Source organism: Lujinxingia vulgaris, from assembly GCF_007997005.1.
Taxonomy (GTDB): domain Bacteria; phylum Myxococcota_A; class Bradymonadia; order Bradymonadales; family Bradymonadaceae; genus Lujinxingia.
The window spans coordinates 57,672-99,003 of the sequence record NZ_VOSL01000060.1 but is presented as its reverse complement, the minus strand read 5'-3'; the positions used below and the strand labels follow the sequence as shown (position 1 = coordinate 99,003).

At 65.4% G+C, this 41,332-nt stretch carries 32 protein-coding genes and 1 tRNA gene (1 of these 33 running past the window's edge); 19 read left to right on the top strand and 14 right to left on the bottom strand.

Features of this window, described 5'->3' with window-relative positions:
* On the top strand, positions 1 to 1,569 hold a 1,569-nt coding region (locus FRC96_RS22275; RefSeq protein WP_230470321.1), incomplete at its 5' end, for a hypothetical protein.
* 76 nt (positions 1,570 to 1,645) lie between these two features.
* On the opposite strand, the gene FRC96_RS15920 is transcribed toward FRC96_RS22275, so the two are convergent.
* The gene (locus FRC96_RS15920) at positions 1,646 to 1,951 is read right to left on the bottom strand and encodes a hypothetical protein (RefSeq protein ID WP_146975893.1); all 306 of its coding nucleotides are present in this window, start codon (positions 1,949 to 1,951) and stop codon (positions 1,646 to 1,648) included.
* A gap of 106 nt (positions 1,952 to 2,057) precedes the next feature.
* The gene (locus tag FRC96_RS15915; protein WP_230470320.1) at positions 2,058 to 3,584 is read right to left on the bottom strand and encodes an amidohydrolase; all 1,527 of its coding nucleotides are present in this window, start codon (positions 3,582 to 3,584) and stop codon (positions 2,058 to 2,060) included.
* Positions 3,585 to 3,723: 139 nt separating this feature from the next.
* On the opposite strand from FRC96_RS15915, the gene FRC96_RS15910 reads away from it, so the two are divergent.
* The 4 genes from FRC96_RS15910 (at position 3,724) to lspA (ending at position 9,253) form a co-directional block, all read left to right on the top strand.
* Positions 3,724 to 4,719 (top strand): amidohydrolase family protein, encoded by a 996-nt coding sequence (locus tag FRC96_RS15910; protein ID WP_146975890.1) that lies wholly within the window; start codon positions 3,724 to 3,726, stop codon positions 4,717 to 4,719.
* Between the two features lie 5 nt (positions 4,720 to 4,724).
* Positions 4,725 to 5,546 carry a bifunctional hydroxymethylpyrimidine kinase/phosphomethylpyrimidine kinase gene (thiD, locus tag FRC96_RS15905; protein ID WP_146975888.1) on the top strand — a complete coding sequence of 274 codons (822 nt, stop codon included), beginning with the start codon at positions 4,725 to 4,727 and terminating at the stop codon, positions 5,544 to 5,546.
* A 120-nt stretch (positions 5,547 to 5,666) separates the two neighbouring features.
* On the top strand, positions 5,667 to 8,519 hold the full coding sequence (gene ileS / locus FRC96_RS15900) for an isoleucine--tRNA ligase (RefSeq protein WP_146975886.1): 2,853 nt from the start codon (positions 5,667 to 5,669) through the stop codon (positions 8,517 to 8,519).
* Positions 8,516 to 9,253: a signal peptidase II gene (gene lspA / locus FRC96_RS15895; protein ID WP_146975884.1), complete on the top strand. Its 738-nt coding sequence runs from the start codon at positions 8,516 to 8,518 to the stop codon at positions 9,251 to 9,253. The genes ileS and lspA overlap by 4 nt, the downstream gene beginning before the upstream one ends.
* Positions 9,254 to 9,357: 104 nt before the next feature.
* On the opposite strand, the gene FRC96_RS15890 is transcribed toward lspA, so the two are convergent.
* From FRC96_RS15890 to FRC96_RS15860, 7 genes are all read right to left on the bottom strand, one after another.
* Positions 9,358 to 10,425, bottom strand: a complete 1,068-nt coding sequence (locus tag FRC96_RS15890) for a sigma-70 family RNA polymerase sigma factor (RefSeq protein WP_146975883.1) — start codon at positions 10,423 to 10,425, stop codon at positions 9,358 to 9,360.
* A 424-nt stretch (positions 10,426 to 10,849) separates the two neighbouring features.
* A complete protein-coding gene (locus FRC96_RS15885) occupies positions 10,850 to 11,767 on the bottom strand; it encodes a hypothetical protein (RefSeq protein WP_146975881.1) in 918 nt (305 codons plus the stop codon).
* Positions 11,768 to 11,901: 134 nt separating this feature from the next.
* Complete coding sequence (thiO, locus tag FRC96_RS15880) at positions 11,902 to 13,035, bottom strand: glycine oxidase ThiO (protein WP_146975879.1); 1,134 nt, start codon at positions 13,033 to 13,035, stop codon at positions 11,902 to 11,904.
* Positions 13,032 to 13,640 carry an A24 family peptidase gene (locus FRC96_RS15875; protein ID WP_146975878.1) on the bottom strand — a complete coding sequence of 203 codons (609 nt, stop codon included), beginning with the start codon at positions 13,638 to 13,640 and terminating at the stop codon, positions 13,032 to 13,034. Before FRC96_RS15875 ends, thiO begins: the two co-directional genes overlap by 4 nt.
* Before the next feature lie 135 nt (positions 13,641 to 13,775).
* Complete coding sequence (locus FRC96_RS15870; protein ID WP_146975876.1) at positions 13,776 to 15,959, bottom strand: fused MFS/spermidine synthase; 2,184 nt, start codon at positions 15,957 to 15,959, stop codon at positions 13,776 to 13,778.
* A gap of 286 nt (positions 15,960 to 16,245) precedes the next feature.
* Positions 16,246 to 16,452 carry a Flp family type IVb pilin gene (locus FRC96_RS15865; protein ID WP_146975874.1) on the bottom strand — a complete coding sequence of 69 codons (207 nt, stop codon included), beginning with the start codon at positions 16,450 to 16,452 and terminating at the stop codon, positions 16,246 to 16,248.
* A 206-nt stretch (positions 16,453 to 16,658) separates the two neighbouring features.
* Positions 16,659 to 16,865, bottom strand: coding sequence for a hypothetical protein (locus FRC96_RS15860; protein WP_146975872.1), 207 nt, complete (start codon positions 16,863 to 16,865; stop codon positions 16,659 to 16,661).
* 346 nt (positions 16,866 to 17,211) lie between these two features.
* Here FRC96_RS15860 and mfd point away from each other — a divergent pair, with 346 nt between their 5' ends.
* The 7 genes from mfd to pssA all read left to right on the top strand — a co-directional run bounded on the left by mfd (position 17,212) and on the right by pssA (position 26,961).
* On the top strand, positions 17,212 to 20,829 hold the full coding sequence (mfd, locus tag FRC96_RS15855; RefSeq protein ID WP_146975870.1) for a transcription-repair coupling factor: 3,618 nt from the start codon (positions 17,212 to 17,214) through the stop codon (positions 20,827 to 20,829).
* An 18-nt stretch (positions 20,830 to 20,847) separates the two neighbouring features.
* Positions 20,848 to 21,864, top strand: coding sequence for a peptidylprolyl isomerase (locus tag FRC96_RS15850; RefSeq protein ID WP_230470319.1), 1,017 nt, complete (start codon positions 20,848 to 20,850; stop codon positions 21,862 to 21,864).
* A gap of 52 nt (positions 21,865 to 21,916) precedes the next feature.
* Positions 21,917 to 22,918, top strand: a complete 1,002-nt coding sequence (locus FRC96_RS15845; protein ID WP_230470318.1) for a peptidylprolyl isomerase — start codon at positions 21,917 to 21,919, stop codon at positions 22,916 to 22,918.
* A complete protein-coding gene (gene pdxA / locus FRC96_RS15840; RefSeq protein WP_146975865.1) occupies positions 22,899 to 23,906 on the top strand; it encodes a 4-hydroxythreonine-4-phosphate dehydrogenase PdxA in 1,008 nt (335 codons plus the stop codon). Before FRC96_RS15845 ends, pdxA begins: the two co-directional genes overlap by 20 nt.
* Positions 23,903 to 24,706 (top strand): crotonase/enoyl-CoA hydratase family protein, encoded by an 804-nt coding sequence (locus FRC96_RS15835; RefSeq protein ID WP_146975864.1) that lies wholly within the window; start codon positions 23,903 to 23,905, stop codon positions 24,704 to 24,706. Before pdxA ends, FRC96_RS15835 begins: the two co-directional genes overlap by 4 nt.
* Positions 24,707 to 24,811: 105 nt before the next feature.
* Positions 24,812 to 26,305 carry a hypothetical protein gene (locus tag FRC96_RS15830; protein ID WP_146975862.1) on the top strand — a complete coding sequence of 498 codons (1,494 nt, stop codon included), beginning with the start codon at positions 24,812 to 24,814 and terminating at the stop codon, positions 26,303 to 26,305.
* A complete protein-coding gene (gene pssA / locus FRC96_RS15825; RefSeq protein WP_146975860.1) occupies positions 26,302 to 26,961 on the top strand; it encodes a CDP-diacylglycerol--serine O-phosphatidyltransferase in 660 nt (219 codons plus the stop codon). The genes FRC96_RS15830 and pssA overlap by 4 nt, the downstream gene beginning before the upstream one ends.
* Before the next feature lie 90 nt (positions 26,962 to 27,051).
* On the opposite strand, the gene FRC96_RS22685 is transcribed toward pssA, so the two are convergent.
* Positions 27,052 to 27,180, bottom strand: coding sequence for a hypothetical protein (locus FRC96_RS22685; RefSeq protein WP_283808960.1), 129 nt, complete (start codon positions 27,178 to 27,180; stop codon positions 27,052 to 27,054).
* A gap of 267 nt (positions 27,181 to 27,447) precedes the next feature.
* On the opposite strand from FRC96_RS22685, the gene FRC96_RS15820 reads away from it, so the two are divergent.
* The 3 genes from FRC96_RS15820 (at position 27,448) to FRC96_RS15810 (ending at position 33,913) form a co-directional block, all read left to right on the top strand.
* Positions 27,448 to 28,479, top strand: coding sequence for a M42 family metallopeptidase (locus FRC96_RS15820; RefSeq protein WP_146975858.1), 1,032 nt, complete (start codon positions 27,448 to 27,450; stop codon positions 28,477 to 28,479).
* A gap of 8 nt (positions 28,480 to 28,487) precedes the next feature.
* Positions 28,488 to 29,651, top strand: a complete 1,164-nt coding sequence (locus FRC96_RS15815; RefSeq protein WP_146975856.1) for a pyridoxal phosphate-dependent aminotransferase — start codon at positions 28,488 to 28,490, stop codon at positions 29,649 to 29,651.
* Between the two features lie 791 nt (positions 29,652 to 30,442).
* The gene (locus FRC96_RS15810; RefSeq protein ID WP_146975854.1) at positions 30,443 to 33,913 is read left to right on the top strand and encodes a pyruvate carboxylase; all 3,471 of its coding nucleotides are present in this window, start codon (positions 30,443 to 30,445) and stop codon (positions 33,911 to 33,913) included.
* 83 nt (positions 33,914 to 33,996) lie between these two features.
* Here the strand turns inward: FRC96_RS15810 and FRC96_RS15805 are convergent, their stop codons facing one another.
* Positions 33,997 to 35,040 carry a hypothetical protein gene (locus FRC96_RS15805; protein WP_146975853.1) on the bottom strand — a complete coding sequence of 348 codons (1,044 nt, stop codon included), beginning with the start codon at positions 35,038 to 35,040 and terminating at the stop codon, positions 33,997 to 33,999.
* A gap of 191 nt (positions 35,041 to 35,231) precedes the next feature.
* On the opposite strand from FRC96_RS15805, the gene FRC96_RS15800 reads away from it, so the two are divergent.
* Positions 35,232 to 35,735 (top strand): hypothetical protein, encoded by a 504-nt coding sequence (locus FRC96_RS15800; protein WP_146975851.1) that lies wholly within the window; start codon positions 35,232 to 35,234, stop codon positions 35,733 to 35,735.
* Positions 35,736 to 35,774: 39 nt separating this feature from the next.
* Here FRC96_RS15800 and FRC96_RS15795 read toward each other — a convergent pair whose 3' ends face one another.
* Positions 35,775 to 36,425 carry a hypothetical protein gene (locus FRC96_RS15795; RefSeq protein WP_146975849.1) on the bottom strand — a complete coding sequence of 217 codons (651 nt, stop codon included), beginning with the start codon at positions 36,423 to 36,425 and terminating at the stop codon, positions 35,775 to 35,777.
* Between the two features lie 185 nt (positions 36,426 to 36,610).
* On the opposite strand from FRC96_RS15795, the gene FRC96_RS15790 reads away from it, so the two are divergent.
* Positions 36,611 to 37,771, top strand: a complete 1,161-nt coding sequence (locus tag FRC96_RS15790; protein ID WP_146975847.1) for a class I SAM-dependent methyltransferase — start codon at positions 36,611 to 36,613, stop codon at positions 37,769 to 37,771.
* 85 nt (positions 37,772 to 37,856) lie between these two features.
* Here FRC96_RS15790 and FRC96_RS15785 read toward each other — a convergent pair.
* A tRNA-Thr gene (locus tag FRC96_RS15785) sits at positions 37,857 to 37,929 on the bottom strand.
* A 191-nt stretch (positions 37,930 to 38,120) separates the two neighbouring features.
* Here FRC96_RS15785 and FRC96_RS15780 point away from each other — a divergent pair.
* The gene (locus FRC96_RS15780; RefSeq protein ID WP_146975846.1) at positions 38,121 to 39,803 is read left to right on the top strand and encodes an OmpA family protein; all 1,683 of its coding nucleotides are present in this window, start codon (positions 38,121 to 38,123) and stop codon (positions 39,801 to 39,803) included.
* Positions 39,804 to 39,817: 14 nt separating this feature from the next.
* Here FRC96_RS15780 and FRC96_RS15775 read toward each other — a convergent pair whose 3' ends face one another.
* Complete coding sequence (locus tag FRC96_RS15775; protein ID WP_230470317.1) at positions 39,818 to 40,765, bottom strand: LysR family transcriptional regulator; 948 nt, start codon at positions 40,763 to 40,765, stop codon at positions 39,818 to 39,820.
* A 209-nt stretch (positions 40,766 to 40,974) separates the two neighbouring features.
* Here FRC96_RS15775 and acnA point away from each other — a divergent pair, with 209 nt between their 5' ends.
* Positions 40,975 to 41,332 carry the beginning of an aconitate hydratase AcnA gene (gene acnA, locus FRC96_RS15770; protein WP_146975842.1) on the top strand. The gene runs 2,396 nt beyond the window's last position, so the window shows 358 of its 2,754 coding nt (coding positions 1-358); its start codon is at positions 40,975 to 40,977; its stop codon lies beyond the right edge, outside the window.

Below are 41,332 nucleotides of genomic sequence, written 5' to 3'. Positions count from 1 at the left end.
CTGGGCCGGCTTCGCGCCGGCGCCCGGGTGAGCGCCCAGCGCGAAGATCTGGCCGCCCCGCTTCCTCCGCGCGGCCCCCGGCGCGATCTTCTGGCCTGGCTGAGCCTCGCCCACCCGCTGCGTGAGGCCCGGGTGCTGGCCGCGCTGATGAAACGACCGGTCTGGGAGGTGGAGGCCGAGATTGAGGCGCTGGTCCAGGAGGGGCTGCTTCCTGAGGAGGGGCAGGATGACGTGATCGTGCCGCTCTTCGACGCGCTCTTTGCCGACTGGAAACTCGATGATCGGCGCAACGCCCATAAGAAGATCGCCGGGGCGCTGCCCGCCGGACATCCCCAGCGCTTCTTTCACCTGGTGCAGGCCGGCGACTCCGCGCATGCCGCCGAAGAAGCCTGCCTGCGCGCTCAAAACCTCGATCGCGACGGGGAGCTCGGCCGCGCCATCGCCCTGCTTGATGAGGGCTGGGCGGCGTTGCGTTTGAGCCCCGATGAGCGCGGCCCTCAGCGCAACCGACTGCTGATGACCTGGGCGAAGATCGCCCTCTCCAACGGATCCCCGCGCGAGCTGGAGCGTTTCCTCGCCGCGATGGAGCGCGCCGGCGAACCCGATGAGCGCCGTCGCCGCATCGAGAAGTTGGTGCGCGCGGCGATCTTGAGCATGCAGGTTCAGGGCACCACCGCTCTGGCCACCATGGACGAGGTCGCGCCCCTCGATGATCCGGAGCTGGAGCTTCGCCGCCAGCGCTTTCGTCTTCAGGCCTCCTGGGGTTGCGAGCGCGAGGTCGGCCAGCGGGTGATGGCCGAGATCGAGGCCTGGGCGAGCGAGCATCCCTGCGAAGAGATCCAGGGCACGGTGCGCGGCTGGATGGGGCTGATGAACTACCGCCAGGCCCGTTTTGAAGAGGCCGCGCGTCTGCACACCGAAGCGGCACGCTTAAAAAGTCGGGTCAGCGCGCGCCTCTCTTCAGCGCTTAATGCGGCCACGTCCTTGCTGGAATGCGGGGAGCTGAAGAGCGCCGAGCACCTCATCCTCAAGGCCCGCAAGCTCGCGGAACGCCGCCACCAGCCGGTGTATATGGTGCGCGCCCGCATTCTGGAGCGTCGCCTGGCCTACCGTCGTGACGATCTCAGCGCGCCGGATGAGGCGTTCATCGCTGCGGCGCGCGAGCTGGCGTTGCCCGAACTCGACGGTCTGCTGGGGCTTGTGGAGGCGGCGATGGCCTTCCGCAGGAACGAGTACGACACAGCGCGCACCATGGCGATGAGCACCTACCAGGCCTGGAGCCGCACCGGCAATATGTGGGGCGCGAAGTTGGCGTTGGCGCTGGCGATCCGCTGCGGCCGCGAGGTCGACTGGATCGAGCAGGCCGAGCTGCTGGAGAGCGCGACGTCCTGTCATTTGCCCAGCGTCGGCGCGCAGATCATCGGGCTTCTGGCGCCTGTGGTCGATGGGGTGCCCGAGGGGGCGCAGCGCTGTGTGGAGCAGCTCGCCGACACTCTGACGCCGGCACAGCGTCGGGCGCGACGCGAGGTCTTGAGCGTGCAAGAAGCGCTCGACGCGCTCAACCTTTAAGGTCAAGCGCGTCGATGGTAACGCTGCACAGTCCCGCTAACGCGCGGTCACTTCAGACGTCCGGCTGCGCCCTGGGTCAGGTCCCGTCCCAGGCGATCTGCGTTTCGATCATGCAGTGGTAATCGGCCGAGCCACCGAGCTGAGCTTCGGCCCATTTTCCGAACTCCCCGGGGGTTTTGAAGTCCTCTTTGATGCGGGTGAACGTCAGAGTTTGGTTCAAGGTTAAAACGAAGGGGAACGTCGTGCCGCCAGCCAGACCGAAATAAGCGGTACGGTTACCAAAACTATCCATTGTGAACCAGGCAAAGCCGTTGCTGGTCCCATTGAGCGAGACTTCATAGCTGCCGGAATCCAGTTCCTGGACCTCAGGATGATTAAACATGATGTACTCCTCCACTACACATCATCGTGAACATAACAATCCCCTCCGCACCGCCTGTCGGTGTGAAGACGTTCACCATAGCGAGTGCAGTTACATAAGTTAAGCTTCAGCGACCCGGTAATCGCGACCAGAGCACCTCGATGTCCCAGATGGCCTCCGGGGAGTCGACATAGGGATCGGCCGAAAGCGCGATGACGTCGGCCAGATAGCCCGGGTGAAGCGCGCCGAGCTGGTGCTCGCGGTGTGAGGCATAGGCCGCGCCGTAGGTGTAGGCGCTGATGGCCTCCTGACGGGTCAGGGCGTGTTCGGGGGCAAAGGGCTGCTCGTCGTAGCCCTGGCGGGTCAGGGCGGTGGCGATGCCGTGCCACGGGTTGGGATCGTCGATGGGGTAGTCGCTGCCTGCGGCGAGTGTGGCGGGTAGAAGATCGCGCCAGGGGAAGAGGCGCTCCAGCTGAGGATCGAAGAGTCGGCGCGGCGCCCAGGGCACATCGCTGCGCAGGTGAATGGGCTGGATGCTGGCAATGACGCCGAGCTCGGCGAAGCGGGCACGGTCGTCGGGGTGAACGATCTGGGCGTGTTCGAGCCGGGGACGAAGCCGCGCTCGGAGCTCGGGGGAAGTGGCCTCAAAAGCGTCGAGGACGTCGCGGGCGGCGGCGTCGCCGATGGCGTGCACGGCCACCTGCCAGCCGGCGCGCATCAGCTCGGGGAGGCGCGCTTTAAGGTAACCTGAAGGTTGGGTCTGCAAGCCCTGGCCACCGGTGCGGTAAGGCTCCAGAAGCCAGGCACCGGCCGAGCCGAGCGCCCCGTCGGCAAAGAACTTGATGGTGCCCACCCGGTGGCCGGCCGCGTTGGCCTGGCGCGGACCGCGCTCTAAGAGGCGGTCGAGAGCGGGGGAGGTGCCGTCGATCCAGAAGTCCACGCGGGAGGGAAGATCACCGTCGGCGATGAGCTCATCGACCAGCTCCAGGCGCTCCATCGAGGTAAAGGCCATCGACGAAAAACTCACCCCGTGGCTCAGGAGGGTGTTGGCGGTGTGGGTAAAGATCAGGCGATCTTCTGCGGCGTCGGCCGGAGGCAGCGCGCGCAGCACCGGCTCCATGGCGTGGTCGATGAGCACGCCGGTCAGCCGCCCGTCGGGGCCGCGCTCAGCGAGCCCGCCGCTTAAGTCGTGCACACGCTCATCAAGCCCGGCGCGGCGAAGTGCCTCGGAGTTGACCCACAGAGCATGCGCGTCCACCCGGTGCAGGCACACCGGCTGATTGGGAAAGAGCTGGTCGAGGAGCGCCAGGTTGAGCGGGTGATCGTCGGCGAAGTTGTTCTCATTCCAGTTTGTGCCCACGATCCAGCCGTCCTGGCGCGGGGCGGCCAGGCGCAGTTCGTCGAGGATCTGCGGCGCGCTCATCCCCCGAAGATCGATCGTGTGCGCGCGCAGCCCGGCCCCCCACAGGTGGATGTGCGCGTCGCCCAGCGCCGGCATCACACACGCCGCGTCGGGGCGCACCACCTCCGCGCTCCGACCGGCCCGCCGGCGCGCTTCGTCGCCGACGGCGACCACGTGTTGACCTTCGATGAGCAGCGCGTTGGTCGTGGTGCCGTGATGATCAAGGTAGATACGGGGGTGTACGATCAACATCGAAAGACCGCCTTTACGTCGGAGCAGAGCAGGGGGCTGACCGCCCCAAAAAAACACAAATTGCCGCATCTTCGCAATCGTGCAACGGTTTTGGCGGCCCACCCTCTCGCGCTTTGCGCGCCCCCCCTTTGAGACGCCTATGATCATCGACGCCCACGTTCACCTGATGGGGATCAACCCGAAGAACGGCTGCTACGTCAGCCCGAACCTCTCCGGCGGCTGGGCGTTTGCCTGGCTGAGTCGCGCGCTGGGGCTGGCCGGGGTCTCACGCGAGGAGCTCGACCACGCCTACGCCGATCAGGTCATCCGCTGGGTCGAGGAGAGCGAGCTCGACGCGGCCGGCCTGCTGGCCTTTGACGCCATCTACGATGAGGCCGGCCATTACGATCATGAGCGCACCCGCGTCTACATCTCCAACGACTACCTCTTTGAGGTCTGCGCCCGCTCGGAGGGCTTGCTTCCCATCGCCTCGGTCAACCCGCAACGCCGCGACGCCATCGATGAGCTCGAGCGGGTATCCGAGCGCGGGGCGGTGGCGATCAAACTTCTGCCCAACTCCCAGGACATCGATCTTAGCCGCGAGAGCTACCGCGGCTTCTGGGAAAAAATGGCCGCGCTCAACATCCCGCTGCTCACGCACACGTCGTTTGAGCACACCATCCCGCCGGTCAATCAGGCCTGGGGAAAACCCGAGCGTCTGCGCCTTCCCCTGGAGTGCGGCACGCGCGTGATCGCCGCACACTGCGCGGGCAGCGGCGTGGTGCACCCCTTTCGCGAAGATTACGACCACTGGCGCCAGATGCTCGACGACTACCCCAACCTCTACGGCGACATCTCGGCGATGGCCTCACTTTCGCGCTTTCCTTACATCCACAAAGTGCTCGGCGATGCCACCGCGCGCAGTCGCGTGATTATGGGCAGCGACTTTCCCGTGCCGGCCAACCCCTGGGTCTTTGCCAACCAGATCGGCTGGGCGCGCGCCCGTGAGCTGCACGCGATGGAGAACCCCCTGCAGCGCAACCTGGAGATCTTCCGCGCGCTGGGCGTCGATGACGCGATGCTCACCCGCGCCGCGTCGGTGTTGTGCCTTCCAGAGGCGGCTGCGGCCCATACCACGCGAGGAGCGGGGGAGTGAGTCCGATGGATGAAGTCAACTCCTCGCCGCCACTCGTGCTGACGATCGCCGGAACCGACCCCAGCGGGGGGGCCGGCATTCAGGTCGATCTGCAGGTGATGCGCGACCTGGGCTGCCACGGGCTAAGCGTGATCAGCGCGCTCGTGTGCCAGAACACCCGGGGCGTGCGCGGCTTCGAAGCGGTGAGCCCGGGCACCTTTCGCGCTCAACTCGACGCGATCGCTGAGGATTTTGATCTTCAGGCGATCAAAATTGGCATGATCCCCGGGCTGGAATCCTTTCAGGTGCTCGGCGCGTTCTTCGACGAGCTCGATCCGGAGGTCGACGTCGTGCTCGACCCGGTGCTCGCCAGCGGCGACGGCCGCCGCGCGCTGCACGCCGAGGGCTGGTTTGAGGGGCTGGAGCGTGTGCGTGAGCGCGTTGACCTCCTGACCCCCAACGTTCCGGAAGCCGCGCAGATCCTGGGGCTTGAGGCGGCCGGCAACGACGCGCTGCGGCTGGCCCGGGAGCTGCGAGAGGCGGGCTGGTCACGGGTGCTCGTCAAAGGCGGGCATCTTCCACATGCCCCCGGACAGGGCGTCGTCGATGTGCTTGCCGATGAGGCCGGCGAGCGCAGTTTTGAGCCACTTTCGCGCGTGGAGGCCGATGTTCGAGGTACGGGTTGCCAGCTCTCCAGCGCCATCGCCTGCCTGCGCGCCCGCGGGCTGAGCTGGGAGGCCGCCATCACCGGCGCGCGGCGTTATCTCAACGCGCTTCTCCACCACAACGCGCAGCGCATCGGTCGCGGACGGCCGGTCGTTGTGCGCGCCAGAATCCAGCCCGATTAAGGGTCATAACACGCGCGAAATCGCGCTCAGGGCCTGCTTTATTCGAGGCGGGCGCTGTGTTAGAAGAGCGCGATTCAGGTGGTGATTTTCCAACCTTTTGGACTGCTAAGGAGTGCCGCTGTGGGCAAGGACTACAAAGATACCCTCAACCTCCCTTCGACCGACTTTCCGATGCGGGCCAACCTGGCCCAGCGCGAAGAAGAGCGCGTGAGCTGGTGGCGAGACGAGGGCATTTATGAGGCGTGGGTTGAGCGCGGCAAAGCCGAAGGCTGGCCGCGTTTTATTCTTCATGACGGCCCTCCCTATGCCAACGGCAACCTCCACCACGGGCATATCCTCAACAAGACGCTCAAAGACTTCGTGGTGAAGTTCCGCAACATGGCCGGCGAGCTCTGTGAGTACGTGCCGGGCTGGGATTGCCACGGGCTGCCGATTGAGCACCAGGTCGACAAAGAGCTCGGCAAGAAAAAGCGCGAAATGACCAAGGTCGAGATCCGCAAAGCCTGCCGCGAATACGCGCAGCGTTTTGTGGACATCCAGCGCGAGGAGTTCCGCCGGGTGATGGGCTTTGGCCAGTGGGACGACCCCTACCTGACGATGTCCTACGACTATGAAGCCACCACGGTGCGCGAGCTTGGTCGTTTCTTCGAAAAGGGGATCGTCTATCGCGGCTTTAAGCCGGTGCACTGGGACTGGGCCGCGCAGACCGCCCTGGCCGAGGCCGAGGTGGAGTACGACGCGTTCACCACCGAGCACGTCTATGTGAAGTTCCCCATCAGCGAGCTCCCCGGGGCGATCGGGGAGGCCGCCGGCGACACGAAGACCTTTGTCGTGATCTGGACGACCACGCCCTGGACGCTGCCCGCCAACCTGGCGATCGCGCTCAACCCGGAGCTCACCTACCAGCTGGTGGCCGTGGGCGATGAGGCTTACGTGATGGCCGAAGGTCTTCGCGATGAGGTGCTCAAAGCCTGCCGCATCGAGGAGCACACGGTGCTCGCGAGCTTTGAAGGCCGCGAACTCGTGGGCGAGCTTGGCGAGGGCAAAGGTTTGAAGGCGCGCCACCCCTGGATGGAGCGCGACTCGGTGCTGCTTCCCGCCGACTACGTCACCCTCGAGCAGGGCACCGGCTGCGTGCACACCGCCCCCGGCCACGGTCAGGAAGACTTCGAGCTCGGGCGTCACTTCAACCTCGGGATCGTCTGCCCCGTCGATGATTATGGGAAGTTCCGCGGCCCGGATGTCGAAGAGTTCGCCGGCACCCAGGTCTTTAAGGCCAACCCCATCATCCAGCAGAAGTTGGCCGATATGGGGCTCCTGCTCAATTCGCCGGGCGACAAGGTCACCATCGATCGTTACCCGCATGGTTGGCGCAGCAAAAAGCCCGTGATCTTCCGCGCCACCGAACAGTGGTTTGTGGCGATGGAGCCCGAGGGCGCCGGCCTCGACGAAGGCTTTGAGCTTCGCAAAGCGGCGCTCGACGAGATCGAGAAGGTCAACTGGGTTCCCGGCTGGGGCCGCGACCGCATCCACGGCATGGTCTCCGGCCGGCCGGACTGGTGCATCAGCCGCCAGCGCAGCTGGGGTGTGCCCATCACCGTGATGTACTGCCGCCACTGCAACGAGGCGCTGGCTACCCGCGAGATCGCCGATCACGTGGCCGACCTGGTCGAAGATCACGGCGCCGACGTGTGGTTTGAGCGCGACGCGAAAGAGCTCGTGCCCGAAGGCACCGCTTGCCCGAGCTGTGGTGGCGACGACTTCCGCAAAGAAGAAGACATCCTCGATGTGTGGTTCGACTCCGGCGTGTCCTGGTCGGCGGTGCTCGACCGTAAGATGGGCGTGGGCACCCGCGCCGACCTCTACCTCGAGGGCAGCGACCAGCACCGCGGCTGGTTCCAGTCCAGCCTTCTGGCCGGCATCGTCTCGCGAGGCCACTCGCCCTACAGCACCTGCCTGACCCACGGCTTTGTGACCGACGAAGACGGCCGCAAGTACTCCAAGTCCAGCAAAAACTTCGAGCCGCCCCAGCGCATGCTCGATCAGTACGGCGCCGAGATCTTGAGGATGTGGGTCGCAGCGGTCGACTACCGCGGCGACATCACCCTCTCCACCGAGATCCTCAAGCGCATCTCGGATGCCTACCGCAAGGTGCGCAACACCTTCCGCTTCTTGCTCGGCGGGCTGGAGGGCTTCGACCCCTCGCAGGCGTTGCCGCTCGATGAGCTCGAAGAGATCGACCGCTGGGTGCTTCACCGCACCGCCGAGGCGATCGAGCGCATTGAGGAGGCCTACCGCGGCTACCAGTTCCACACCATCTACCACACGCTGGTGCAGCTGGTGACGGTGGACCTCTCCAACGTCTATATGGACGTGACCAAAGACCGCATGTACTGCGAGGCTCCGGGCTCGCGCGAGCGGCTAAGCGGTCAGACCGCCTACTGGCTGGTAGTCGATGCGCTGGTCCGCGCGGTCGCGCCCATCCTCTCATTCACCTGCGAAGAGGCCTGGGAGCATCTTCCTCACGGCGAAGCGGCCGAGAAGAGCGTCTTCCTCGCCGGCTTCCCCGCCCACACCGGCGCCTGGAAAGACGCCGAGCTCGGTGAGCGCTGGGAGCAACTTCTGGAGGTGCGTCAGGAGGCCCAGAAGGCCATGGAAGCCAAACGCGCCCGGAAGGGCGAGCGTAAAGAGGGGCAGATCGGCAGCAGCCAGGAGGCGCATCTGACGCTCAAAGCCTCCGGCGCCACGCTGAGCCTGCTGCGCAGCTGCGAGCAGAACCTGCCGGCTTTCTTCATCGCCAGCGCGGTGGAGATCGAAGAGGCCACCCCGGCCGAAGGCAAGATCGTGGAGGTCGGCGTGGTTCCGGCTTCCGGGCAGAAGTGCCCCCGCTGTTGGAACTTCTGGATCGAGGCCGGCAGCGACGATGAGGTCTGCCCGCGCTGCGCCAGCGTGCTTGAGGTGATCGAAGGATGAAGAACGCGTCGCTTATGAAATACGGGCTCTTCGCCCTGATCGTGGTCATCGGCGTGGCGCTCGACCAGTGGTCGAAGTGGTACGCCGAGAGCTGGCTTGCGACCGAGCGGCCGGGCTTCTTCTCGCACCCGATCGTGCTGGAAGTGCCCGAGCAGGCCGAGGGCACCACGGTGGAGGCCTACCTCACCGAGACCTTCGAGGCGAACAGCCCCGAAGAGGTCAAGACCATCGCCCAGCTCTACACCCGCACCGAAGACGGCCAGCAACTTCACCCGGAGAGCGAGCTTGAGGCCGGGCAGGTGATCGAGGTGACCAACCGCGAAGTCACGGTCATTGATGGCTACTGGGACTTTCAGTACACCCGCAACCCGGGCGCGGCCTTTGGCATCTTTGCCGATAAAGACAGCTCGTTTCGTGAGCCCTTCTTCCTGGCGGTGAGTCTTCTGGCGGTCTTCATCATCCTGGGCCTTCTGCGCGGGGTGCAAAATGACCAGCGCCTGCTGCTCTGGGCGCTGGCGCTGATCGCCGGCGGCGCGCTGGGGAACTTCATCGACCGCGCGCGCTACGGCTATGTCACCGACTTCATCGTCTGGAAGTACACCGACGCCCACCGCTGGCCGACCTTTAACATCGCCGACGCGCTCATCTGCGTGGGAGTGGCCTTCATGGTCATTGAGATGATCCGTGATGTGATGCGCGAGCGACGTGAGGGCGCGCAGATCGAAGAGGTCTGAGCTCGACCCGCATCGCTTGAAGATCAAAAAAGCCGCCCCGAATCTCGGGGCGGCTTTTTCGTTTTCTGGCTGCCAGGGCGTCGCGGCCCCGGTGCGATTCGGCATCAGCCGAGCTGATCGAGGAAGTCGAGCTTGACCTCATCACCCAGGCGGTCGAGCAGAAAGCGGCGGAAGTCGTCACGGATCTGCACCTCGACCTGGCGGATGCGCTCTTTGGAGACGCCCCAGTACTCGCCAAGATCGACCAGACTACGGGGCTCCTCGGCGATCATACGATCAAACCAGATGGTCATCTCGCGCTCATCGTCGAGGTTCTCGCCAAAGGCGTTGATGGCCTCGCGCAGGCGTGTGGCCAGGTCATAGTCGGTGACCAACTCCTCGGGGTCGGCCGTCTCCGAGTGCATCAACTCGCCGACGGTGGTCTTCTCATGCCCCGGCGCCTGGGCGTCGAGGTAAACCGGCGGGGCGTCGAGTTGGGCGGCCACGCGCACCACCTCGCTCTCATCGACATCGAGGTAGTCGGCGATCAGCGCCGGGGTGGGGTTGGGGTGCCCCTGACGCATCAGCTCACGGCGCGCCTTTTTGAGGTTATAAAAGAGCTTACGCCCGGCGCGCGAGCTACCGATCTTGACCGGGTGCAGATGATTCATCAAGTAGTTGAGAATCATCGCCCGGATCCAGTACTGGGCGTAGCTTGTGAATTTCACGCCGCGGTACGGATCGTAGCGCGTGACCGCCTCGGCCAGTCCCACGTTACCCTCCTGAATCAGGTCGAGGAGGTTGGTCCAGCGCCGCTGGTATTCGCGAGCCAGCTTCACCACCAGGCGCAGGTTGGTGAGGATGAGCATCTTGCCGGCGTTGCGGTCGTTTTCGTTGACGTAGCGCTCGGCCAGCTCCTGCTGCTCATCGGCGGGCAGGGGCTCGATGTAGTTGAGGCGGGCCAGGTAGGCGGTCAGCGGGTCGGCGCTGGCCGGCAGGTTGAGATTGGAGCCACGCATCATCGGCAGGCTCAGGTCGCCAAAGAGCTCGGAGGCGTCATTGAGCGAGCCGGCATCAAGCCCCATCTCCTGATCGGTGCCCTTGAGCTTGACGCTGCTGTGCTTGGCTTTGTCGACGAGCACTTCAACGTTCGAGGTGGTCGATTCGTTGGGTTTGGGATTTTGGGTAGTCATAAAGTCGATACCCCCTTCACGGAAGTTGTCCGGACCCGGGTGTATCGAAGACCCGGAGCGGACCAGAATGCGAACTCACCTGCAGAGATGCTGCGGTGAGGATCGACGTTTCAAAGATCTCGCAGACAAAACACCACGGCCGACTGTTCTATTCGACGTCGGGGTGTCGCCACGGCAGGAAGACCTGAACGACGATCAAACTAGAAATCTAGGCACCGCGTCCGCCCGGACACATCCCGGCGAGCATAGCGCGGCCTGGGCGCAGTGCTCTGACGCGGTATGAGGCGGTCGTCTTACACCCGAGTTTCGGTGGACGACCTACAGCTACGGCAAGGTGGAATGGAAGGCAGGGTAGAGCAGGGCGGCGCGGCCGTCGATCGAAAGTTTTCCCCAACGCCGACCGAGGGCCTGGCAGCGCTTGCGCTCAGAAATAGACGGAGAAGCCGCCGGCCACATAACCAAACTTCGAGCTCTGGTTGAGGTCGTGGCGGTACGAGACGTCGAGCCCTGCGGCCTGGGAGCGCCACCCGAAGCCGGCGGTGATCAGATTGCGATCGAAGAAGCCACGGCGCTCAAAGCCCACCCGCAGCGGGATGACATTGGCCGCCAGGTACTCCAGGCCCACCCCGAAGTCGAAGATGGGATCGTCGGCCGAGGTGATGTCCACCATCGCCTGGCCGGTGAGCTGAAAACTGGTGACCGTGCCCAGGCCAAAGCCCCCGCCGATGCGCGTGGGCACCGAGCCGCGGCAGCGCGCGTTGTCGCGGCAGGGATCGATGAGGTTCTGGCCGGTCACCCCCAGGTGCACCAGCTCGCCGACGCGAAACATCGCGCCCACATCGACGCTGAAGCCTTTGAAGAGCACCTGGCTGTCTTCGTCGTCGGCGATCTCGGGCAGGGAGGAGTCGGTGAAGTGCATGTAGCGTCCGCCCACACCGATGGAGATGCGCTCGGGGATCACGGGCACGGCGGCGGCAAAACGCACGTCGTGGCCGGAGAGATCGGCGTGATCTTCGGAGCCGAAGTAATACGAGTAGGCCACCCCGGCGGCGATCTGCGGGTTGGTCTTGCTGTCGGCGATGCCCGCGCTCAAGAGCCCGCCCTGGGGGGTGTAGGTAAACGCCCCGTCGAGGATGTACATCTCACCGCGCGCCAGGCCAGCCGGGTTGTGGTAGAGGCTGTCGACACCGGCGGCGATGGGCGTCAGGGCGTTGCCCATGCCGGTGGGTCGCACCCCGGAGAAGGTCTCCGGGAGGGGATCGGACTGCTGGGCCGCGGCGGTGGCCGCCGAGGAGAGCGTGAGCAAAGAGGCGATCAAAAACGTGGCGCGTTGAGACGTCATGCGTGTGCTCCCGGAGAGCCAGAGATCCAGATCAGTGCGTCATCATGGGGGGCCGAAGAGGGGCATCGTTGGCCGCGGGCAGTGATACCCGAAACCTCGCCACGACGGCAACCGCGCGCAGATGGGGGCGGAAGCTACCCGCGCCGAAGAAGTTGACGCACGACCGGATGAGGATCTTCACCGCGCATCATCGCGCTGACCGACTGCGCGCTCAGAGGTGCCAGCAGGATGCCGTTTCGGCCGTGGCCCAGGGAGGTGAAGAGGCCCTCGATGGAGGTGGGGCCCAGCGCCGGGAGGTTGGCCAGGGAGACGGGGCGAAAGCCCACCCACTGGTCGAGGATGGGGGCATCGTAGATGCCGGGGAGGGTCTCCCAGGCGCCGCGCAGAAGCTCGAAGACCCCGCCGGCGGTGAGCCGGGCGTCAAAGCCCCGCTCCTCGCTGGTCGCGCCCACCACGAGCTCGCCGCCGGCCTGGTCGCCGGCGCGCGGGACCAGGTAGGCGTCGGGAGCGCGAATGACATGCTGGCACAGAGGCGGGTCTCCAAGCCCCACCACCAGGACCTGGCCGCGGACCGCCCGGATGTGGGGGAGGATGCCGCGGGGGAGGCCCTCGAGCTTGCGGGCCCAGGCGCCGTTGGCCACGAGCACGTGGGGCGCGTCGATGTGGCTGCCATCGTCGAGGGTGACGCCGCGCACCCGCCCGGCCGCGTCGTCGAGGCGGACTGCGCGAACCCCGGTGTGGGTGTGCAGCCGCCCGCCGCGGGCCTCAAAGGCTCGGGCGAGGGCCTCCATCAGCCGCTGAGGATGCACCTGGTGATCGGAGGGGCAAAAGAGCCCCATGGTGATGGTGGGGGAGAGGCCTGGCTCGATGGTGCGCGCCTGATCGCCTGAGAGCTGCTCTACGGGCAGCTCCAGTTTCTGGTGGTAGCGATGCACATGGGCCAGGGCCTCGGCGTCGTCGCGATCGATGCCCACCATGAGCGTGCCCTGGCTGCGGTAGTCCACATCGACGCCGCTCTCCTCCTGAAGCTCACGCACAAAGTCCGGGTAGAGCGCCAGGCTTGCCTGGCCGAGCCCCAGCTGCAGCTCCTCCTCAAAATGGGCCTCGGCTGCCGGCGCGAGCATGCCGGCGGCGCGCATGCTCGCGCCAAAGCCGGGAGTGTGGCGGTCGAAGACGTCGACCTCCCAGCCCTCCTGCACCAGACGCCAGGCCGCCCCCAGCCCGGCAACCCCCCCACCGATAACGATTGCGTGTTGCTTGGAGCTCATAGAAGCGAGTCACTCATCCACAGGCGAAGTCCGTCGAGCCACAGCGGCCAGCCGGCGTACGCGTCGGTCAGCGCCAGAAGCACTCCGAAAAAGATCGGGATGGCAAAGGGCAGGTAGGCGCGCTCGTCGGTCTCCATCTTCACGCCCAGGTTGGTGCGCGAGGTGATGCTGAAGAACATCGCCTTCATCACCAGCCACAAGCGTTTGATAAGCTCGGTGATGTAGCCGTTGGCCACCGAGAGGGTAATGCCCATCGCCAGCCCCACAAGGGTCGCATAGAAAAAGACCACGTAGAGGCCGGAGAAGCCCACAAAGGCCCCGATCATCGCCAGAAGTTTGATGTCGCCGCCGCCCAGCCAGCGAAAGGGCAGGATGATGATCCCCACCACCAGCACCGTAAACGCCGCCAGCAGCCCCGAGCCCAGCCCCGCCCAGCCAAAGGCCAGGGTGTGGGCCACAAGGCCGATGATCACGCCGGGGTAGGTGAAGGTGTTGTACACCTTGCGCTCCCGAAAGTCGGTGATCGCCGCGATCAGGCAGATGACCACCAGGGGCACCATCACCAGGAGCTGGGACCAGAGGGGAAGTTCGGTAAAAGGTTGCATCGAGCTAGCCTCATCAGAGTGCGGGGGAGGTCTTGGAACACCTCAGCGGCGGCGTGGGGTCGGAAAGCGCGTGCCGCGCAGATCGTGACAGGATGTCGCACGGTGGCCACTTCTGGCACCGCCCTGCTGCAGCGCTTAGAAGATCCACAGGCCGTTGACCGCCGCGTGATTATCCGTCCAGGTGACCGCCGGGCCGTCGTAGGTCTGCCAGCGAGGATCGAGCGTCTCAAGCGCCCGGGCCTTCTCGGCGTCGCGGGTGAGCACGCCCCAGGTCGAGGCGACCCGACCCTCGGCGATCTCCTGATCGCTTAAGTGCACATCATCCACCACACGAAACTCCAGATCATGGGCCTCGGCCAGGCCCTCAAGCACCGGGATCAGGTCGAAGTAGCGGTTCGAGATATGAACGGCGATCATCCCGTCGTGCTCAATGCGCGAGAGGTAGAGCTCCATCGCCTCGACCGTCAAAAGGTGAATGGGGATGGCGTCGGAGCTGAAGGCATCGATGATGAGCATGCCATAAGGCTCGCTGTACTCGCGCTCCTGGAGCTGAATGCGGGCATCGCCGGCCACGTAGTCGACCTCGGCGGCGGGTGAGCGGCCCACGTTGCCAAAGCCTTTGGCCGCCTCGACCACCACCGGATCGAGCTCATAGAAAGTCAGCGTATCTTCAGGCTCGGCGTAGCAGGCGTGCGAGCCCAGCCCCAGCCCGATCACCGCCAGACGCCGGGGGGTGACATGCTCGCGGTAGATCTCAAAGAGGCTGCCCATCGGTCCGCGCAGATCGTAGTAGTTCTGGGGTGTGCAGCCCTCATCGTCGATCAGGGCGTGGCCGTGGAAGGTTCCGCCGTGGATCATGCGGTACTCGGTATCCGACTTCAGGATCTCGACGACCCCGTAGAAGGTGCGTTTTTTGAAGACCGTGTCGTACTCCACGCTCACCAGTGAGGCGGCCACAAAGATGCCCAGAAGTCCAAGCCCGAAGCGGGCCGGACGCTCCACCTGGCTGTAGGCGATGACCGCCGGGACGGCCAGCAGCACAAAGCTGAAGACATCGGCGTGGGCGATCTCGCTGCGCTTGAGCAGCCACACGCTCCCCAGCATCAACGCGGTGGCCACAAAGGGGGCGGCGCGCTTCCAGGGGCGGTCCGGATCGGCCAGGTCGGCCGCCGACTGCGGTCGCAGCGCGCAGGCCAGGATCAGCACCAGGGGGTACTCCCAGATGTTGGTAAAAAGCAGCGGGGCGAGCAGGGTATTAAAGACCCCGCCGAGCAGCCCGCCGATCGACATGTAGAGGTAAAACCCGGTGAGGTACTTCGCCGAGGGGCGGCTGGCCGCCAGGCGGCCGTGCAGCACCAGGGTGACCAGCGCAAAGAAGACCACGTGCAGCGGCAGCAGCAGCCAGGCGGGGTTTGTGGCCCCCATCATCCAGCCGATCAGAAGCGCGGTGCCCAGCAGGCTCATCACGCGCCCCAGCAGCGGGAGGTTGAGCTTGATCGAGGAGAAGACCACGATGAATGAGGCGATGAAGATCGCCAGCGGGATCACCCAGAGCAGCGGAAAGGCGGCCACATCGGTGGTGATGTACGTGGTCACACCGAGCATAAGGCTCGAGGGGACGAAGGCGTAGAGGATCCACAACCCCTTCTGGCGCGAGGTCGGCGCGGGCGCATCGTCGTCGCTGTCGGCCTGGTGCGCGGCGGATGTTTTGCCCTGATAGCCCGGTGAGGCTCTCAGGGTCATCACCCCGCAGATGCCCATCAGAATCGCGAGCACGACAAAGCCCCCGCTCCACCAGGTAGCCTGCTCGCGCACCCCGAAGAGGGGCTCAACGAGCAGCGGAAAGGCCAGAAGCGCCAGCAGGCTGCCGGCGTTGCTGGCCGCGTACAGAAAGTAGGGGTCGTGAGCCCGGGGGTGATCCTGGCGCGCAAACCAGGCCTGCAAGAGTGGCGAGGAGGTGGAGAGCGCCATAAAGGGGAGCCCCACCCCCAGCCCCAGAGCGGCCACAAGCCAGAGCACCGGCTGGTGCACAAGCCACTCGCTGGAGAAGTCCATGCGGTTCATGCTCAGAGGCAGCGCCACCACCGCCACGCCCAGCAGCCCGAGCTGCAAGAGAAGCTGCGGGAGCGCGCGCAGTCGGGCGATCCCGTGGGCCCAGAGGTAGCCCAGGAGCAGCACCGCCTGAAAGAACATCATGCAGGTGTTCCATACCCCCGGGGTCCCGCCCAGAAAGGGAAGGAGCATCTTGCCGGCCATCGGCTGCACCCCGAAGAGCAGCAGCGCGCTCAAGAAAATCGTCAGCGTGAACACGACGACCATAATCACCTCAACCTGGGGCGGGACCCGCTCGCCGGACCGCCCGTCGTATGGCAAGCCCATGCCTTGTGTCGGCCTTGCCGCCCCGGGCGAGTGTGACGGGTGAGGAGCCCGGGGGCGATGATGCCGGATGCGCCGACCTTAGCACGCGCGTTGCGGGCGATGAAGCGCTCCGCGTGGTGGCAGCGCGCTGCCGAGCCCGGCGCTGAAACAACAAGAGCCCGCCACGAATCATGGCGGGCTCTCTGCCCGGAGCACCAAGGTGCTCCAGGTCGCGATCAGGCGTCGATCAGCCGGTCGGGCGGCTGGAGAAGTCGACGTTGGTCTTAACGTCGGTGTTCGCATCCTGGAACTTCTTAGCGACCGTGCCACCGAAGGCCTTGACGATCATGATCACGAAGCAGGCGATGAGCACGAGCAGGATGATGTACTCGGTGGCAGTGGCGCCGTCTTCGTCGTTGTGCAGCGAGATGAGCAGGTTCTTGACGTTTTCCATCGGGGGTGCCTCCCAGGGGTTTGGTCTGCCAGTCGACAGGCCGGTTTGTGAAGATTCACTCGACGCGCTGTTTGGGCGCTTCGGGTGAGTATTACAGCAACGAGTGTGCCAGGTGTTGAAAAAAAGTGAAACGGGGTGATTCGGTGCAACTTTGAACCCGAAGTGTGCCAATCTGGCACGATCCTCGGGATCGAGTCCCCACGACCTCAGACCGCAGGGTGGGCCAGCCACCACACGAGGAAGTCGCGGTAGGCTTTGACGTAGACCGCCGTCGAGATCAACGCGATGGTCGCGCCAATCGAGATCAGCGAGAAGATGATCAGGTATTCGGTGTAGGCCACGCCGCTCTCTTCGTGATGAAGACGCGTCAGGGCTTCGACCAGCCTACCTTTTAAGTGAGTCATCGCGTTCATGGGATCCTCATTCGGTGATCCAGTCAAACCATCCGCACCTTCGATAAGGCCACCTGCCGGCAGCTTTTTGCGGTGGTGCGGAGTGCGGGGACGTTCAAGACGTTACGTATGTAGCGAGCCGGGGTCAAGCTGGCCTGTGATCCAGACCGGCGGGTTTCAAAGACGACCCGGCTGCCACACTGCCCACACAGTTGTGCAAGGAGTGGGCCAGCGTCCGGCCCTGATGAAATCCCATCGGGGGTGGGCGTGTTTGACAGCGGCAAGGCGCGCAGACTACACCCGCCGGGCTTCATACGCCTGCCAGCGGTGAGCTGCGTGTGATGGTACGAGACAAGCGAGGGTGAAGGTGTCCGACGAGTTCGCAGTGGCCATACAAGAGGGGCAAGAAGAAGAGGCGCGGCCGCAGCGCGAGGAGCGCTATCCGGTCGATCGACTCTCGGAGCTGGTGGGAGCAGACCATCCGGTGGAGGTGCAGGCCGGCGCCGGCGCGTTGATGTCAGCGGTGCTCGCGCACCTCTCGGCGAAGCTGCGGCGTCCGGTGGTCGTGCTCACTTCCGAGGAGCGCCAGGCGGAGCGGCTGGCCACCGACCTGCGCCTTTTCTGCGGCGCCGGCGATGATCCTGGCGAGGTCGAGGGGCTGATCCCCGAAGACGGGCGGCTCGAAGAGCAGGTCGTGCACTTCCCCTCCTACGATGTGGGGCCTTTTTACCAGGCCACCGCCGATCGGCGCGTCACGATGGCGCGCCTGGCCGCGCTGCACACGCTGCGCGCGCAAAAACCGCCGCGCTACACCGTGGCCTCGGTGGGCGCGGCGATGCGGCGTACGCTGGCCCCGGAGACCTTCTCGCAGCACACCCACCGTCTCACCATCGAAGATGCGCTCGATAACGAGCGGCTGCGCGAGATGATGGCGCATCTGGGCTACTCGGAAGTTCCGGTGGTCGAAGACGCCGGCACCTTCGCGGTGCGCGGCGACATCGTCGACATCTTCTCGCCACACGAAGAGCACCCGGTGCGCGTGGAGCGCTGGGGCGATGAGATCGCCGAGATCCGCCAGTTCCATAAAGAGACCCAGCGCAGCCTTCAGGAGCGCGGCCACTGCGAGATCTTCCCGGTGCGCGAGGCCATCCTCAACAAAGAGGGCGTGGCGCGCGCGATCGCAACCCTGCGCGCGCTCAGCGCCGAGATGGGGAGGCCCTCGAGCGATCTTCGCGATCTGATCGCCGATCTTCAGGCCGGGCTGCACGTGGTGGGCATGGAGGCCTTGCTTCCGGCGCTCTATGAGGAGATGGGCGATCTTCTCGACTACCTGCCCGCCGACGCGATCGTGGTGGTGCTGGAGCCTTCGGCCTTTATGGCGAAGGCGCGCACGCTCTTTGAGAAGCGTCTTGGCGAGTTCGAGGCCTCCCGCGCCGAGGAAGACTACGTCTTTGAGGTTGAGGCCTACTACCGTCGCCCTGACGCGCTTGGCGATTGGCTGGGTGCGCATAAGCCGGTGGAGTGGCGGCGCGTCGCGATGATCGAAGATGTGCAGGAGCGAGGCTGGCCCGTGCCGAAGGAGCACCTGGAGTTTCGGGTGCGCGAGAACAACGACATCATCGCGCTGCGCAAGCACTTCCAGGGCGTGGAGCAGACGGTCAAGGCGCTCTCCGAGAAACTCGACGGGTGGAAGGAGCGCTACGGGCGCATCTGCTTTGCGTGCCGCACCGGCGCGCAGGCCGAGCGCCTGGTGGAGCTCTTAAACAGCTATGGCCAGGACGCAATGGTGCTCAGCGCGCCTGTCGACATCAGCGAGCCTGTGCCTCCGCCGGCCGACGTGCTGGAGGTGTACGCCGGCGAACTCAGCGCAGGCTTCAGGTCGGAGCTCTTAGGGGTGGCGCTGATCTCCGGGGTGGAGCTCTTCGGTCAGCGGGTGGTCACCCACCAGCAGAAGTCGATCACCGAACACGCCGCCATCACCCACTTTAAAGATCTCAACGACGGCGACCTGGTGGTGCACGTCGACTTCGGGATCGGCCGCTACCGGGGCATCGCCCACCTGGATGTGGAGGGGATCGGCAACGACTTTTTGCACATCGAGTACGCCGGCGGCGACAAGCTCTACCTGCCGGTCTACCGCCTGGGGCGCGTGCAGAAGTACATCGGCGGCGGCGACAACATCGCGCTCGATAAGCTCGGGGGCACGCGTTGGGACCGCACCAAAGAGAAGGTCAAAGAGAACATCCGCGAGCTGGCCGGTGATCTTCTGGCGCTCTATGCCAAACGCGAGCTGACCAAGGGTATCAAGTTCAGCCCGCCCGACGCCTTTTATGAGGAGTTCGAGCAGGCCTTCCCCTTCGATGAGACCCCTGACCAGGCCCGGGCCATTCACGAGGTGCTCAACGACATGTCGAAGTCGCGGCCGATGGACCGGCTCATCTGCGGCGACGTGGGCTTTGGCAAGACCGAAGTGGGCATCCGCGCGGCGATGAAGGCGGTGATGGACGGCAAGCAGGTCGCCGTGCTCGTGCCCACCACGCTCTTGAGCGAGCAGCACGCCATCTCGTTTGAGAAACGCGTCAAGGCGTTCGGGGCGCGGGTGGCGGCCATCAACCGCTTCCGATCCTCCAAAGAGATCAAAGAGATCCTGGCCGATACCGCCGCAGGCAAGATCGATGTGCTCATCGGCACCCACCGCATCCTCTCCAAAGATGTGGAGTTTAAGGAGCTGGGGCTTCTGGTCGTCGATGAGGAGCAGCGCTTCGGTGTGGCGCATAAAGAGAAGATCAAGAAGATGCGCGCCAACATCGACGTGCTCACGCTCTCGGCCACGCCGATCCCGCGCACCCTGCAGATGAGCATGCTGGGGATTCGCGACCTCTCGATCATCGCCACCCCGCCGCATAACCGCCTCTCGGTGCGCACGCACGTGGCCAAATTCAGCGACTCGGTGGTGCGCGAGGCGATCATGCGCGAGCTGGGCCGCGGCGGGCAGGTCTTCTTTGTGCACAACCGCGTGCAGACCATCGAGGAGATGGCTCGTCATCTGCGCGAGATCGTGCCGGAGGCGCGCATCGGCATCGGCCACGGTCAGATGGCCGAGGGTAAGCTCGAAGAGGTGATGTACGCCTACATTCGCGGTGAGATTAACGTGCTCTTGTGCACGAGCATCGTGGAGAGCGGGCTGGATATCCCCAACGCCAACACGATCATCGTCAACCGCGCCGACATGTTCGGGCTCTCCCAGCTCTACCAGCTGCGGGGGCGAGTGGGTCGTGGAAGCCAGCGCGCGTACGCGTATCTGCTGGTGCCGGCGAGGCGCACGCTGCCCGATGATGCGCAAAAACGCCTGGAGGTCATACAGACCTACACCGACCTTGGCAGCGGGTTCCACGTGGCGAGCTACGACCTGGAGATCCGCGGGGCGGGTAACCTGCTCTCCGACGATCAATCCGGTCATGTGGTGGCCGTCGGCCTCGACCTCTACACCGAGCTTCTGGAGGAGGCGATCGCTGACATCCGTGGCCAGGAGCTCGAAGATGAGCTTGAGCCGGAGGTCAACATCCCGGTGGAGGCGTACATCCCCGATACCTACATCCCGGCCACCAGCCTGCGCCTGATGTTCTATAAGCGCTTCTCGCTGGCGCGCTCGGGCGATGAGCTGGCGATGATCTTTGAGGAGCTCGTCGATCGTTTTGGCGAGCCGCCGAATTCGGTGCGAAACCTGCGCGATCTCATCAGCGTGAAGATCGATCTCCGCCGTCTGGGCGCCGCTCGCCTCGACGCCGGCATGAGCGCCATTGCGATGGAGCTCGATCCGCGCACCCCGCTCAACCCGGCCGCGGTGCTCGATCTGGTCAACACCAGCGGCGGGCGCTGGCGCCTGACCGCCGAGATGAAGTTGATCTACAAGCTCAAGGTCGATGAGTCGGCGCAGCTGATGCGCACCGCGCGCAGCGTTCTCAATCAACTGCTGGCGTTGTAGGGTGGGGTCGAGATGATGATGAACATGGGAAGAGTACAGCTCGTGGGGATGGTGATCGGCGGCGTTTTGCTGGCGGCGTGCGCGCCTGAAAAACCCTCGGCCGAAGACGATGCGCCGCGCCAGGAGCGCGCCGACGAGGTCGCCCCGGGCCAGGAACAGGTGGTCGCCCGGGTCAACGGTGAGGCCATCACGCGCGCGGAGTTTGAGCGGCGCATCGAGAGCCTCGCCCCGCACGCCCGCGCCCGGCTGCAGTCGCCGGAGCAGCGCGAAGATTTTTTAAAGAGCGTGGTGCAGTTTGAGGTGATGGCCGACGCCGCCGAGGAGGCCGGCCTTGGCGAGAGCCCGCAGGTGCGCCACGCCATGCGCGAGGTGATGGTGCGCCTGATGCTCGCCGAACACCTGCGCGAGGAGGGCGGGGCGGCGGTGGGCGAAGAGGAGCTGCAGGCCTATTACGACGCCAATCGCGAGGATTTTGCGCGGCCCGCCCGCCGCATGGTCTATGAGCTTGTGACCCAGACCCGCGAGGAGGCCGAGCGCCTGCGCCGACGCTTTGTCGAAGAGGCTCACCCCACCACCGAGGAGGCGCTCCACGCCTTCGCCGAGCTCGCCGGGCAGTACTCCTTCGATCGCAGCACCGGCGATCGCAGCGGGGCGCGGGGCTGGGTGGAGGCAGGCCAGCCGGTGGCCGGCGCCGACGCCATCTTCGAGACACCCGTGGGCCAGGCCTCAAACCCCTATGAGGATGATCGTGGCTGGGTGGTGGTGTTTGTCGCCGAGGAAGAGCCCGCGCGCCAGCCGGCGTTGAGCGAGGTGGAGCGCGAGCTGCGCACGCGCCTTCTCGAAGAGAAGAAGCGTCAGCTGCGCACGGAGCTTGTGGAGCGGCTGATGGCCGAGGCCACCATCGAGATCGATGACGAGGTGCTGGCCACCGTCGAAGCCCCCGAGGCCGCGCTCCCCATGCGTCTGCGCGATCTTCCGCGGCTGCCGGTGCGCGACCAGGGCGCCGGTGAGGCTGCCGCCCGGACCGACGATTGACCGTTTTGACCTTTTTAGACCTGTCAGGTTTCACCCATTGAGAGCGTGCGTAATGAGTCGATTCATCCTGCTGCGAACTTTTTTGCTGGCCGCGCTGGCGCTGCTGGCCTTTGCCGGCGCCGGCGTCATCAGCGCGGCGATGCCCGCGACGGCGCACGCCGCCATCATCGATCGGGTGGTGGCACAGGTGAACGATGAGATCGTCACCCTCTATGAGCTTGAGAACGAGGCGCGCACCTACCTTGTGCAGCAGGGGCGCAGCGCGCGGGTGCTCGAGAACCCGGAGCGCCGCGACGAGGTGCTGCGCGAGGTGCTCGACGACCTGGTCAATCGCCTGCTGATCAACCAGGCCGCCGCCGAGGTCGGGGAGTCGGTCAGCGATGAGGAAGTCAACGAGTGGATGCGCGCGCTACGCCAGCAGCAGGGGCTCGACGAGCAGCAGTTCATGCAGATGGTGGCCCAGTACGGCATCGACTTTGAGACCTACCGGGAGGTCGTGCGCGACAACCTCCTGCGCATGCGCATGGTCAGCCTGAGCGGTCGCAGCGCCACGGTGGCCGACTCGGAGATCGACTCGATCTACCGCCGTCGTCACGGATCGTCGGGCACCGAGCGCTACATTCGCGTGCGCCACATCCTGGTCGAAGTCGACGGGGAGGGTGAGGCCGCTGAGGCCGCCGCGCGTCAGCGCGCCTCCGAGCTCCGGGCGATGGTCGAAGAGGGCGCCGACTTCGCCGAGGTTGCCCGCGAGCACAGCGAAGGCCCGGGCCAGGATCAGGGCGGCATGCTCGGGGAGTTTCGCCGCGGCCAGCTCGAATCCACCTTTGAGCAGGCCGCATTTGCCATGGAGCCCGGCCAGCTCTCCGAGCCGGTGCGCACGCCCTTTGGCTACCACATCATCGAGGTGGTCGAGAGCGAGGAGCGCGTCGCCCAGGCGGCCGCTGAGCAGCGCGCTCGCATCCGTGCCGAGCTCCAGGAGCAGGCGATGAACCGCCAGATCGAAGCCTACCTTCAGACCCTTCGCGCCAAAGCCTATGTCGATATCCGCTACTGAGATGCCCGATACGCCGGTGCGCCTGGCGCTCACCATGGGGGATGCCGCGGGCATCGGGCCGGAGGTCATCGTCAAGACCCTGGCGCACCTCGATGCCACGCACAGCTCCATAGAGGCGGTGGTTTACGGCAGCGCTGAGGTGATGCGTCAGGAGGCCCGGGCGCTCGGGTACACGGGCGAGTTCGAGGTGGTGGAGGTGGGGCCGGAGCTCGACTTTTCGGAGCGCCCGGTGGGCAGGCTCGACCGTCGCGCGGCGCTCGTGCAGTGGCGCGCGCTGCAGCGCGCAATGGAAGACGTCGACCAGGGGAGGGCCGACGCGATCGTCACCGCCCCCTGGAACAAGGCCCTCTTTGAGCTGGCCGGGATGCCGGTGCTCGGTCACACCGAGGTCTTGCAGGCCCATTACGGCAGCGAACGGGTGGTGATGATGCTCGGTGGCGAGCGCCTGAAGGTGGCGCTGGTGACCACGCACGTGGCGCTCTCGGAGGTCAGCCAGCGCCTCAACGCTCCCCTGCTTCGGGAGATCTGCGCGGTGACGCTGGCCGGTCTCAAGGCGCGTTTTGGGGTGGAGCATCCGCGCCTGGCGGTCTGCGGTTTAAACCCTCACGCCGGCGAACGCGGGCATATGGGCGATGAGGAGCTGGTGTGGATCGACCAGGCGGTGGCCGACCTGGACCGGGAGTTCGCCGACGCCGCGATCAGCGGCCCCTGGCCTGCAGACACCCTCTTTGCGAAGTTCCGAGGCGATCGCATGCCGTATGATGCCGTGATCTGTATGTACCACGACCAGGGGCTTATCCCCTTGAAATTGCTGCACTTTGGGGAGTCCGCCAACATCACCCTGGGGCTCCCCATCATCCGAACTTCGGTGGATCACGGCACCGCCTACGACATCGCCGGGCAGGGCGTGGCCGACGCCGGCTCGATGCTCTACGCCACCGAGTTGGCTGCAACGATGGTGGCACGCGCGCGGGGAGGGGTTTTTTGAGCTCCTCCTCTTCGAAGGCCGAGCCCTCCTCGGCAAAGACGGTGCGCGTGGAGCAGCGCGGCCCGATCTGGGTGGTCACCATCGACCGCCCCGCGCATAGAAACGCCGTCGACCGCCCCACCGCCGAGCAGCTCGTCGAGGCCTTTGAGATCTTCGAGCGCCGCGACGATTTGCACGTGGCCGTGCTCACCGGCGCCGGCGACACCTTTTGCGCCGGCGCCGACTTAAAGGCTTTTGCCGCCGGCCGGGGAAACCGGCTGGAGCCCGAGGGGGCAGGGCCCATGGGCCCCACGCGCATGGTGCTCAACAAGCCGGTGATCGCCGCGGTTGAAGGATTTGCGGTGGCCGGGGGCCTGGAGCTCGCCATCTGGTGCGATCTTCGGGTGGCCGCACGCACCGCGACCTTCGGGGTGTTTTGCCGCCGCTTCGGCGTGCCGCTGATCGACGGCGGCACCGTGCGCCTGCCGCGGCTCATCGGGCAGAGCCGCGCGATGGAGATGATCCTCACCGGCCGGCCCGTCGACGCCGGGGAGGCGCACCGCTGGGGGCTGGTCAACCGCCTTGTTGAGCCCGGTAAGGCCCTCGATGAAGCGGTGCGCTGGGCGGAGCAGATCGCCGGCTTTCCGCAGACCTGCCTGCGCTCCGACCGCCGCTCCGCGCTGGAGCAATGGGGCCTGGACGAGGCCCGGGCCATCGCCCGGGAGTTTGAGCTCGGCCAGCCCGCGATTAGATCTGAAGCAGAGCGGGGCGCGGCCCGCTTTGCCGATGGCGAGGGTCGGCGAGGAAGTTTCGAGGGCTGAGAGCGGTTGGTTGAGCGGCCACCGGCGCGGTGATCGTCGGGTAGGTGCCACAGGCCTCCTGCCCCCCTCCTGGCAGTATGTTGATTTATCCAAAGGCAAAGACGTATGGCGCAGCAAGCGAGCGCATTTGAGCTGGAAGACCGCATCCGCGGCGCGTTGAAGAAGCGCGGCGGCGTGGCCACCGTGGGCGATGTCGCCGCCGAGACCGGCCTCCCTTATGAGGAGACCGAGATCGCCATGCGCAAGATGCTTGAGCGCTATCAGAGCCACCTCGACGTCGACGATGATGGCAACCTGCTCTACCGCTTCGACCCCCAGCTCAAAGCCCGCGGCTACCAGAAGGGGCGGCGCTGGTATGACTTCAAAAAGAAAGCCTGGGCGGCGTTCACCTGGATCTTCAAGGTCTCGATCATGGTGGTGCTCATCGGGTACACGGCCACCTTCATCCTGCTCTTGCTGGCGCTGGCGATTGCGGGCATCGCCGCGGCCACCTCGCAGGATAACGACGATCTGGGCGATGTCTTTTTGCTGCCGGTCTACCTGATCGCGCGCATCCTGGAGACGGTCTTCTGGATCAGCTGGTTCAGCGACTTCGGGGGAGGGCGGCGGCGCCGAAGGCGCCCGCGGCGCAAGGTGGAGCGCCCCAAAGTTCCCCTCTACAAGCGCATCTTCCAGTTCGTCTTTGGGCCCGAGATCACCCGCGACGAGCTCGCCGCGGAGCGCGCCTTTGCGCGTTTTGTGCGCGCCCGCCAGGGGCGCATCACCGCGGCCGACTGGGCCTCTCGCACCGGTCTGAGTCTCGAAGACGCCGATCAGGCCCTGACCGCCGCCACCGTGCGTTTTCGCGGCGATATTGACGTGGCCGCCGACGGCACGCTGATCTACCGCTTTGACGATCTGCGCGTGACCAGTGAGGCCGGCGCCGACGACCACCTGCAGCCCCCCAAACCCATCTGGACGCGCAAGGTCACCGTGCCGCCGCTCACCGGCAACAAGGGCTCGACCAACACCTGGATCGCGATCTTTAACACCTTCAACCTGATCATGGGCGCGTTTATCCTGGGCGGTGTCACCGGGCTGAGTACCGGGGTGTCGATTGTGCTGGGGGTGATCCCGGTGCTCTTCAGCCTGATGTTTTTTGCGATCCCGCTGGCGCGTCGTTTTGCCCGCGGCGGCAAGCTCAAGCGCGCCCAACGCGAGAACGAGCGTCGCGAGCTTATTGAGGCCGTCTACCTCTCGGCAGCCACCGACGGGGTGGCGAGGCCGGTGGACGCGAAGATCTTCGAGACCCACCCGCGCGGCGACGAAGTCTTTGCCGACTTTGACGGGGAGATCCGCGTGGAAGAGGACGGTCGCACCCTCTACCTCTTCCCCCAGGTCGCCCGGCAGCTGGGTGCGGCCGAGAGCGCGCGCCAGCGCGCCGCGAGCGAGGTGGTCTTTGGCCAGACGATCTTCTCCAGCGATGAGGAGACGCTGAGCATGGCCGAGGCCGAGATGCTGGAGTTTGACCGCAAGCTGGCGCGGGAGCTTGGGGGCGATGCGATGGTGGAATTTGACTGGGAGTCGCTGGAAGAGAGCGCGACCGTAGGAGCCTCATGAGCTCAACAGATGAATGGGACGAGCCGGCGCAACCTGCGCGCCGCAAACGTTTTGAGATGCTGCGCTCCTTTGCGCTGGCCGACATCATCACCATGGCCAACGCCGCCTGCGGTGTGGCCGCGATCTTCTGCTGTCTGAACTACATGGACGAGAAGATCGACCTCTACGTGTGGTGGGCCTTCGGGCTTCTGCCGCTCGCGCTGGTCTTTGATCTCTTTGACGGGGCGGTGGCCCGCTGGCGCCGCAAGCACTCCGCGCTAGGCGCCGACCTGGACTCTCTGGCCGACATCGTCTCCTTTGGCGTCGCGCCCGCCGTGTTGGCTTATACCTTAGGCATGCGCGGAGGCTGGGACGCGGTCGTCCTCATCTACTTCGTGGTCTGCGGCATCGCGCGTCTGGCTCGCTACAACGTGACCGCGGCCGAGCTCAGCCAGGGCACCGGCAAGGTGCCCTATTATGAGGGCACGCCCATCCCCACGAGCCTTGTGCTGGTGTTGGTGATGGCGGTGGCCTTTGACCGCGGCGCCTACGGCGCCGCTCTCTGGGGAGGCAATCTGGAGCTTCTGGGCTGGGGCTTTCACCCCCTGGTGCTCCTCTTCGGCCTGAGCGGAAGCGCGATGATCAGCACGCACCTGCGCATCAAAAAGATCGGCTGAACGCCGCCCGCCCGGCGTCCCACCAGGCATAAAAAAACGCCGAGACGATCGCGTCGTCTCGGCGTTTTTTCGTCGTGCAGATCGAAAGGCTCAGGCGTGGGCAAGCATCTTGGCGATCAGAATGATCGCGGCCACACCGAAGCAGATGCCCACGGTGACCACCGGAACCCAGGGTGCCTGGTGGAGGGGGCCTTCATGTTCGTCGTGATTATCAGCCATGTTGTGCTCCTTTATCGCGCGATGCCCGCGTGGGGCGATTGAGTGGATGCGGCTCAGGCGGCGGCATCTTTGCCAGAGGCTCAGGGATTGTAAAGGAAAATCCGGCCGCGGGCCTGCGGCAGATCCGCGCGCTTCAGGCGTGGGGAGCCGGCCGGCGCCTTGTACCGGCCGGGCGCTGGTAGTACAAGGCGACCTCCCGCCGGTGCGCGCCCCTCTGGCGCGCGCCCTGACTCCTTTTCTGTATCGCTGTGCGAAGTGAGGTTGTAGATGGATCTTCTCAAAGTACTCTCGGAGATGCCCGGTGCCCCGGGTCGTGAAGAGCTGGTTCGCGAGTTTATCGAGTCCAAGGTTAAAGGCCTGGCCGATGAGATCACCACCGACGCCATGGGCAACCTGATCTGCCGCAAGAAACCGGCCGAGGGTGCCACCGACGTCCAGAAGGTGATGATCGCCTGCCATATGGATGAGATCGCCTTCTACGTGCGCCTGATCGACGACAAGGGCTTCATTCGCCTTCACAACGCCGGCGGCTTTGATAACCGCAACCTCTTCGCCCGCCGCGTGCGCATTCAGACCCGCGACGGCGAGGTGATCGAGGGCGTGATGAACCCCGGCGGACGCCCGATTCACATCGCCGCGCCCGAAGATCGCACCAAGATCCCCAAGATGGCCGAGTTCTTTGTGGACACCGGCCTCGATAAAGAGACCGTCACCGCCAAAATCCGCCCGGGCGACCCGGTCACGCTGGTGCAGGAGTTCACCGAGCTTGGCGAGATGGTCACGGGCAAATGCCTCGACAACCGCGTGGCGTGCTGGGTGGGCGTGCGCCTGCTTGAGCGTCTTCAGGCCAGCGACAAATACGACATCTACGTGGTCTTCACGGTGCAGGAAGAGGTCGGGCTTCGCGGCGCGATCACCAGCGGCTACGCCATCGAGCCGGACATCTCCATCGCCATCGACACCACCCTGGCCGTCGATACCCCCGGGGTCCCGGGCGAAGAGCAGATCACGGAGCTCGGCAAGGGCGTGGCGATCAAGATTCTCGATGGCTACACCATCAGCAACAAAGCGCTCGTCGACACCTTCGTCGACCTGGCCGAATCCGAAGGCATCACCCACCAGTACGAAGTGCTGCCGATGGGCGGCACCGACGCCGGCGCCATGCAGCGCGCCCGCGCCGGCAGCCGCGCCATCACCTTGAGCGTGCCCACCCGCTACATTCACACCGTCACCGAGATGGTCCATAAGGGCGACCTTCGCGCCACCCTGGATCTTCTGACTGCCTACCTCAGCAAGTGAGTCTGTCGATGAGTACTCAGGATTTTCGCAGCGAACGCATTGGCTTTTTGCAGCAGTCCGAGATCCGGGCGATGACCCGCGAATGCAACCGTCTGGGCGGCATCAACCTGGGCCAGGGCGTCTGCCCCTTGCCCTCGCCGCCGGAGCTTCTGGAAGCCGCAGCGCAGGCGGTGCGCGAAGACCTGAGCACCTACAGCCGCTTCGACGGCGTGGACGAGCTGCGACTCGCCATCGCCAGAAAGCTCAAGCGCTATAATAAGATCGAGGTCGATCCGGAGACGGAGCTCGTCACCACGATCGGCTCGGCCGGCGCCTTTATCTGCGCACTGCAAGGGCTCTTTAACCCGGGCGATGAGATCATCGTCTTTGAGCCCTTTTATGGCTACCACGTCAACGCCATCCGCGTGGCCGGCTGCGTGCCGAAAGTCATCACGATGAAGGCGCCGGACTGGTCCTTTGACCCCGAAGACCTGGAGCGCCTGCGCACCGATCGCACCCGCGCCGTGCTGGTCAACACCCCCGGCAACCCCAGCGGCAAAGTCTTCAGCCGCGACGAGCTCGGGGTCATCGCTGATTTCTGCAAAACCCACGACCTGCTGGGCATCACCGACGAGATCTACGAGTACCTCGTCTACGACGGGCAGGAGCATGTCAGCCTGGCGACCCTGCCGGGGATGTTCGAGCGCACGATCACCATGTCGGGGTTTTCCAAAACCTTCGCCATCACCGGCTGGCGCCTGGGTTACGTGGCCGCGCCCGCGCACCTGGCCGGCCCGATGGGCCTTGTGAACGACCTCTTCTACATCTGCGCGCCCACGCCCCTGCAACACGGCCTGGCCCGCGCCCTTGAGGTCATCGGCGACGATTACTTCGACGAGATCCGCAAAAAGTACAAAGCCAACCGCGACCTCTTCTGCGATGCACTCGTCCAGGCCGGGCTCACCCCGCACGTGCCCGAGGGCTCCTACTACATCCTCACCGACGTGACCCGCTTCGGCCTCAACGACGCCCGAGCCTCGGCGATGCATATCCTGGAAAAAGCGGGCGTGGCCTCGGTCGCCGGCTCGGCCTTTTTTGCCACCGACGGCGGCCGCAACCTCGTACGCTTCTGCGTCGCCCAACCCCGCGAGGTCGTCGAACAAGCCGCAGAGCGCATTCAAGTTTTCAAGTAAAGGATGGGGAGCGCGCTGCCACTCCCAGAGGTGCATAACGACAATGGCGAGCCGCAAGGCTCGCCATTTTTTCGGCCATGGGTTGGGTGGAGGTTGCCGCGCCGATGTTTTGATCATGGGTTTGGAGTCGGTTGCCGCTCTGAGGACATTTTTGGTCGTGATTCTCCTCGATGTCCGTAGGGGTGGGTCTTGTGCCCACCCCGAGCGTGCGTGGCCGGGGGGCCCGGGAGGACTCGATACAAGGAGGCTGAGTAGCGGATCTGTCGTGAACAGAAGGGCAGGTAAGGGGTCTGAGCTTGCGATCTGGCCAGGTAAAACGGGAGGTAAGGGGTCTGAGTTGCCGATTTACCTGAGTAGAACGCGAGGTAAGGGGTCTGAGTGGCCGATCTGTTGTGAACAGAACGCGAGCTAAGGGGTCTGAGTGGCCGATCTGTTGTGAACAGAACGCGAGCTAAGGGGTCTGAGTTGCCGATCTGTTGTGAACAGAACGCAAGCTAAGGGGTCTGAGCTTGCGATCTGTTGTGAACAGAACGCGAGCTAAGGGGTCTGAGTGGCCGATCTGCTGCGAACAGAACGCGAGCTAAGGGGCCTGAGCCCTGCCCCTGGATGAAAAACCTGATCAAAAAAACAGCAAAAGGCTCGCCGCCGGGGGGATGGTGATGAGAGTTGGGGGCATGACGCGACGCGTCGGGTGGGCTATGGTCTGGGGGCGATTTACAGAGACATGGTTAGGCGCGTGCGGTCGGCGTTTTTGCTGAATGTGACTCCTTTTTGAGTGAGGTTGTGCGGCTATGGCGAGAGAGATTCGAAATGTGTTGGCGGCGAACCGCGGGGAGATCGCGGTTCGAATCTTTCGGGCGTGCACGGAGCTGGGGATCGCGACGACGGCGATTTACAGCTTTGAGGACAGGCTGGCGATCCACCGCTACAAGGCCGACCGGGCCTATCAGATTGGCGAGGAGGGCAAGCCGGTGGAGGCGTACCTGGACGGGGACGCGATCATCGAGCTGGCGCTGGCCAAGGGGGTCGACGCGATTCACCCGGGCTACGGGTTTTTGAGCGAGAACGCCGACTTTGCGCAGAAAGTGATCGAGGCGGGGCTGGTGTGGATCGGCCCGCAGCCGGAGGTGATGCGGGCGTTGGGCGACAAGCTGGCCGCGCGCGAGGTGGCCAAACGCGCCGGGGTGCCGGTGGTGCCCGGAAGCGGCGGGGCGGTGCAGACCGAGGAAGAGGCGATGACGGCTGCGGCCAGCATCGGTTACCCGCTTCTTGTGAAGGCCGCCCACGGCGGGGGCGGGCGAGGGATGCGCGTGGTTAACCAGGAGAGCGAGCTTCTGGAGGCGGTGCGCTCGGCGCGCAGCGAGTCGCAGGCGGCCTTTGGCAGCCCGGCGGTCTTTCTGGAGCGCTATGTGGTCAACCCGCGCCATATCGAGGTGCAGCTTTTAGGCGATACCCACGGCAACGTGGTGCATCTCTTTGAGCGCGACTGCTCGGTGCAGCGCCGCATGCAGAAGATCGTGGAGCTGGCGCCGGCGCCCAACCTCGCTGACGAGGTGCGCGAGAAGCTCTACGAGTACAGCCTGCGCCTGGCCGAGGAGGTGGGCTACAGCAGCGCGGGCACCGTGGAGTTTCTGGTCGAGGAGCGGGAGGGGAGCTTTGAGATCTACTTCATCGAGGTGAACACCCGCATCCAGGTCGAGCATACGGTCACCGAGATGATCACCGGCCGCGATTTGATTCAGGCCATGATTCGGGTGGCCGAGGGCGCGAAGCTCGGCGACGCGAGCATCGGCATTGAGGGGCGGGAGGCCATCAAACGCAAAGGGCAGGCCATTCAGGCGCGGGTGACTACCGAGGATCCGGAGCGCAATTTTGCGCCGGACTCCGGGCGCATCATCACCTACCGCTCCGCGGCCGGCCACGGCATTCGCCTGGACGCCGGGGTGGGGGGCTCGGGCTCGGAGATTTTGCCTTTTTATGACTCGATGCTGGTGAAGGTCTCGGCCTGGGGGCAGGACCTTGGCGAGGCCGCGCGGCGGCTGGATCGCAGCCTGGCGGAGTTTCGTATTCGCGGGGTGAAGACCAACCTCCCCTTCCTCCAGCGGGTGGTGCGTCACGAGCAGTTTCTGGCCGGCGCCACCCACACCCGGTTCATCGACGAGACGCCGGAGCTCTTTGTGTACGCGCCGCGCCGTGACCGGGGGACCAAGGCGCTGATGGCGCTGGGCGACATTACGGTCAACGGCCCGCCCGGCAGCACCACGCGCTTTGCCCGGCCGCAGCCGCTGATCGTGCCGAAGGCGCCGAAGGTTAAAGGCAAGCCGCCCACAAGCCCCGCCTACGCGGTCTTTGAGCAGGAGGGGGCCGAGGGGCTCTCCAGGTGGATCCGCAACCAGGAGGCGCTGCTCGTCACCGACACGACCTTCCGCGACGCCCACCAGTCACTTCTGGCCACGCGGGTGCGTACCAACGATCTGCTGGAGATCGCCCCGGCGACCGCCCATATGCTCCCCGGGCTCTTCTCCTACGAGATGTGGGGCGGGGCGACCTTCGATGTGTGCATGCGTTTTCTGCAGGAAGATCCCTGGGAGCGGCTCGCGCGCATGCGCCAGGCCATCCCCGGGGCGCTCTTTCAGATGCTGCTGCGCGGGGCCAACGCCGTGGGCTACACCAACTACCCCGACAACGTCGTGCGCGCCTTTGTGCAGGAGGCCGCCCAGGCCGGCGTGGACGTCTTCCGGGTCTTCGACGCGCTCAACTACGTGCCCAACATGGAGCTGGCGATGGAGGAGGTCGCCCGCGCCGGCAAGATCGTGGAAGCGTCGATCTGCTACACCGGTGACGTGCTCGATCCCGACGAGACCAAGTACACGCTCGACTACTACACGAACCTTGCAAAAGAGCTGGCCAGTCGCGGGGCGCATATCCTCAACATCAAGGATATGGCCGGCCTTCTGAAGCCCTTCTCGGCCAAAGTGCTGGTGGAGGCGCTTAAGGAGGCCGTGGACCTGCCGATTCACCTGCACACCCACGACACCTCCGGCAACGGGGTGGCGATGTACCTGATGGCCGCGCAGGCCGGCGTCGACGTGGTGGACTGCGCGCTGAGCTCGATGGCCGGGCTCACCAGCCAGCCCTCGCTCAACGCCGTGGTCAGCGCGCTGGAGGGGCAGACGCGCCAGCCCGATCTCGACAGCCAGGCTCTGGAGCGCCTCTCGGAGCATTGGGAGCTCCTGCGCGAGATCTATTATCCCTTTGAGTCGGGCCTTAAATCCTCGACGACCGACGTCTACAACCACGAGATCCCCGGCGGGCAGTACTCCAACCTGCGTCCGCGGGCGATTCAGCTCGGCCTTGGCGAGCGCTGGACCGAGGTCAAACAGACCTACCGTCGGGTCAACCAGGAGATGGGCAACATCGTTAAGGTCACGCCGACAAGTAAGGTGGTGGCCGACTTTGCGATGTTCCTGGTGCAGAACGACCTGAGCTTTGAGGCGATCTACGAGATGGCCGAGCGCGGCGAAGACATCGACTTCCCGCAGTCGGTCATCGACTTCTTTTACGGCAATATGGGCCAGCCCTACGGGGGCTTCCCCGAGAAGCTGCAGTCCATCGTGCTCAAGGGCCGCAAGCCCCTAACCGGCCGGGCCGGCGAGGGCATGGCGGATTATGACTGGGGCGCGAAGGAGGAGGAGCTGCGGGATCTTTTGGGCCGCGAGCCCACGCGCCGCGAGGCGATCAGCTACGCGCTCTACCCGAAGGTCTTTGCCGGGTTTGCGCGCACCATCCAGGAGTTTGGCGAGTACCGCATCCTGGAGACGGTGCCCTTCCTCTACGGCATGGAGGTGGGCGACGAGACGATGGTGGAGATCGAGGAGGGCAAGACGCTGGTCATCGAACTCAAAGCCATCAGCGAGGTGCGCGATGACGGCACGCGCCGCGTCTACTTCGAGCTCAACGGGCAGCCCCGCGACGTGGCGATCATCGACGCGTCGGCCGAGCTCAGCTCCGGGGCCCGACCCAAAGCTGACAAGTCCAGGCCCGGGGAGGTCGGAGCGCCGATGCAGGGCAAGGTGCTCACGATCGCGGTGGCCGTGGGCGATGCGGTCAGCCGCGGCGATACGCTGCTCTCCACCGAAGCGATGAAGATGGAGACCAACATCACAAGCCCGGTCGACGGGACGATCAAAGCGATCGAGGTGAGCGAGGGGGACTCGGTGGGTGCCGGCGACCGCGTCGTCATCATCGAGCCGAAGAGCTAACGCAAAACACCTCGCCAGCGCTTTGATGCGCTGGCGAGGTGTTGGGGACCTGCCGAGTTGATGTCAGAAAGGGGGGGAGGCGGTCAGGCGCGGCTGGCGTCCAGGCATTGCTGGAACTCACTGGAGAAGGTGGTCGCCTCACTGCACGCCCGGATGACCGGAGCAGGCTGGTGGCGGAAGCCGGCGGCAGCCGAGATGCAGCCGCGCAAGTCGCTGGAGAAGGAGGTCGCTTCGCCGCAGGCGCGAATCGCCGGGGCAGGCGGGGTGCGGTAGGCCGAGGCGGTGGTCATGCAATGCTCGAAGTCGCCCGAGAAGGTGGTGGCGTCGCCGCAGGCGCGGATGGTGGCCACGGCGTAGCTCGGCGGCAGGAGCGTGGCGCTCTCGATGCAGTGGGTGACCTGAGAGGGGAAGGGGCTCTGATCGCCACAGGCTTCAATGATCTGCGCGCGGGAGGCGCCGGGGCGCGGGTGGTGCGGATGAGTCGGGTAACCGGCGTGCGGAGGCGGTCCGGGGCGATGCGGGCGGCCGGCGCGCGGAGGGCGGCGATCGTCGCGGTCGCGTCGGCGGTCGTAGCGATCATCGCGGTCGTGCCGGTCGTCACGACCATAGCGGTCATCGCGATCGTGTCGGTCATCACGATGGTAGCGGTCGTCGCGATCGGGGTAGCCTGGCGAGCGACGCAGCTCGACGATGGGCAAACGCAGGGTCTGGGCGGGCCGACGGCGCTCAAGGCGTATGGTGGTGATGGTGTGCGGGCCCTGGGTGCCGACCAGCCGGAGCTCGGCGTGGGAGGCCGCAGCGCGGCGGCCCAGGTTCATCGTGGCCTGGCCACGCGGGGCGTCAATGCGCAGCGCCTGCACGAACTCAAAGTCGCGCGAGGAGCCCTCGGGCAGGTAGACGTTGAGACGGGGTTGAATGCGGGCCTGCTGCAGCGCGCGCCAGTCGCGGGCGTCGACCTGGTAGGTGATGATGAGCTGCCCGCGGTCGCGCTCGACGCTCAGCGTGTTGAGCTGAACATCGTAGCCGCGGCTCTGGGCCGAGGCGTTGAGCGAGAAGAGCAGCGTGGCACACATCATCACCACAGCGATCATGGTCGGGGCGAAAGGGGTCGGGGGCAGGCGTTTCATGGTCGACTCCGGGAGGTTCGTCGCGTCGCGGGCCGCCCTGACGGCCCGCGACGCTGGAGGAGAGATGCAGCGGCCGGGAGTGTGTTGCTTAAGTTTCCCGGTCGCAGTGTTGAGACGCCCCGGCCCCCGGGGTATTCATCAGGTCGACGAAGTTCGCCGGATTCATGTTCTCTAAGCCATCAGGAGCCAGTATGAGTGACGATCGCCGCCAGAGCCGCGGCAGCAAATACACCCGAGAGCAGCGCGGCCCGCGCCGCAGCCAGCGCGACGAGAAAGAGTCAGCCTCGTACAAAGCCGATCTGGAGAAGTTCTTTACCGCCGGCGGCAAGACCCCCGAGCGTTTTGAGAAGCTGGCCAAAGGGCTCGCGCCCAAAGAGGGGAGCGCCGAGGCGGAGTACCTGGAGGCGGTCGATACCCTGCGAAAGGCTGAGGGCTTGCCGGCGCTGGTCAAGGCGATCAACGACTTCGTGGCCGCCGGCCACCCCTGGCCCGACGATGAAGAGGTGCTGATCAGGGCGCTCGATCATCCGCGCGAGCGCACGCTGCACGGGGTGCTCGATCACCTGCTCGATCTGCAGGCGCGCAAAGGGATCAAGAGAGGGGTCGCAATAAAGGCCCGGCTCGGGACGCTCAAAGTCGTCTCCGATGATCCGGGCCTTCTGAAGAAAGTCGACGCGCTGGAGGCGCGGCTCTAAGCCGCTGCCGCTGAGCCGGGAGGCTCGGCACAAAACCAATCAGGGCGCGTTGTCTGGAGAGGAGGTCGGCTCCAGGTCGAAGACCTGGTCGAAGCAGGCGACGATGTCGGCGCAGACGCCGTCTTCGATGCGCTCGGCGCAGGCGTCGCTGTACTCCCAGAAGATGTCACTGCGGGTGCGGGCCATCTGGTAGCAGGCCTGGCGAAGCGGCTCGGTGGACTCACCGGGACGGCAGTCGCCGCGGGCGGCCAGGAAGTCGTCGCAGCGGGCCTGACGATCTTCGGGGAGGTCGAGGCGTACGTAGCAGAGCTGGTGTGCCTCGGCCTCGCGGGTCTCTTCGCAGGTCAGCTCGTCGACGATGCAACGGCCGAACTGCTCCACGGCGTCGAGGCTCCACTGACGGATGGTGTTCTCACAGCGCACGCGGCAGTCGGAGTCGGCCGCCTCACAGGTGTCGAGCTTCTCGCACATGGTGCGGCAGTCGTAACCCTCGACGCCCAGGGGGTTGCGGCAGACCGACTCGTCGCAGACCAGCGGCGCGCGGCAGTCGTCATCAAACCCGTTGCAGAACTCGCCCTCATTGCCCTGCTTGATGCTGTCGGAGGCCCGGCAGGCGCCGAGCATCGAGCTCAAAAGCAAAAGTGTGACGAGGGCGATCGGAGCGACGAGGCGGTTGGAGAGCTTAAGCATAGCGCTGAATTCCCTGGGCATTCGCGCGCCAGGCGCGGGCCGGTGGACGAGAAAAGTCGAGGGTGGGAATTAGCATAGGGCCGGGGCTTTGACAAACTTTGTAGCGCGCGGGCGGTTTGCCGCCCGAGGCAGGCCGGTGGTAGAAGAGGCCGACAGACCTGCGACATAACTTCAAGGAGGAGATGATGAGCTCGACGGCGACTCAAGCGGTAGATGCAACTCAACTCTCTGCGGCGCTCGATCCGCATCGGCGCCGCTCGGTGGCGCGCGCGCTGTCCGAGGTGCTCACGGGCAAGGAGCGCGTGGCGCTGGTGGGCTGGCAGGCTGCCACCTACATCGGCGAGGCCGCCGGCGGGGCGTCGAAGGTGGTGGTGATGTTGGAGGATGAGGCGCAGTGTGAGCAGGCGAAGCAGGCGGCCTCAACCCTGGGCGTGGCCGCAAAGGTGGAGGTGGTGCAGGGCGACCTGACCGACGTGGTGCTGGAGACGCGCGCTGACGTGGCGATGTACCTGCCGCGCTCGACCTGGATGATGGAGGGGCCGGACGCGGCGGTGCTGCGCAACGCGGCGCTCAACGTGCTCAAGCCTGGCGGGCGACTTATTCCCTGGCGGGTGGCGCAGCTGATGGAGCTGGCCTCGGTGCCGGTCTCAGCCGGAGCGCTGGAGGCCTGGGCTGCCCGGGTGGGGCGGCCGGGGGAGCCGGTGGCGATCTTGAGCGAGTCTAAACACTTTCTGACCACCGAGTTCGCAAGCGCCGGACCCCATGAGGCAGGCATTGACGATACGATCTTCATCAACGCCCTGCTCGGCGGGACGGCCAGTGGCCTGCGCCTGAGCTCGATGGTGGAGCTTGTGCCCGGCGTGGCGCTCGTCAGCTCCCAGCAGGCCTCAAGCGCCATCCTGGCGCCCTTTAAAGAGGACGTGCGCGTGGAGGCGGGCCAGACCTTGAGCGTGCACGTGCGCTACCAGCCCGGCGAGGGGCTTGCCACCGCGAAGTTCAGCGCGCGCCTGGTCGAGAGCAGCCGCGAGGTGGGTGAGCTCCCCGATGACCATAACGTGGTGACCGAGTTTAAAGAGAAGGTCGCCGCGATGTTGCGCGAGGTCGACGCGATGGGCCGCGGCTCCGACCTCGATCGCGTGGTCAGCTACACGCGCCAGCCCCACGGCGACGTCTCGCGGCTGACCGCGATGTTCTGGACGGTGGACGACGCCTTCCACAAGCCGCTTCGCGAGCTCATTGAAGGCGTGCGTCGCGCCGGCGCCGAGGCCAGCGGCCACACCCCCGAAGACGAGGCCATTTACCAGTGGATGCTCGAAGTCTATGAGGGCGTGCGCGCCGAGGGCTGAACCCCCCAGGCCGAAAACGCAAAAAGGCTCCCCGCGATGGGGAGCCTTTTTTAGCCTGATTCGGTGACCATTGTCGGTCCCGGAAAGCCAACGACCGGATTTGAACCGGTGACCTGCTCATTACGAGTGAGCTGCTCTACCAGCTGAGCTACGTTGGCGCGCTCAAGCGGCACTTTGTCTATCCAAGAAGGGGGTGGACGTCAAGAGGTCGTGGTGCGAAAAGATGCGGGTGGTTTGCAATCGACGCGGGGTTACTTCATGACCAGGAAGGCGGCCCGGTGGTCGAGGTTGCAACAAGCGTCGATGAGATGAGCGCGCGGAGTGCCGCGCGCCGGGTTGGAGTAAAAGGATGATGTCGTTGAGTCGAGCAAAGACGTGGAAGGTAGGGGGCGTGGCGTTGCTGGCAGCGCTGATGGGGATGAGCACGACCGCTGCGGCGCAGGAGGCCGGCGGGTTTGATGCGCAGACCTTTCAGCCGGCGTGGAGCCCCTCGGCGGTGTTCTCGGTCGATGGCTCGCGCACCTTTGAGCATCGCCAGGTTTACGGAGGGCTGCTCTTCAACTGGGCCAACGACCCTCTGGTATTGGAATACGACGATGGCAGTCGCGAGGCGGTCATCGAGAGCCAACTCGCCGCACACCTGAGCGCCGGGATCGGCCTCTTTGATCGGTACCAGGTGGAGCTGGCGCTGCCGATCTACTTCAGCAACAGCGGCGACTATCAGGGGCAATCCTTTGGCGGTGCCGGCGTCGGCGATCTGGCGCTGCGCGGCAAGGCGCACCTCCTCTCGCTGGCCGATGGGCGCTTCGGGTTGGGTGCCGGGTTGGATCTGAGCGTTCCGACCGGCGCCCAGGATGCGTATCTGGGCTCGCGCACCGTCACGGCCACCCCGAAGGTGATGGCGGACTACCGTCTGGATACGCCGGCCGGCGGGCTTTTGCTCGCCGCCAACCTGGGCGCTCGACTGCGCGGCACCGACGACGCGCACGATGCGCGTATCGGTCCTAACTTGAGCTACGGCGTAGGTGCCGAGCTTGAGGCGGTTGCCGACGTGCTCTTTGTGGGCGCGGAGCTCTATGGTTCGGCGGTGCTCACCGAGCCGGCGCGAGCGAAGTCGCCGCTGGAGGGGCTGATCGGCGTGCGCTGGGCCGCCACCGAGACCTGGTCGCTCACCCTGGCCGGGGGCGGCGGACTTGTGGGCGGAATCGGCAGCGCGGCCCAACGCGGGCTGCTCGGCGTGAGCTACCGGCCGGCGCCGACCCCCGATTATGGCGAGGTCGCGCCCACCGAAAAGATCGTCTGTGAGTTTGACGCGCCTCCCGGTTACGAAGGGCCCCGCGACGCGCAGGGGTGCCCGGTGATCGAAGAGCAGGGCTGCGAAAGCCTCACTGAGGATTGGCAGGGCGCCGTCGACGAAGACGGCTGCCCCATCATCGACCAGGACGGCGATGGCATCCCCGACAGCGAAGACGCCTGCCCCACCGAGCCTCAGGACTTCGACGGGTTGGGCGCGGCCAATGGCTGCCCTCAGGACGATGTCGACGGCGACGGTACTCTTGATGTGGAAGATCGCTGCCCCACGGAGCCCGGGCTCCGCCTGCACCAGGGCTGCCCCCCACCGGTGCAGAAGGCGGTGCGCGAAGAAGACGAGATTCGCATCCTCGACAAGGTCTATTTTCAGACCGACAAGGCCGTGATCCTGGAAGATTCGTTTGATCTTCTCGATCAGGTGGCGCTGATCCTGCGCACCAACCCTGACATTATGCTCATTGAGGTGGCCGGCCACACCGACCGCCGCGGCGACGCCGATTACAACATGATGCTCTCGGAGGAGCGCGCCAAGGCGGTACAGGAGTACCTGGTCAACCAGGGCCAGGTCGACGCGTCGCGCGTGGTCGCCCGCGGTTATGGTCAGACCGAGCTGCTGGTCGACGAAGACACCGACGAGGCGCACGCGGCCAACCGGCGCGTGGAGTTCCGCATCCTGGAGCAGGGCGGTGCCGGTGAGGCGGTGAGCCCCGACGCGCCGTAAACCGAGTTTAGAGTTTAGGCCCGATCCGGGGTGGAGGTGCGTGCCCCGGATGGGCCGTCTTCGCCCCGGGCCAGCAGGCTGCTCTGGCGCATCAGATCCAGAAAGGCCTGGGCTGCGGCGGGAAGCGTGCGATCGCTGCGGTAGCAGACCGCCAGCGTGCGTCGCAGCGGGTTGGCCCGGGCCATCAACCCATGCTCGCTGCCGGTGAGCGCGTGCTGGCTGACAAAGGCCGCGCCGATCCCCTGGGCGACCATCTGTTTAAGCGACTCGATCGAGCGCAGCTCCATCACGATGTCGGCGTCGACGCCGGCCTCCAGAATGCGCGCGTCGATGAGGTTTCGCACCGCGGAGCCCGCTTCAAAGAGCACCAGGGGGACGCCCGCCAGATCCTCCCACCCGAAGTCGCGCTGGCGGCTGAGCTCAAAACGCGGCGGCACGAGCAGGCGCAGCTCATCATCGATCCACTGCTCGACGTGCAGCTTGCCCGCGCCGCTGTCGCCACTGGGCTGACGCACCGGCAGGGTCACCACCCCAAGGTCGAGCACGCCGGAGAGCACATCCTCGACCACCGACTGAGAGGGTTGCTCGCGCACAAAGAAACGAATCGCCGGGTTGGCCTCGTGAAACCTTGCCAGAAGGGGCGGCAGCAAGAAGGTCGTCGCCGTGGCGCCACCCCCGATCGAGAGGGCGCCGCGCTGCAGCCCGCTGAGCTGATCTAGCGCGCTTCGCGCATCCTCCAGCCTTGAGAGCGCCTCCTGGGCATAGGGCAAAAACGTCTCGCCGGACTGCGTGAGCACCAGCCCCGAGGAGGTGCGGTCGAAGAGGCGCTGGCCCAGCGACTCCTCCAGGCGCGCGAGCTGAGCGCTGACCGCCGGCTGGGTCAGGTGCAGGCGAGCGGCGGCGCGGGTCATATGGCCTTCGTTTGCCAGCATCAAAAAGGTGCGTAAATGGCTCAGCTCCATCGTTCTCCTCAGATTGAAGGGGCACCTGGTGCAGAAGGGCGTGTGGGGTGCCGTAGATTCAAGAGCGCTCTCGGGCGTCATAGGCAGGATTAATCGAAAGTATAGAGTGAATCAATTTTACTTATCTGCTCGCCGTTCTTAGCATCCTGCTTGACGTAAATGACTGGTAGACGAGCAGAAATCGCAACGCTAACCGCAGAGGATTTCCCATGACGAATTCGGATCGTTTCGGCGCAAAGAGCAGCTTTGAGACCAGCGCGGGCACCTACACCGCCTACCGCCTGGACGCGCTCAAGGACAAAGGGATCGGGCACGTCGACAAGCTGCCTTATTCCATCAAAATTTTGCTGGAGAGCTGCCTGCGCAACTTCGACGACCACGTGGTCACCGAGGAGCACGTCAAGGCGCTGGCCGGCTACGACGCCAAGAATGTGGGCGAGCAGGAGATCCCCTTTAACCCGGGCCGCGTGGTGTTGCAGGACTTCACCGGCGTTCCGGCGGTGGTCGACCTCGCCGCGCTGCGCAGCGCGATGGAGCGCATGGGCGGCGACGTCAGCCAGGTCAACC

Coding starts and splice junctions, on each gene's coding strand:
- FRC96_RS15920 (WP_146975893.1), bottom strand. CDS start 1,951: ATGTTTAATCATCCTGAGGTCCAGGAACTGGATTCCGGCAGCTATGAA.
- FRC96_RS15915 (WP_230470320.1), bottom strand. CDS start 3,584: ATGTTGATCGTACACCCCCGTATCTACCTTGATCATCACGGCACCACG.
- FRC96_RS15910 (WP_146975890.1), top strand. CDS start 3,724: ATGATCATCGACGCCCACGTTCACCTGATGGGGATCAACCCGAAGAAC.
- thiD (WP_146975888.1), top strand. CDS start 4,725: ATGGATGAAGTCAACTCCTCGCCGCCACTCGTGCTGACGATCGCCGGA.
- lspA (WP_146975884.1), top strand. CDS start 8,516: ATGAAGAACGCGTCGCTTATGAAATACGGGCTCTTCGCCCTGATCGTG.
- FRC96_RS15890 (WP_146975883.1), bottom strand. CDS start 10,425: ATGACTACCCAAAATCCCAAACCCAACGAATCGACCACCTCGAACGTT.
- FRC96_RS15885 (WP_146975881.1), bottom strand. CDS start 11,767: ATGACGTCTCAACGCGCCACGTTTTTGATCGCCTCTTTGCTCACGCTC.
- thiO (WP_146975879.1), bottom strand. CDS start 13,035: ATGAGCTCCAAGCAACACGCAATCGTTATCGGTGGGGGGGTTGCCGGG.
- FRC96_RS15875 (WP_146975878.1), bottom strand. CDS start 13,640: ATGCAACCTTTTACCGAACTTCCCCTCTGGTCCCAGCTCCTGGTGATG.
- FRC96_RS15870 (WP_146975876.1), bottom strand. CDS start 15,959: ATGGTCGTCGTGTTCACGCTGACGATTTTCTTGAGCGCGCTGCTGCTC.
- FRC96_RS15865 (WP_146975874.1), bottom strand. CDS start 16,452: ATGGAAAACGTCAAGAACCTGCTCATCTCGCTGCACAACGACGAAGAC.
- FRC96_RS15860 (WP_146975872.1), bottom strand. CDS start 16,865: ATGAACGCGATGACTCACTTAAAAGGTAGGCTGGTCGAAGCCCTGACG.
- FRC96_RS15850 (WP_230470319.1), top strand. CDS start 20,848: ATGAACATGGGAAGAGTACAGCTCGTGGGGATGGTGATCGGCGGCGTT.
- FRC96_RS15845 (WP_230470318.1), top strand. CDS start 21,917: ATGAGTCGATTCATCCTGCTGCGAACTTTTTTGCTGGCCGCGCTGGCG.
- pdxA (WP_146975865.1), top strand. CDS start 22,899: ATGTCGATATCCGCTACTGAGATGCCCGATACGCCGGTGCGCCTGGCG.
- FRC96_RS15830 (WP_146975862.1), top strand. CDS start 24,812: ATGGCGCAGCAAGCGAGCGCATTTGAGCTGGAAGACCGCATCCGCGGC.
- pssA (WP_146975860.1), top strand. CDS start 26,302: ATGAGCTCAACAGATGAATGGGACGAGCCGGCGCAACCTGCGCGCCGC.
- FRC96_RS22685 (WP_283808960.1), bottom strand. CDS start 27,180: ATGGCTGATAATCACGACGAACATGAAGGCCCCCTCCACCAGGCACCC.
- FRC96_RS15820 (WP_146975858.1), top strand. CDS start 27,448: ATGGATCTTCTCAAAGTACTCTCGGAGATGCCCGGTGCCCCGGGTCGT.
- FRC96_RS15815 (WP_146975856.1), top strand. CDS start 28,488: ATGAGTACTCAGGATTTTCGCAGCGAACGCATTGGCTTTTTGCAGCAG.
- FRC96_RS15810 (WP_146975854.1), top strand. CDS start 30,443: ATGGCGAGAGAGATTCGAAATGTGTTGGCGGCGAACCGCGGGGAGATC.
- FRC96_RS15805 (WP_146975853.1), bottom strand. CDS start 35,040: ATGAAACGCCTGCCCCCGACCCCTTTCGCCCCGACCATGATCGCTGTG.
- FRC96_RS15800 (WP_146975851.1), top strand. CDS start 35,232: ATGAGTGACGATCGCCGCCAGAGCCGCGGCAGCAAATACACCCGAGAG.
- FRC96_RS15795 (WP_146975849.1), bottom strand. CDS start 36,425: ATGCTTAAGCTCTCCAACCGCCTCGTCGCTCCGATCGCCCTCGTCACA.
- FRC96_RS15790 (WP_146975847.1), top strand. CDS start 36,611: ATGAGCTCGACGGCGACTCAAGCGGTAGATGCAACTCAACTCTCTGCG.
- FRC96_RS15780 (WP_146975846.1), top strand. CDS start 38,121: ATGATGTCGTTGAGTCGAGCAAAGACGTGGAAGGTAGGGGGCGTGGCG.
- FRC96_RS15775 (WP_230470317.1), bottom strand. CDS start 40,765: ATGGAGCTGAGCCATTTACGCACCTTTTTGATGCTGGCAAACGAAGGC.